The sequence below is a fragment of the Streptomyces sp. NPDC002206 genome, from assembly GCF_053593595.1.
Window position 1 is genome coordinate 57231 of record NZ_JBSFCW010000024.1, and the last position, 46014, is coordinate 103244.

Genomic DNA, 46014 nt, shown 5'->3' on the forward strand with positions numbered 1-46014 from the left:
GACCTTTGTGTGAGGCAGTTCGACCCGGATCTCGTCGTCGTCGCGCACGGCCTCGACAGCCTCGCCGAGGCGTTCCTTCGCCTCGGCCAGCTTCCCGGCGTGCAGGACGCGGTGCTTGCCGGCCGATACCTGGGCGGCCCGCTTACGGTTGCCCATGACCGCCTTCGGCTCGCGCTTGGTGTCCCACATCTTCTGCCCGTAGCGCTTTCGCCGGGCCAATTTGACCTGGGCATCGGCCAGTTCGCGCTTCTGGCGTTGTACGTCGGCCTCGGCGACCCGCACCATGCGCTCGGCCGCCTCCTGCTCGACGGCGAGTGCCTCCTCGTACGCCGTGAGGTTCCCGCCGTACCACGTGATCTGACCGTCCCGCAGATCCGCGATCTGGTCGACACGCTCCAGGAGGTCACGGTCGTGACTGACGACGACCAGCACACCCGTCCAGGCACCGATCGCTTCGTACAGCCGCCGGCGGGCGTACAGATCCAGATTGTTCGTCGGCTCGTCCAGCAGCAGCACCCCGGGACGGGCCAGCAGGAGTGCGGCGAGGCGCAGCAGCACGCACTCGCCGCCCGACAGCTCGCCGATGGTGCGGTCGAGTCCGATGTGACCGAGGCCGAGCTGATCGAGGGTGGCACGGGCGCGCTCCTCCACGTCCCAGTCGTCACCCACGGCCGCGAACCACTCCTCGCGGACGTCACCCGCCTCGATGGCGTGCAGCGCGGTCCGGGTGTCCGCGATGCCGAGGGCGGCATCGACCCGCAGTGCCGTGTCGAGGACCAGATTCTGCGGCAGGTAGCCGATCTCGCCCAGTGTCCGGATACGGCCGTCGGTGGGGGCAAGTTCACCGGCGATCAGCCGCAACAGTGTTGATTTTCCACAGCCGTTGAGACCGATCAAACCGGTCCTTCCGGGTCCCACGGCCAGCTGGAAGTCGTCGAAGACCTCACTGCCGTCAGGCCAGGCGAAGGAGAGCGACGAACAGACGATGTGAGTCATGGGGGCAGACATACGGATCTCCCGGTTGCGAGGAAGGACAGGAGGCAACGGGTGAGACACCGGTCAAGGGCGTTCCACGGGCATGGCACACGGCCAAGGAGGAACCCCGGTTGCGGAGGACGGCTCGAAGAGCTGAGGTCACACTCGGGCGCGCAGACATGACAGACATGGACGGGCATGAACTGTCCGGACACGGCGCGCAACGCGGTGTCTCACGGCCTCAGACGAGCAACGTCCTTCTCCGATCCGACGACAACAAGGACGTCACGAACGGTACGACCGGGCTTCGCGGCGCAGCAAACGATTTACGTCGATCCCGGCCGCGCCGACGGGTGCGGCGGAACCCGGACCGCTGGAGCCGCCGGGGGAGTCCGGGTCAGCAGGCTCCGCCGAGCAGGTCTGCCAGACTGCGGTCGAGATCCAGGTACCGGTGCTCATCGCCCGGCGGGACCAGCGCCTGCGCCCGCCGGAGGAAGCGACGCAGCTCCCCCGTGCGGACATGCACCATCGCGATGCCCTCGGCGGCATGGAATTCCAGAACCGTACGGTCGTAACCGAACGGCCTGATCCGTACGTCCCCGACCCCGGCCGGCGCGTCCATGCCCGCCGCCAGCAGTTCGCGGGAGAACTCCCAGGCCACCTCGGCGCCTTCCAGCGTCGCCGGGGCAGGGAACGCCATGCGTACGGCGAACGGGTCTCTGCGGTCGTACTGCAGCGTGGCGGGAAGGGTCTCCATGCGTGGCGCGGACGCGACCATGCGGGCCTGCACGGACTGCTCGATAACGATGGACACGACCTGCTCCCCCTCGGGCCGGATGAACGGTAGCCGGCACCGACAGAGACGACAGAAGTCTCCGAACCGTGCCCGGGGGACGGCGTGAGCTGCGTCACCGTACGACGCCGCCGCGATCGGACGTCCGCTTCGAGAGGGCGCACCCTGGACGGCGCACTGACGGTCGGTTAGCTTCCTGCGCCATGAGGCTCAAGGGGAAGACGAGACGACTGATGTCATGGGGACTGTGCGGGGCGGCGCTGACCGCCGCACTGGCCACGCCGGCCGCGCAGGCAGTACCGGGGGAGCGGCACGGGCCTGGCCACGGGCCCGGCTGGACGCTCACGGAGACGGGAACAGACGCCCGCTTCCGCGGCCTCGCCGCCGTCAGTAGCCGCACCGCCTGGGCCGCGGGCTCGAAGGGCACGGTCCTGCGCACCACCGACGGAGGCCGCCACTGGCGCGACGTGGCGCCGCCCGGCGCGGCGGAGGCGGCCCTGGAGTTCCGCGACATCGAGGCCTTCGACGCGCGGCGCGCGGTGGTACTGGCCATCGGGGAGGGCGACGCCTCCAGGGTGTTCCGTACGGACGACGGCGGGACCACCTGGACCGAGTCCTTCCGCAACACCGACGCCCGTGCCTTCTACGACTGCCTCACCTTCTTCGACAGCAGGCACGGCCTCGCCATGAGTGATCCGGTGGACGGAAAATTCCGCATCCTGTCCACCGCGGACGGCGGCCGCAGCTGGAAGGTGCTGCCCACAGCGGGTATGCCCGACGCCCAGCCAGGCGAGGCGGGGTTCGCCGCGAGCGGCGAGTGCCTGGTCAGCTCGGGGTCGAAGGACGTCTGGCTGGCGACGGGCGGCGCCGCCTCCGCCCGGGTGCTGCACTCCGCCGACCGCGGGCTGACCTGGACGGCGACCGAATCGACGATCCCGGCCGGAGATCCGGCCCGAGGCGTCTTCGGCCTGGCCTTCCGTGACCGTACGCACGGCATCGCGGTCGGCGGTGACTACCGGGCCGACCAGGCCTCGCCGAACGCCGCGGCCGTCACGGGCAACGGAGGCCGCAGCTGGCAGCAGTCCACCACCGCGCCGCCCGCCTACCGCTCCGGTGTCGCCTGGGTTCCGCACACCCGCTCGACGGCACTGGCCGTCGGCCCGACCGGGACGGACCTGACGACGGACGGCGGGCGCACCTGGCGCACGGTCGACACGGGTTCGTACGACACCGTGGACTGCACACCGGACGGCGGCTGCTGGGCGGCGGGCGAGAAGGGGCGGATCGCCCGGTCGGCCTAGGGTCTTTCGTTTGGATCAGGCTGGATCAGGGAGCGGGGTCTGGTGCGTGCAGCTGCAAGGCGGAGGAAGGAGCCCACGCGGAGCGAATGGGGGCTCCCCTGCTCGAGCGAAGCCGAGAGCTTGGGGAAGACTGACGACAACGCGGCAGATGTGCGTGCCAGACCCCGTGAGCCCAGCATGATCCAAACGAGAGGCCCTAGGGCCCGCCGTCAGGGCAACTGCTGGCGGTACGGGGCGAGTTCGTCCGACGTCTTCGTCGCGATGAACTCTGTGATCCGGTACGCGCACACGCCCTCGGCCGCGAAGGGATCGGCCGCCGCGATCTTCTCGATCTGCGCGCGGTCGTCCCCCACGGCGAGGATCACACCGCCGTCGCGCGGGTTCTTGCGGCCGGACGCGATGAAGACCCCGGCCGCGTACTGCGTGTCCAGCCAGGCGACATGCGCCTCCATCAGCGCGTCGACACGCTCGACGGGGGCGGTGTAGGTCAACTCGAGTACGAACATGAATGGCACCTTATCGAGGCCGCATCGGAGCCCGCCCGGACGGGACTTCTAAGCTGGTCGGCACCATGACGACCTTCCGCACTCCCGCCGACGCAGCCGAAGCCCGCGCCATCCAGGACGCCCTCCGTGCCCGCGTGGTGCTCGACGAGCCGGGCCCGCAACCCGGCACGGGACGGGCTACCGGTGTCGACGTCGCCTACGACGACGAGCGCGATGTCGTGGTCGCGGCGGCGGTCGTGCTCGACGCGGCGACTCTGGAGGTCGTCGCGGAGACCACCGCTGTCGGACGGGTCACCTTTCCGTACGTCCCGGGACTGCTCGCCTTCCGGGAGATCCCGACCGTGCTGGCCGCGCTGGAGGCCCTGCCGGTCGACCCCGGTCTCGTCGTCTGCGACGGCTACGGCAGGGCGCACCCGCGCCGCCTCGGGCTCGCCAGCCACCTGGGCGTTCTCACCGGACTCCCCGTCATCGGTGTCGCCAAGAATCCGTTCACCTTCACGTACGAACAGCCGGGCCCCCGGCGCGGAGACTCCTCGCCGCTCCTCGACGGGGACGAGGAGGTGGGCCGGGCGCTGCGCACCCAGGATGGCACCAAACCGGTGTACGTCTCGGTCGGACACCGGACCGACCTGGACAACGCCTGCGCGCACACGCTCCTGCTGGCCAGGGATTTCCGCCAGCCGGAGACCACCCGCAGGGCCGACGCGCTGTGCAGGCAGGTGCTCAGGGAGGCGACCGCCTGAGTACGGGCAGCCCCCCGCACCTGAGTATGTGTACGGATACCGCCTGCCGATCATGACCGGCACCCTTGTACGCATGAACGATCATCGAACGTCCGCACGTACCGGAACTGTCCATGTCGCCCAGCGGCGCCTCGCCGTGGGAATGACCCTCGGCGTCCTCGCGGGCGTCGTGTGGACCGTCTCGATGATCTGCACGCTCGCGTCCTGGATGCTCTGACCGACAGCTCCGCCGGCCTGCCGGGTCCTCCCGCGACGGGCCGAGTGGCCGATCCGCTCAGCGGACCGCCGCGACCCGGAAGCGCAGCCCGGCCCCGCGCAGCCGCTCCAGCAGCGCGTCACCCATCGCGACGGCCGTGGTGACCTGCCCCGATGTCGGCGGAAGCTCGTCCAGGGCGAGGCAGAGCGCCGCCTGTGCGAGCATCTTCGCCGTCTCGTCGTAGCCGGGGTCACCGCCGGACACCTCCGTGAAGACCCGGCGGCCGCCGCCCTCCCCGACGAAACGCACCGTGAACCAGCTCCGCCTGCGGCGCTCCGCGTCCGGGCCCGCCCCCGGCTCGTACCGGTCCATCAGCCAGTTCCGTGCGGCCGGCAGCTGAGCCACGCCGAGGAGGGCGCCGATCGCGGCCGTGCCGCCGAGCGCCACCGGCAGGCGCTTCACCGAGGCGAAGTGGCGGTAGCGGAAGTCGGGGCCGTACCGCGCCAGCCGCCGCGCCGAGCGTTCGACGACCTGTGGGTCCAGTGTCGGCAGGGGCAGCGCCCAGGTGCCGGTCTCCGCACTGAAGTGCGGGGTGCCGAGCGATGCGCGGGCGCGGCGGCCGACCAGGCGTGGTTCGTGCAGCCGGCGCTCCTGGGCGGTGCGCAGCATCTGCGGGCCGCGGCCCATCGCGGTGAGCGCGGATGCGAACGTACCGCCGGAGAAGACGGCATTGCTGCGGACGAAACCGTCGATCGTCAGCGGCACGTCCTGCGGCAGCTGCTGGACGGTGAAGTACACCCCGAGGTCGTGCGGCACGGAGTCGAAGCCGCAGGCGTGCACGAGGCGGGCCCCGGTCTCGCGGGCCCGCGCGTCATGCTCCAGATACATCCGGTCGACGAACTCCGCTTCGCCGGTCAGGTCCGTGTAATCCGTCCCGGCCTCCGCGCAGGCGGCGACCAGCTTCTCGCCGTACCAGACGTACGGACCCACGGTCGAGGCCACCACATGCGCCGATTCGGCGAGTTCGCGCAGCGCGTCGGGGTCGTCGGCGTCGGCGAGCAGCAGCGGAAGGTCGGCACAGCGCGGATCGATCGCGGTCAGGCGGTCGCGCAGCTGAGCCAGCTTGGCCGGGCTGCGGCCGGCCAGCGCCCAGCGGCAGCTGTCGGGTGCGTGGGCGGCGAGATATTCGGCGGTGAGGGCACCCACGAAGCCGGTGGCACCGAAAAGGACTATGTCATAGGGGCGTTGTGCCCCGTTCTGCCTGTTCACGAGTGCCTCCGCAGGGGCCGGCGCCGATGTAGCAGGCAGAGGTTAGCGGAGGGGGTCGTGGCGGTGTACAGCCGGGCGGCGATCGTGAGGGAGGATCCAGGGGAAAGAGCTAAGCGCTTGCTCGGCTCAAGGGGTTGTGCGGAGCGCAGCACGTTCTTAGCATCATCGCTGTTACATCAGTTGTGTCACACCGCTGGGGGCTTGATGGCAACGACAGAGCACGGCCCACTGGCGGGCGTACGCGTGGTGGAGCTGGCGGGCATCGGCCCCGGCCCGTTCGCCGCGATGCTCCTGGCCGACCTCGGCGCCGATGTCGTCAGGGTCGACCGGCCCGCCGGCCGGGGGCTCGGCATCGATCCCGCGTACGACCTCACCAACCGCAACAAGCGTTCCGTGCTCGTCGACCTCAAGGCCGAGGACGGCCCGGACCGCGTTCTGGACCTGGTCGAACGTGCCGACATCCTGATCGAGGGCTATCGGCCGGGCGTCGCCGAACGCCTCGGCGTCGGCCCCGACGCCTGTCTCGCCCGCAATCCCGGGCTCGTCTACGGGCGGATGACCGGCTGGGGCCAGGACGGGCCACTCGCCGAGCGGGCCGGACACGACATCGCGTACATCGCCCTCACCGGCACACTCTCCATGATCGGCAAGCCCGGCGAGCCGCCCACCGCCCCCGCCAATCTGGTCGGCGACTACGCGGGCGGCTCGCTCTATCTCGTCGTCGGCGTCCTGGCCGCCCTCCAGCACGCACGCACCCCCGGCGGCACGGGCCAGGTCGTGGACGCGGCGATCGTCGACGGCGCCGCCCATCTCGCCACGATGATCCACGGGATGCTGGCGGCCGGCGGCTGGCAGGACCGGCGCGGCTCCAACCTCCTGGACGGCGGCTGTCCGTTCTACGGTTCGTACGAGACCGCCGACGGCGAGTACATGGCGGTCGGCCCGCTGGAGCAGCAGTTCTACGACGAGTTCATCAAGCTCCTCGGCATCGAGGACCGGGCCCCGGACCGCAAGGACGTCACCCGTTGGGAGGAGCTGCGCACGGTCGTCGCCGACCGGTTCAGGACCCGGACGCGTGCGGAGTGGACCGAGGTCTTCGAAACCACGGACGCCTGTGTGGCCCCCGTCCTCTCGCTCCGCGAGGCCCCGCACCACCCGCACCTCGCCGCCCGCTCCACCTTCGTCGAACACGGCGGCCTCACCCAGCCCGCCCCCGCACCCCGCTTCTCCGCCACACCCGTCTCCGTACGCAGCGGACCCGCGCAGCCCGGCGCGGACACCGAGGACGTCGCCCGCGACTGGGACGTACCGAGCATGCACCGGCCCCGGAAGGACACCACCGACTGATGGAACTCTCCCTGCCGCTGAGCTACGCGGGCGACCCGCGCGAGGCCTGCGACCAGGTCGCAGCCCTGGAGTCCGCCGGACTCGACGCCGTCTGGGTCGCGGAGGCCTACGGCTTCGACTCGCCCACCCTCATGGGCTATCTGGCCGCCCGCACCGAGCGCATGAAGATCGGTGCGGCGATCCTCAACGTCTACTCCCGCACCCCCGCTCTGATCGCCCAGACCGGCGCCGGACTCGACGCGATCTCCGGCGGCCGGGCGCTGCTCGGGCTCGGCGCGTCCGGGCCGCAGGTCGTCGAGGGCTGGCACGGCAAGGCGTACGACAAGCCCCTCGGCCGGACCCGCGAGACCGTCGAACTGTGCCGCCGGATCTGGCGCCGCGAGGTCATCGACCATCACGGCATCACCGACATGCCGCTGCCCAGGGAGAAGGGCGGCCGGCTCGGCAAGCCCCTGAAGATGCTCACCCGTCCGGTGCGCGAGGAGATCCCGCTCTACATCGCCTCGCTCGGCCCCGCCAACGTCCGGCTGACCGCCGAGATCGCCGACGGCTGGCTGCCCACCCTTTACCTCCCCGAGAAGGCCCAGCAGGTGTGGGGCACGGCCCTCGCCGAGGGCGCTGCCGAGCGCGACCCCGCGCGCGGCCCGCTGCAGACCGTCGCCGGCGGACTCCTTGCCATCGGCGACGACGCGGCCGCGCTCAGGGACCTCGCCCGCCCGCAGATCGCGCTGTACGTCGGCGGAATGGGTGCCAAGGGCAAGAACTTCTACAACGACCTCGCCGGCGCGTACGGATACGAGAAGGAAGCCGCGCTCATCCAGGAGCTCTACCTGTCCGGGAAGAAGAAGGAGGCCGAGGCCGCCGTCCCGGACGAATTCTGCGAACTCATGTCGCTGTGCGGGCCCGAGGGGTACGTACGCGACCGCGTCGAGGCGTTCCGCGAGTCCGGCGTCACCATGCTCAACGTCATCCCGGTCGGTCCCGATCCGGCCCGGCTGATCTCCACCGTCAAGAACTGGCTCTAGGGGGCCCGCAGTGCAGCGGCAGATCTTCACCGAGGAGCACGACGCGTTCCGTGAGACCGTCCGGACCTTCCTGACCAAGGAAGTCCTCCCGCACTACGAGCAGTGGGAGAAGGACGGCATCGTCTCGCGCGAGGCCTGGCTCGCGGCCGGCCGGCAGGGGCTGCTCGGCTTCGCCGTACCCGAGGAGTACGGGGGCGGCGGCACCACCGACTTCCGCTACAGCGCCGTCCTCGCCGAGGAGTTCACCCGGGCCGGCGCCCCCGGACTCGCGCTCGGCCTGCACAACGACATCATCGGCCCCTATCTCACCGGGCTCGCCACCGAGGAACAGAAGCGGCGCTGGCTGCCGGGCTTCTGCAGCGGCGAGATCATCACCGCCATCGCGATGACCGAACCCGGCGCGGGCTCCGACCTCCAGGGCATCCGCACCACCGCCGAGGACAAGGGCGACCACTGGCTGCTCAACGGCTCCAAGACGTTCATCTCCAACGGCATCCTCGCCGACCTGGTGGTCGTCGTGGCGAAGACCACCCCGGAGGGCGGCGCGAAGGGACTCTCGCTGATCGTCGTCGAACGTGGCACGGAGGGCTTCGAGCGGGGCCGTAACCTCGACAAGATCGGCCAGAAGTCCCAGGACACGGCCGAGCTGTTCTTCAACGACGTCCGCGTCCCCAAGGAGAACCTGCTCGGTGAGCGCGACGGCGCGTTCATCCACCTGATGACCAACCTGGCACAGGAGCGGATGGGCATAGCGGTCGCCGGTATCGCCGCCGCCGAGTACCTCCTGGAGATCACCACCCAGTACGTCAAGGAGCGCGAAGCCTTCGGCCGGCCGCTCTCCAAGCTCCAGCACATCCGCTTCGAGATCGCCGAGATGGCCACCGAGTGCGCCGTCACCCGGACCTTCGTCGACCGGTGCATCGTCGACCACTCGAACGGCGAACTCGACGCCGTACACGCCTCGATGGCCAAGTGGTGGGCCACCGAACTGCAGAAGCGCGTCGCCGACCGCTGCCTCCAGCTCCACGGCGGCTACGGCTACATGACGGAATACCGGGTCGCCAAGGCGTTCACCGACGGCCGCATCCAGACCATCTACGGCGGAACGACCGAGATCATGAAGGAGATCATCGGCCGCTCGCTGCTCGCCTGACCCCGACGATCGACCACCCCCGAAAGGCTGCTGTCTTGAGTACCGAAGCATTTGTCTACGACGCGATCCGCACCCCGCGCGGCCGCGGCAAGGCCAATGGCGCCCTGCACGGCACCAAGCCGATCGACCTCGTCGTCGGCCTCATCCACGAAATCCGCAACCGCTTCCCCGGCCTCGACCCGGCCGCCATCGACGACATCGTCCTCGGTGTGGTCAGCCCGCTCGGCGACCAGGGCTCCGACATCGCCCGGATCGCCGCCATCGCCGCCGGACTCCCGGACTCGGTGGCGGGCGTCCAGGAGAACCGGTTCTGTGCCTCCGGTCTGGAAGCCGTCAACCTGGCCGCAGCGAAGGTCCGTTCGGGCTGGGAGGACCTGATCCTCGCAGGCGGTGTCGAGTCGATGTCCCGGGTGCCGATGGGCTCCGACGGCGGTGCCTGGGCGATGGACCCGATGACCAACTACGAGACCGGCTTCGCCCCGCAGGGCGTCGGCGCCGACCTCATCGCCACCATCGAGGGCTTCTCGCGCCGCGACGTCGACGAGTTCGCCGCACTCTCCCAGGAGCGGGCCGCCGAGGCATGGAAGGACGGTCGCTTCGCGCGCTCCGTCGTCCCGGTCAAGGACCGCAACGGCCTCGTCGTCCTCGACCACGACGAGCACATGCGCCCCGGCACCACCGCCGACTCGCTGGCCGCCCTCAAGCCCTCGTTCGCCACCATCGGCGAGCTGGGCGGCTTCGACGCCGTGGCACTGCAGAAGTACCACTGGGTCGAGAAGATCGACCACGTCCACCACGCGGGCAACTCCTCCGGCATCGTGGACGGTGCCGCACTCGTCGCCATCGGCAACAAGGAGACCGGCGAGCGGTACGGCCTCACGCCGCGCGCCCGGATCGTCTCCGCCGCGGTCTCCGGCTCCGAGCCGACCATCATGCTGACCGGCCCCGCCCCCGCCACCCGCAAGGCCCTCGCCAAGGCCGGACTCACCATCGACGACATCGACCTTGTCGAGATCAACGAGGCGTTCGCCGGTGTCGTCCTCCGCTTCGCCCGGGACATGGGGCTCTCCCTCGACAAGATCAACGTCAACGGCGGCGCCATCGCGCTCGGACACCCGCTCGGCGCCACCGGCGCGATGATCCTCGGCACGCTCATCGACGAACTGGAGCGCCAGGACAAGCGGTACGGCCTCGCCACCCTCTGCGTCGGCGGCGGCATGGGCATCGCCACCGTCATCGAGCGTCTCTGACCGTCCCCGGCCACCCCTTGCCTACGGAGAACACAGCAATGACCGAGAGCACGACCATCCGCTGGGAACAGGACGAGACCGGCGTCGTCACCCTCGTACTCGACGACCCCAACCAGTCCGCCAACACGATGAACCAGGCCTTCAAGGACTCCATCGCGGCCATCGCCGACCGCGCGGAAGCCGAGAAGGACGCCATCCGCGGCATCATCTTCACCTCCGCCAAGAAGACCTTCTTCGCGGGCGGCGACCTCAAAGACATGATCAAGGTCGGTCCGGAGAACGCCCAGGACGCCTTCGACGTCGGCACCGCCATCAAGCACTCGCTGCGCCGCATCGAGACACTCGGCATCCCCGTCGTCGCCGCCATCAACGGAGCGGCCCTCGGCGGCGGTTACGAGATCGCGCTTGCCTCCCACCACCGCATTGCGCTCGACACGCCCGGCTCCCGCATCGGCCTGCCCGAGGTCACCCTCGGCCTGCTGCCCGCGGGCGGCGGTGTCACCCGCACCGTACGCCTCATGGGCGTCGCCGACGCGCTGCTGAAGGTCCTCCTCCAGGGCACCCAGTACACCCCGAAGCGCGCTCTGGAGAACGACCTCGTCCACGAGGTCGCGGCCACACCCGAGGAGATGCTCGACAAGGCCCGCGCCTTCATCGACGCCCACCCCGAGTCCCAGCAGCCCTGGGACGTCAAGGGCTACAAGATCCCCGGCGGCACCCCGTCCCACCCGAAGTTCGCCGCCAACCTGCCCGCCTTCCCGGCCAACCTGAAGAAGCAGCTCGCGGGCGCCCCCATGCCTGCGCCGCGCAACATTCTGGCCGCCGCCGTCGAGGGCTCCCAGGTCGACTTCGAGACCGCGCTGACCATTGAGGCCCGGTACTTCACCGAGCTCGTCACCGGCCAGATCTCGAAGAACATGATCCAGGCGTTCTTCTTCGACCTCCAGGCCGTCAACTCCGGCGCCAACCGCCCCAAGGGGATCGAGGAGCGCCAGGTCAGGAAGGTCGCCGTCCTCGGCGCCGGGATGATGGGCGCCGGCATCGCGTACTCCTGCGCCCGCGCCGGCATCGAGGTCGTCCTCAAGGACGTCTCCACCGAGGCGGCCGCCAAGGGCAAGGCATACAGCGAGAAGCTGCTCGCCAAGGCGCTCTCCCGGGGCCGTACGACCGAGGCGAAGCGCGACGAGCTGCTGGCCCGCATCACCCCGACCGGCGACCCGGCCGATCTGGCGGGCTGCGACGCCGTCATCGAGGCGGTCTTCGAGGACACCGCGCTCAAGCACAAGGTGTTCCAGGAGATCCAGGACATCATCGAGCCCGACGCACTGCTCTGCTCCAACACCTCGACCCTGCCGATCACGGTCCTCGCCAAGGGGGTCACGCGCCCCGCCGACTTCATCGGCCTGCACTTCTTCTCGCCCGTCGACAAGATGCCGCTCGTCGAGATCATCAAGGGCGAGCAGACCGGCGACGAGGCCCTGGCGCGCGCCTTCGACCTGGTCCGCCGGATCCAGAAGACGCCGATCGTCGTCAACGACTCGCGCGGTTTCTTCACCTCGCGTGTCATCGGCCAGTTCATCAACGAGGGTGTCGCCATGGTCGGCGAGGGCGTCGAGCCCGCGTCGGTCGAGCAGGCCGCGGCGCAGTCCGGCTACCCCGCGAAGGTCCTCTCGCTGATGGACGAGCTGACGCTGACCCTGCCGCGCAAGATCCGCAACGAGACGAAGCGCGCGGTCGAGGAGGCGGGCGGCACCTGGGCCGGGCACCCTGCGGACGCGGTCATCGACCGGATGGTCGACGAGTTCGGACGTACCGGACGCAGCGGCGGCGCGGGCTTCTACGAGTACGGCGAGGACGGCAAGCGGGCCGGGCTGTGGCCGGGGCTGCGCGAGCACTTCGCCAAGCCGGACGCCGATGTCCCGTTCGAGGACATGAAGGAGCGGATGCTCTTCTCCGAGGCACTGGACAGCGTGCGCTGCCTGGAGGAGAACGTCCTCATCTCGGTCGCCGACGCCAACATCGGATCCATCATGGGCATCGGCTTCCCGCCGTGGACCGGAGGCGTGCTCCAGTACATCAACGGGTACGAGGGCGGCCTGCCCGGCTTCGTGGCACGCGCCCGGGAACTCGCCGAGAAGTACGGCGACCGGTTCCTGCCGCCCGCGCTGCTGGTGGAGAAGGCCGGGAAGGGCGAGACCTTCCACGACTGACCGGCGGCCCAGCGGGCCACCTACCGGCCCGAGGCTGCGGTATCCGCACCCTCCGGCCGGAAAATACCGGGTGGACAGCGGGGCACCCTGCTAGCGTCAGCGCCATGAAGCGCGCTGCCATGACGACGACGCCGGAGAGTGTCCCGGCGCGCTGACAGATGTCTCAGTCCGAAGCCCCGGGGCGAGTGCCCCGGGGCTTCGGCACGGGGATTCCTCACTGCTCGAGCGAAGCCGAGAGCTCGGGGGAGGTCACTCGCCCGATGACCGCGAGGAGACCGCCATGCACGACCACCGCAAGCTCGGCCGCGAACTGGCCCTGTTCGACACCGACCCGCTGATCGGCGCGGGACTTCCGTACTGGCTGCCCGACGGCGCGACCGTGCGGCACACCCTGGAGGAGTACATCCGGACCGCCGAGCGGCGGGCCGGCTACCGACACGTGTACTCGCCGGTGCTGGGCAAGCGGGAGCTGTACGAGATCTCCGGGCACTGGTCGCACTACAGCGACGACATGTTCCCGCCGATGGAGCTGGGATCGGAGCAGGTCGTCCTGCGGCCGAGTCTCTGCCCCCACCACGCGGTGATCTACCGCTCCCGCTCCCACAGCTACCGTGAGCTGCCGCTGCGCATGGCCGAACTGGGCGGCATGTACCGCTCCGAACTCTCCGGCGTGCTCGGCGGACTGACCCGCGTCCGGGCCATCCAGCTGAACGACGCGCACATCTTCTGCACCCTGGACCAGGTCGCCGACGAGGCGCGGGCCGCCCTGGAGATGATCCGCAGCGCGTACGAGGCACTGGGCATCCGCCCGGCCCGCTACCGGCTCTCCCTCCCCGGCCCCGGCGGCAAGTACGTGGCCGCGCCCGAGAAGTGGCAGCGGTCCACCGCCCTGCTCACCGAGGTACTCGACCGATCCGGCCTGCCCTACGACTCGGCGGAGGGCGAGGCCGCGTTCTACGGCCCGAAGATCGACGTCCAGGTCACCGACGGTGCGGGCAGGGAGTCCACCCTGTCCACCGTCCAGGTCGACTTCCACCAGCCCGAGCAGTTCGACCTGCACTACATCGGCGCGGACGGCGCGAAGCACCGGCCGGTCATGGTCCACCGCAGCATCATCGGCAGCGTGGAGCGGGCCGTCGCCCATCTCATCGAACAGCACGGCGGCGCCTTCCCCGCCTGGCTCGCCCCGACCCAGCTGGTGATCCTTCCGATCTCCGAGGCGGAACTGCCCAACGCCGTGGCGCTGGCCGAGCGCTGCACCGACCGCGGGCTGCGGGCCGAGATCGCCGGGCCGGAACGCGGCACCCTGGGCGCCCGCATCCGGGAGGGCCGCCTGGTGCCGTACCAGGCCGTGATCGGAGCGAGGGAAGCCGCCGACGACCACGTCGCCGTGCGGCTGCGCGACGGACGCCGCCTCGACCCGCAGCCCGCCGATGCCTTCCTCGACCGGATCGGCGCGCTCATCGACGCCCACACCACCGAGCTGTGGGACGGCGCCGTCCCGTAACGGACCACCCGCCGGGAAGGTGCTGCGGCCGCCTGCGGCGGGGACTCACTCCGCCGTGAACGCGGCCCGCAGCTCTTCCTTGAGCGACCGCTGGAACGCAGTCACCAAGGCCTGCAGCACCATCGGCTGCATATGGGCCGACAGCGACTTCATCGCCGCCACATGCTCCGGGTCCGACTCCCGCTCCCGGTACGGGTTCCACACCTCGTCCCGGAACAGCCGCGTCAGCTCGTGCGCAGCGGAACGGGTGTGCTCAAGCAGCACCGTGCGCGCCGCGAGGATCGTCTCGTTGGCGATCGGTACGTCGAGCAGCTCGACCCCCAGCCGCAGCATCCCCGGATCGACCCGGAAGCTGCCGTCCGCCGCTTCCGCGCGCTCCAGCACACCCATCGCGGCCAGCCGGTCCACGTCGTCCTCGGTCAGCGCCCGCCCCGCGCGCCGCTCCAGCTCCGCCCGGGTCGCCTCCTCCGCCGAGTCCGGCGCCCAGGACGCCACCAGCGCCCGGTGGATCGCCAGATCGTGGGCGCTCAGATCGGGCGGCAGCTGCTCCAGATAGCGTTCGATCGCGGCGAGCGTCATGCCCTGATGCTGAAGCTCCTCGATCAGCGCCAGACGGGACAGGTGGTCGTGCCCGTAGTGCCCGACCCGGCGCGGCCCGATCACCGGAGGCGGCAGCAGCCCCCGGGTGCTGTAGAAACGCACGGTGCGCACGGTCACTCCGGCGCGCGCCGCCAGCTCGTCGACAGTGAGCGTCGGCTCCTCGGTCCCGGTCGCCATGTCTGCTCCTCGCTGCTGACCGCTGGGCACTGCCGTCCCCGGTTACGCCTGTACCGACGGCACTGTCCGCATCCGTGTGCACCAATCCAGTTCAACAGTATTGCTGTCTCACCACTGTTGTGAAACCCTCCGGCCCCACCGAAGCGCAGGAGGACCGCTGTACTCGCCGCCGGGCCACCCTCACCCACCTGGGAGCAGCCGTCGGGTGATCCACGAAGGGTACGCAGGGCTCATCGAGGCGCTGTGCGGGGCGGGCCGAACACATGCCCCGGATCGGATGCGGCCTCGCACGCGGTAAGTGGTCCCGGACAGAGCCGTTGATCGAGCGTCGGCTGCTGAGCCGGGGCATAGCCGTGACGGTGTACGACTACGAGTAGGGCGCCGGGCGCTGAGCCCGCGTCACAGGTGAACCGTCGCCCACCGTAGGCTCCCGGCCATGCGAACCGACGGCGCTCCGGAAGCCCGCGCCCTTCTGATCACCGGCACCGTCGGGGCCGGCAAGACGTCGGTGGCCGACGCCGCAGGAGAGCTGCTCACCGGCGCCGGCGTGCCCAACGCCGTCATCGACATGGACTGGCTCTGCCGGACCTGGCCCGCGCCCGCCGACGACCGCTTCAACTTCGCCCTGCTGGTGCGCAACCTGAGGTGCATGGTCGGCAACTACCTCGATGCGGGCGCGACCCGGCTCGTTCTCGCGGGCGTCGTCGAGGACGCGGAGGACCGGGAGCAGTGCGAGAAGGCGGTGGGTGTCGGCCTGTCCGTGTGCCGGCTCCGGGTCGAGCTGCCGGTGGTCCGGCAGCGGCTGTCCCGGCGCCACGCGGACGAGCCCGAGGCGCTGCGGTGGCACCTGGACAGATCGGAGGAGCTCGACGGGATCCTCGACCGGGCCCGGGTGGAGGACTTCACGGTCGACGCCACCCACCACCGAGTCGACGAGGCCGCGGCCGCGGTGCTGGAAGCAGCCGGCTGGCGGTGACGGGCGGCACCGCCCTCCCGCGCACACAATGGCCGCCATCCGAACCGGTACCGCCGCCCCTGCTGCTCGCCGGGCCGCCCGCGATCGCATACTGGAATACACATCAGCCGGGCACCGGCCCGCACGTCCGTCGACTGCTGGGAGCCCCCGCATGAGCAGCGAAGCACCCCGGGGCAGGGACCGGAAACGGGAGCCCGAACCGCCGCCGCCCGGCGGAGTGCTCTGGAGCCTTGCCGGGGACGTCCGCGCCATGCTCATGCTGCCTGCCGCCCTCACCCTCCAGGTCGCCCACCCGGCGGTCGGCGCGGGCGTCGACGATCACTCGGTGTTCCGCACGGACCCGTGGGGGCGCGGCGAGCGCTCCCTGCGCTCGCTCCAGCTCTGGGTGTACGGGGGTGAGGAAGCCGCCGAGGAGGGACGCAGGCTCCGGAAGCTGCACCGCACCATTCAGGGCACCGACACCCGCGGGCGCCGCTACCATGCGCTGTCACCCGCGAACTATGCGTGGGTGCACGCCACGGGCTTCCCCATCTACCGGCACGGCACGCGGTATCTCGTCCGCCCGCTCACCGAGGCGCAGGAGCGGGCCCTGTACCGGGAATGGCTCCAGGTCGGCCGGATCCTCGGCATCAACGACCGGGACATGCCGCAGTCGATCGAGGAGTTCTGGCCGTACTACCGCAAGGTGCTCGCCGACGAGATAGAGGCGACCGTCGTTGTCGAGGAGCTGGTCGCCACCGACCGGCCGGTACCGCCGCCGGACCGGGGTCCGCTGCCGGTCAGGCTGCTGCTCAAGGCCCTGTGGCCGGTCCTGTTCCCGCCGCTGGCCCGGTTCCGCAGGTTCATCACCATCGGGCTCATGCCACCGGACGCGCGCGAGGCGATCGGTCTGGAATGGACGGATGCGCAGGAGCGGAAGCTGAGGCGGTTCTGCGGTGTCGTCCGGGCCGTGGTGCCCGTGCTTCCTGAGCGGCTGCGCTATCTGCCGTACGCGCGCCGGGCCCGAGCCGCCCATCGGATGCGGGGCGCCCGCTGAGCTCACCCGGGCCCACGGTGTTCAGCTGCCCGATGCGCCTTCGGCGACTGCGGGCGGCTGCCGGCCGGTCGCGGCCGCACGGGCTCGCATGCGGGCGGGGGCGCCGGTGCCGATGGCGTCTTCCGCCCGGACGGGTCAGGCCGAGGCCCGCCGGACCAGCTCGGTCGGTGTGATCACCGAATCGGGCTGCTCCCCTTCGCCGTTCAGCCGCTGCATCAGCAGTCGCACCATCAACCGTCCCATGCCTTCGACGTCCTGACGGACGGTCGTCAAGGGAGGACTGGTCGCTTCGGCGACCTGCTCCATGTCGTCGAAGCCGACCAGCGCCACGTCCTCCGGTACCCGGAGGCCGTGCTCGCCCAGCACCCGAAGGGCGCCGGACGCCATCAGGTCGTTGGACGCGAACACGGCGTCGAGGCCGGGGTGGCGCTCCAGCAGCTCGGCCATCGCCCGGGCACCGCCCTCGACGGTGAAGTCGCCCTCCACGACCAGTGACGGATCGGTGTCGGGCAGCACATCGCGGTAGCCGTCGATCCGGTCGAGCGCCGACGTCTGGTCGCGGGGCCCCGCGATGTGCCCGATCCGCTGCCGGCCGAGAGAGACCAGATGGCGTACGGCCTCGCGGGCGCCGCCGCGGTTGTCGCAGTCGACGTAAGGGACGGCGTGTTCCGATGCGTCCCCCGGCGTGCCGGGGCGGCCGCCGTAGACCGTGGGCACCCGGAACCGGCGGATGACGGCGGGAAGTTCGTCGTCGGTGTGCAGTGAGAACGCCAGCACGCCGTCCACATGGCCACCGGCCAGATAGCGGGTGATCCGGTCGAAGTCCCCGCTGCCTTCCACCAGGAGGAGCACCAGCTGGGCGTCGTGCACGTTCAGTTCACGGCTGATGCCACGGATCTGTCGGGAGAAGAACGGGTCGGAGAAGATCCGGAACTCCGGCTCGTCGATGATCACGGCCACCGCGCCGTTGCGCCGGGTGACCAGGGTCCGCGCGGCATGGTTCGGTATGTACCCGAGCTCCTCGACCGCCTTGCGGACCTGGTCCACCAGCGGCTGCCGCACCCCCGCCCCGCCGTTCACGACCCGGGAGGCCGTCGCCCGCGAGACTCCGGCGCGGGCTGCCACGGCCTCCAGTGTCGGGCGGGCATCACGGGAGGAATCGGGGGTCGGACCGGGCAAGGGACGCTCCTCGTACGCGCGGGAACCGGCCGGAATCGGCCGAGGCTGGCGGAACAGCACGAACCCCACCAGCCTAAGGGCTGTCCCGTAATCCCTGGTGGGCGCGTGACGACAGCTACGGCGTCTCGCCGCGTGGTCGGAACGCCCGAATACATCCAGTATGCGGGCGTCCATCCGCCTTGCGATGCACCGCATCTGACGCCGCGCGCTGATCCACCAGGGATTACGGGACAGCCCTGAGGGCTTGGTGTCCGCGAGGTCCCGCCCGACCGGTGCCACCGGCCCGCGACCGGGCGCCGCCCCACCAGGGAAGGCGGCGCGCAGGCCGAACCCTTCGGGGCAGTCCCGGACGTGTCCATGACCGCTGCTGTCGCACGGTCGCCCTTCGGCCGTCATGACACCTCGACTGCTTCCACGTCACGTCGATGCGCAATCGCCCCCTGTTGCACAGGAGTTGACCGGGGTACCTTCCGCAGATGCCGATACGTGTGCGGAGCACCCGCTTGACGTACAGATCGCTGGTGGTGGCGGCCTCGGCCGCCCTGATGACCGTCCTGCTCTCACCGGCGGGCGCGCAGGGCGCGAGCCCGCGGGAGAGCAGACCCGTCTACTCGTACGGGAACGCCGTCCGGGAGTCCGTCTGGGTGGACACCGGACTGGACGGCGACGGAAACGGAAAGAGCGACCGGGTCGCCGTCGACATCGTGCGGCCGCGCGAACCCGCAGCGCAGGGCCGGAAGATACCCGTGATCATGGACGCCAGCCCGTACTACTCCTGCTGCGGGCGCGGCAACGAGAGTCAGCTGAAGACGTACGACAGCCAGGGAAATCCGGTCCAGTTCCCGCTGTACTACGACAACTACTTCGTCCCGCGCGGCTATGCCTTCGTCGCCGTCGATCTGGCCGGCACCAATCGCTCCGACGGATGTGTCGATGTCGGAGGCCGCTCCGACATCCAGTCCGCCAAGGCGGTCATCGACTGGCTGAACGGCCGGGCCCGCGGCTACACCACCCGCACCGGCACCGAACGCACCGGAGCCGGCTGGTCCAACGGCCGTACCGGAATGATCGGCAAGAGCTACGACGGCACCATCGCCAACGGGGTGGCGGCGACCGGAGTCGACGGTCTGCGGACCATCGTTCCGATCGGCTCCATCTCCTCCTGGTACGACTACTACTTCGCCCAGGGCGCCCCCCTCTACGACAGCGGCCCCGAATGGCTCTCCGACTATGTCGAGAGCCCCGCGGCGCGGGCGCGCTGCGCCGCCGTCCAGCAGAAGCTCGTCGACGAGGCACCCCGCACCGGCGACCGGACGAAGCTCTGGAACGAGCGCGACTACGTGAAGGACGCCCGCAAGGTGAAGGCCAGCGTCTTTGCCGTCCACGGGATGCAGGACCTCAACGTCCGCACCAAACACCTCGGCCAGTGGTGGGACGCCCTCGCCGACCGGGGCGTCGAGCGCAAGATCTGGCTCTCCCAGACCGGGCACGTCGACCCGTTCGACTACCGGCGCGCCGAGTGGGTCGACACCCTGCACCGCTGGTTCGACCACTACCTCCTCGGCTACGACAACGGCATCGACCGCGAACCGATGGCCGACATCGAACGCCACCCCGGCCAGTGGTCGACCGACAAGGTCTGGCCGCCGAGCACCACCGCGGCCACCACCGTGCGCACCGGCAGCGGCACCACGCCCGGCGTCGGCACCCTGACCCGCAGGCCTGCCCGCCCCGGGGCCACCGAGACGTTCACCGACGACCCGAAGCAGAGCGAGACGGACTGGGCCGCCGACCTGGAGAGGACCACGGGCGCCAAGGCCGGGTTTCTCACCGCACCACTCGCCCACGACCTGCGGCTCGCCGGTTCTTCGCAGGTGACTGTCACCGCGACCCCGACGACCGCCACCGCCCATCTCTCCGCGGTCCTCGTCGACGTCGGCCCCGACACCATCCGGGACTACGGCGCATCCGGCGAAGGCATCACCACGCTCACCGACCGCACCTGCTGGGGCGCGAGCACCGCCGGGGACAGCTCCTGCTTCAAGGCGACCGAGGCCAGGACCACCGCCGTCGACCGGACGGTCTTCAGCCGCGGCTGGGCCGACCTCGGGACATACGCCTCCGCGGACAAGGGGCGCCCCCTCACTCCGGGCAAGCGCTACACGATCACCGTCGACCTCGCCGCGAGCGACCACGTCGTGCCGGCCGGACACCGCCTTGCTCTGATCGTCGCGGGCACCGACAAGGACCTCATCGACCCGCCTGACTCCACCCCCACGCTCACCCTCGACCTGGCCCGTACGTCCGCGAAGCTGCCGTTCGTCGGCGGCGCCGCAGCGTTCGTGCGCGCCACCGCGGGCCCCGCGCCCGCGACAGCCACCCCCCGCGTATCCCGTCCCGAGGGCGTGGCACCGCCGCGTCCCGCACACCACATCCCGGGAGGCAGCCGCTCATGACACCCCGTATCCCGATCGTCCGTCAGTTCCGCGCCCGTCCTCGCCCTCCTCGCCTCGGCATCCGTCGGCCGGTACCCCGGTACCTGTCCCTGACGGCCGCGGCCGCGGTTCTGGCCGTGCCCCTGGTCACGGTGCCGGCCGAGGCCGCGGACACCCCGCCCCGTACCGGCTTCGAGATCAGCAACGGGGCCCACTGGACCGGTCAGCCCGAGGAACAGTCGTTCCTCGCCGCCGTCGACCGGGGCAGCGACCGCGTCTCCATCGACCGGATCGGCACGACGAAACAGGGCCGCCCGCTCCAACTCGTCCGTATCGGCAACCACCGCCCCACGTCCGACACGATGCTGCTGATCTGCAGCCAGCACGGCAACGAACCGTCCGGCCGCGAGGCCTGTCTGACCACTGTCCGGGATCTCGCGTACGCCAAGGACCCCGCGACCCGCGCCTTCCTCTCCCGGACCGATGTCCTCGTCGTCCCCACCGCGAACCCCGACGGGCGGGCGGCGAACACGCGCGGCAACTCCGACGGTGTCGACATCAACCGCGACCACATCGCCCTGCAGACCGCCGAGGCCCGTGCCATGGCCGCGGTGATCCGCGACCGGAAGCCCGATGTGATCTACGACTTGCACGAGTACGGTGCCACCCCGCCGTACTACGACAAGGACCTGTTCGTCCTCTGGCCCCGCAACCTCAACACCGACGACCGGGTGCACGGCGAATCGCAGACCCTGGCCGAAGAGTATGTGCGGCCCACAGCCAAGGAGGCCGGCTACAGCAGCGGTCTCTACGGCATCTGGACCGACCCGGTCACCGGCGACCCGATCAAGCAGACCGCGGGCGACGGACAGGAGCGCATTCTGCGCAACACCGCGGGCATCAAGCATGCGGTGGGCCTGCTCATCGAGTCCCGGGTCGACGCGCTCACCGACGCCGAGAAGGCCGACCCGGCACTCAACAGCCGACGTCGCGTCGACTCGCAGCTGGCCGCACTCGACGGGCTGTTCAGCTTCACCGACGAGCGACGCGGGCGCATCGAGGCCGCCACGGCCGCGTCCCGCACGGCAGGGTTCAAGGACCGCGGTCCCGTCTACCTCGGCGGCGCCGACAACGAGGCGGCCGAGCCCGCCAAGATTCTGCAGAACCCGCCTTGCGGCTACCGGCTGACCGCTGCCCAGTTCACCGACGTCAAGGACGAACTGGCCCTGCACGGCGTGACGTTCCGGCGCGACGGTGACGGAGCGTACGTACCGCTGCGCCAGTCGGCCCGGAACCTGGTCCCGCTCCTGCTGGACGAGCGCGCCACATATCACCTCACAAACGGGCAAGCCGATACCGCTTGTTGATCCAGCGAACGGCACGATGCGTGTAGTACTGCTCTACGGTGAGCGAAGTTTCAGCTTCCGTGAAAGGCGCCACTCGTGTCGCCGGACGAACAGGGAACGGGCGGCCGGGGGGATCTTCCGGTAACGGCGGATCTGCCCGGCGACCCGACCCAGGGATCGGCCCCGGCGGCAGCCGGATCACCACCGAACACCACGACAAGTCCGACCGTTCGAACCCGCCCGGCGATTGAGGACACAACGGGGCCCGAGCCCCCGCACGCGGCGGCTCAGCCCACCAACTGGGCCGCTGTCTCCGCACAGCCCCAGGCAACCGTCACTCCCGCGCCACCGTGCCCGTAGTTGTGGACCAACCGCCCGCCGCCCGGCAGCGGTTCGGCCTCGATCCGGACACCCGCGTCGCGGGCCGGCCGCAGCCCCACCAAGTGCCCGATGATCCGCGCCCGCGCGATCTCCGGCCGGATCCGGGCACACCGGGCCACGATCTCCCCGGCCGTACCGGGATCGGGCACCGTGCTCCGGTTGTCCACCTCGGCCGTGCCGCCGAGGACCAGCCGCCCGGGCTGCGGGAAGTAGTACGTGGTCGCTTCCGACGCCGGGTCCGCCTCGGTGAACCACTCCTCGATCCCCGGGTTCTCCACCAGTACCAACTGGCCGCGCACCGGTCGCACCCCGGCATCCGGGACCAGTTCCCGGGCCCCGAGCCCGGTGCAGTCGACCACCGTCGTGGCCTCCGCCGCCGCTTCGTCGAACGCGGTGACCGCGCGCTGCTCGACCGCAACCCCCGCCGCCGCGAGCCGCCGTTCCAACCAGCCCAGGTACACAGGCATGTCGATCAGCGGCAGCCGGGCCCGCAGCCCGTCCGCCACCTCCACCAGGTCCTTCAACTGCCCCGCCCACGGCCCGAGCGCGGCGAGCCGCTCGCCCCGGTGCAGGCCGGCGACCAGCCGTACACCGGTTTCCTCCGAGCGCCCGGCCAGCTCCTCGTACCTCCGCAGCGACGTCAGTGACCAGTCACCGACCAGCTCCGCCGGCTCGATCCGGTACGGCCACCACAACGCGCCTGCCACGGCCGATGCGGTCGCCGCCGACGGCTCCCGGGACCAGACCCGCACCCGGTGACCGCGCTCGGCCAGCACCAGCGCCGTGGTCAGTCCGCTGACCCCACCGCCCACCACGATCACGTCCGACACTTCTGCCCCGCCCGTCCCGACTGCCCAGCGCTGCTCATGGGCGGACGCTAACGGAATGCCCGATGCCGCGCTCACAACAGGTCCGAGCCAGGAATACTCGGGTCATGTCTGCCGAGTACGCGACCTTCGGCCTTGCGCCGGCGATGCGAGCCGGTGGAGTCCTCGCCCATGGCGACTACCAGGTGCACCGGGACTTCATGGACTTCATCGTCGACGGCCGCCCGCTGCTGTTCCAGCTCACCGACCTCGATGCCGTGTCCCCGCTCGCCTCCGACGTACCGCCCGCGATCTTCACCACGCACGTGCGGCGCCTGCTCCTCGAAGTGGAACCCCCGCTCGCCGACGGGCGCTACGTGATCTACGGCTGCCCCGAGTGCGAGAGCCTCGAATGCGGGGCGGTCACCGCTGTCATCGAGCGCGACGGCGCCGACATCGTCTGGCGCGACTTCGCCTGGCAGACGTACGAGACCGTCGACCTGGAGCAGAACGGCTACCACGGCATAGGGCCGTTCCGCTTCGACGGCTTCCAGTACCGGCAGGAACTGGAACGACTGCTTCCGACCGCGTCGGCGGACGGCTCCGAGCCGGGCCCGGACGTGCCCGCCGGGCGCCGCGTCCTGCTGATCGGCGCCCGCGTCGCCGTACTCGCCAAGCTCGCCGCCGCGCTCCGCGCCATCGGGATCGGTGCCGACATCACCGCCGACGTCGCCCAGGTGTCGCCCGACGAGCTCCGCGGCTACCGTGCCGTGGCCTTCGGCCGCGCGATCACCGAAGACGAACGCGCCGCCGTGCGGCAGGCATTCACCCGGGCCGGTGCGGACGTCGCCCACGTCGACGGCCTCGCCCCGGTCATCCCCGTGCTGGTCGCCCAGATCGAACATGCCCTGGACCGCAGCGCACCCGCCCAGCGCCGTCTGGTCCGGCTGGCGGCGGCGGACGGCACGGCCGGAGTCCACGTCACCTCGTCCTGCCGGGTCAGCCTCGTCGCGTACCGCCTCGACCGGCTGTATCGCACCCACACCCAGGAGGTCTTCGACGGCGTACTGGAACCGGGCGAGCACCGAATTCCACTGGACGCACGGGCGGTGAAGGGGCAATCCTTCATCGTGGCGCGCACCATGGGGAGCGTGCTGGTCGCACCGATGGTGCACCACTGAGCTGGAAGTCGATGGCCCCGGTGAGCCGCCAATCGCCGCACACGATGCCTCGTACGCACCACCACTCGTCCAGGAGGTCCGCCTCCGAGCCGCGATGAGCGGCGACCGGAGCGGGCCCGCGATCCGCACCCGTACCCGCACGGAACTCCGCCGCACCCGGCGCCCGCGCGCACACTCCTGCTGGGACCACCTCTACGCCGCCCCGCTCTGGCCGCTGCACGGCGCGAATCTCGGCACCCTGGCCCGCACCTGTGACGCGGTCGGCGCCTGCCTCACTGTGCCCCGCCAGCCGTGGGTGCCCGAGGCCCTGGCCCGCGGCAACACCCTCCGCAAACCTCTCTGCACCCACTGGACCGGCGATCCCCTCGGCTGGTTGCAGAAGCAGCGCGAGCGCGGTCTGCGGATCGTCGGTGTCGAACTGGCCGACGAGGCGATCCGCCTCGCCGACCTGCCCGCGGCCCGCGAACCGACCGTGATGGTCCTCGGCCACGAACAGCAGGGCATCCCTCCCGAGGCCCTGGATCTCCTCGACACCTGCGTCGAGATCCCGATGATCGGCACCGGCGCCAGCCTGAACGTCGCCGTGGCGGGATCCCTCGCCCTCTACCGACTGGCCGGCCTGCTCTGACACCCGTCGAGGGCGAGGCCGGGCGCCGATTAGGATCGGGACCCTGATGACTGCCACTCTCGTCGCCAAGGACCTCGCCGCCGGACACGGCGACCGCACACTCTTCGCCGGGCTCGACCTCGTCGTCGCGCCCGGCGACGTGATCGGTCTCGTCGGAGTCAACGGAGCCGGAAAATCGTCGCTGCTCCGGCTGCTCGCCGGGCTCGACCGGCCGGAGGAGGGCGAGCTGCGGCTCTCCCCGCCCACCGCCACCGTCGGCCACCTCCCGCAGGAGCCGGAGCGGCGCCCGGACGAGACCGTGCGGGAGTTCCTCGCCCGCCGGACCGGCGTCGCCGACGCACAGGCGGCGATGGACGCCGCGACGCAGGCCCTGGTCGACGAGGCGCCGGGCGCCGACGACGCGTACTCCGACACCCTCGAACGCTGGCTGGCCCTCGGCGGCGCCGACCTGGACGAGCGTGCCGAGGAGATCGCCGCCGATCTCGGTCTGACCGTCGGCCTCGACCTGCCGATGACCGCACTCTCCGGCGGTCAGGCCGCCCGCGCCGGACTCGCCTCGCTGCTCCTGTCGCGGTACGACATCTTCCTGCTCGACGAGCCCACCAACGACCTCGACCTGGACGGCCTGGAGCGCCTGGAGCGGTACGTCTCCGGGCTGCGCGCGGGCACGGTCGTGATCAGCCACGACCGCGAGTTCCTGATGCGCACGGTCACCAAGGTCCTCGAACTCGACCTTGCCCAGCAGCAGATCAACCTGTACGGCGGCGGTTACGCGGCCTACCTGGAGGAGCGCGACCGCGCCCGCCGGCACGCCCGCGAGGAATTCGAGGAGTACGCCGACAAGCGCTCCACCCTCGAGGGGAGGGCGCAGATGCAGCGAGGCTGGATGGACAAGGGCGTGAAGAACGCCCGCCGCAAGGCCACCGACTCCGACAAGATCGGCCGCAAGTTCCGCAGCGAGGCGAGCGAGAAGCAGGCCGCGAAGGCCCGGCAGACCCAGCGCATGATCGAACGGCTCGATGTCGTCGACGAACCGCGCAAGGAGTGGGAGCTGCGGATGGAGATCGCGACGGCCCCGCGTTCCGGTTCGGTCGTCGCGACCCTGCGCGACGCACAGGTCGTACGCGGCGATTTCGCGTTCGGTCCGGCGTCGCTGCAGATCGACTGGGCGGACCGGGTGGCGATCACCGGCGCCAACGGAGCCGGTAAGTCCACCCTCCTCGCGGCGCTGCTCGGCCGCCTCCCGCTGGAATCGGGCCATGCGACGCTCGGCTCGGGCGTGGTGGTCGGCGAGGTGGACCAGGCACGGAAGCTGTTCCACGGCTCGGAGTCGCTGCTGGAGGCGTTCTGCGCGGCCGTCCCGGAAACCGAACCCGCCGAAGTCCGCACGCTGCTCGCCAAGTTCGGGCTGCGCGCGGACCATGTGATGCGCCCCGCGACGACGCTCTCCCCGGGCGAACGCACCCGCGCGGCACTGGCCCTCCTCCAGGGCAGGGGCGTGAACCTCCTGGTCCTGGACGAGCCCACGAACCACCTCGACCTGCCCGCGATCGAGCAGCTGGAATCGGCGCTCGACTCGTACACCGGGACGTTGCTGCTGGTCACGCATGACCGGCGGATGCTGGAGGCGGTGCGGACGACGAGGCGCGTCGAGGTGGCGGCGGGCAGGGTGACCGAGGCCTGACGGCCTTCCGGGGCTCCGCCCCGGCCCCGCTACTCAATCGCCGGAGACGTCCGGAAGATGTCCTCGGACGCCGGACTGGCTGGACTTTCCCGCCGGACGGGCACCTTCAGCCCGTCCGGCGGGAACCCGGTTTCGGGAAGGGGCGGGGAGGGGGCAGCCCCGCTCGGCGGAGCGCCCCCACCCGCGCCGCCGTCAGCGCTTCTTCCCGCTCTGCTTCGGATCCGCCAGTCCCGCCCGCCGCAGCGCATCCGCCATCGCACTGTTCACCGGCGCCGACGCCGGCGCCGGACGGGCAGAGGCACCGCCACCACGCCGCTCGCGGTCCTGACCGCCCTGGCCCTGACCCTGCCGCTGCCGCGGCGGCCGGCCACCCTGACCGCCCCGCTCGGCCCGTTCCCGCTTCGCCCCGCCGCCCTGAGGCGCCGCCCCCGCCGACGCCTCGTCGTCCAACCGCAGCGTCAGCGAGATCCGCTTCCGCGGGATGTCGACGTCCATCACCTTCACCTTCACGATGTCGCCCGGCTTCACCACATCCCGGGGGTCCTTCACAAAGGTCTTCGACATCGCCGACACGTGCACCAGACCGTCCTGGTGGACGCCGACGTCCACGAACGCCCCGAACGCGGCAACATTCGTGACGACCCCTTCCAGCACCATCCCGGACACCAGATCGCCGATCTTCTCGACGCCCTCCTTGAAGGTCGCCGTCTTGAACGCCGGCCGCGGGTCGCGCCCCGGCTTCTCCAGCTCCTTCAGGATGTCCGTGACCGTCGGCAGACCGAATTTCTCGTCCACGAAGTCGTCGGCCCGCAGCGACCGCAACACTCCCGTGTTGCCGATCAGCGAAGCGACGTCACTGCCCGTCCTCTTCACCATCGCCCGCACCACCGGGTACGCCTCCGGGTGCACGCTCGACGCGTCCAGCGGGTCGTCGCCCCGGATCCGGAGGAAGCCCGCGCACTGCTCGTACGCCTTCGGGCCGAGCCGCGCCACATCCTTCAGCGCCCTCCGGGACCGGAAGGGGCCGTTCGCGTCCCGGTGCGCGACGATGTTCTCCGCGAGGCCGGAGCCGATGCCCGAGACCCGGGAGAGCAGCGGCGCCGACGCGGTGTTGACGTCGACACCGACGCCGTTCACGCAGTCCTCGACAACCGCGTCCAGCGAACGCGACAGCTTCACCTCGGACAGATCGTGCTGGTACTGGCCGACACCGATCGACTTCGGGTCGATCTTCACCAGTTCGGCCAGCGGATCCTGCAGGCGCCGAGCGATGGACACCGCGCCGCGCAACGACACGTCCATGTCGGGGAGCTCCTGCGAGGCGAAGGCCGAGGCCGAGTAGACCGAGGCGCCGGCCTCGGACACCATCACCTTGGTGAGCTTCAGCTCCGGGTGCTTGTCGCACAGCTCACCGGCGAGCTTGTCCGTCTCGCGGGACGCGGTGCCGTTGCCGATCGCGATCAGGTCGACGGAGTGCTCCCTCGCCAGCCGCTCCAGCTTGGCCAGCGACTCGTCCCACTTGTTCGCCGGGACGTGCGGGTAGATGACGTCCGTCGCCACGACCTTGCCCGTCGCATCGACGACCGCGACCTTCACCCCGGTACGGAAGCCGGGGTCGAGCCCCAGCGTGGCCCGCGTCCCGGCCGGCGCGGCGAGCAGCAGATCGCGCAGGTTCGACGCGAAGACCCGTACCGCCTCGTCCTCCGCTGCCGTACGCAGCCGCAGTCGCAGATCGATCCCCAGGTGAACGAGGATCCGGGTCCGCCACGCCCAGCGCACGGTGTCGCCCAGCCACTTGTCGCCGGGGCGGCCGCGGTCGGCCACGCCGAAGCGGCGGGCGACCATGTTCTCGTACGTCGACGGGCCCGGCTCGGCCGACGACTCCTCCGGCTCCAGGACCAGGTCGAGAACGTCCTCCTTCTCGCCCCGGAGCATCGCGAGCACCCGGTGCGAGGGCAGCGCGGTGAACGGTTCGGCGAAGTCGAAGTAGTCGGCGAACTTCGCGCCGGCCTCCTCCTTGCCGTCCCGCACCTTCGCCGCCAGCCGCCCACGCGACCACATGCGCTCGCGCAGCTCGCCGATCAGATCCGCGTCCTCCGAGAAGCGCTCGGCCAGGATCGCGCGGGCGCCCTCCAGGGCCGCCGCCGCGTCCGCGACGCCCTTGTCGGCGTCCACGAAGGCAGCCGCCGCGGCGAGCGGCTCGACCGACGGGTCGGACAGCAGCCCGTCGGCGAGCGGTTCGAGCCCCGCCTCCCGGGCGATCTGCGCCTTCGTTCGCCGCTTCGGCTTGAACGGCAGATAAATGTCCTCAAGACGGGCCTTGGTGTCGGCCGCCCGGATCTGCGCCTCCAGGGCCTCGTCCAGCTTGCCCTGCTCGCGAACGGAGTCGAGGATCGCGCTACGCCGGTCCTCCAGCTCCCGCAGATACCGCAACCGCTCCTCGAGCGTGCGCAGCTGCGCATCGTCGAGCATCTCGGTCGCTTCCTTGCGGTAGCGCGCGATGAACGGCACGGTCGACCCGCCGTCGAGCAGCTCGACGGCCGCCTTCACCTGCCGCTCGCGTACGCCGAGCTCCTCGGCGATCCTGCCTTCGATGGACGTCGTCACGGTTTCTACCGACTCGCCTTCTCGTACTGGCTGTGCTTACCGGGGGCCAGGGCACGCCGTGGCTCCTTCGCCAGCATTGTGCCGCGTGGTCGGGCGCCGTGTCGCCCGACCACCCCGTTTGTCGACCGGTCGGCGGCTCAGCGCTTGCCGATCAGATCGGCCGGGAACGCACCCTCCGAAGCCGCCGTGAACAGGAACCCGCGCGCCAGCTCGGTCAGCCGCGCCACGCCCTCCGCGCCGAGGTGCTCGTACGGTGCCGCGTCCATCCGGTCGGTGGCGTCCTCCAGCTCCGCGCGCAGCGCCACGCCGGTCTCCGTCAACTCGCCCTCGCTGTCGAGCAGTCCACGCCCGCGCAGCCGCTCGGTCGCGTCCTCCCAGTCGGTGCGGCGCCAGCCGCGGGTGGCGAGAACCCAGCGAGGCGACATGCCCTTGCCGGTTGCGGTGTGGCTGGCCAGGGCCTCGACCGGGTCGAGACCGGCGGCGAGGAGCGCGGCGAGATGGCCGTCGCCGCGGTGTTCGCGCAGCAGTGTCGCGGCGTGCCAGTAGGCCAGGTGCGGCTGCTCGGGCACGGGCAGATCGGCGTGGGCGGCGTACAGCGGCCGGGCGTGTCGGGTGCACGCCTCGGCGGCGCGCAGCGCCAGCTCCGCCGCCTCGGCCAGTTCGGGGGAGTCGATGATCTCCGGGCCGAGCAGCCGGCGCAGCGTCGTGTCGACGGCGCGCAGCCGGGCCTCCAGGACCGCCTCCGGCGAGGCGACGGACCACACCGCGGGCAGGTGCCGGGCGACGAGCTCGTGGCTGAAGTTGTAGAAGGTCGCGGTGACGGTGCCCGGTCCGACAGCTCCCAGCGCCGCCCCGCGTGCGGCGAAGTAGGCGGCGTTCGAGTCGTCGATGCCGAGCTCTCCGAGCTCCTTGCCGAGGTCGGGGGAGAAGTAGACCGTCGAGTGCAGCGGGTTGATGGCGTTGTGGCAGCGGCGTCCGGCGAGCGGCGGCAGAGTACTCATGCCAGCACGTTACCGACTGGTCGGTACGCGACGGAACCCCGGGAGCGAAGCCCGGTCCGTACGGATCCGGGATGGCAGGAAAGGTGGGTTATTCGTCATTGCGGCCATCTTCGCGGCCCACAAGGATGGAAGACATGAAGCAGCGATCCGTACTCGTCGTCCTCTTCGACGGCGTCCAGAGCCTCGATGTGACCGGGCCCATGGAGGTCTTCGCGGGAGCTGCCCGCTTCCCGGACGTCACGTACGACCTCCGTACCGCCTCACTGGACGGCGTACCGGTCCGCACGAGCGTCGGACTCACTCTCGTACCGGACAGCAGCCTCGCCGACGCGGAACCGCCCCACACCCTCCTCGTCCCCGGCGGCCAGGGCACCCGTACCCCGGACCCGGCACTCGTCGACTGGCTGCGGGTACACGCCCCGCGCGCCGAGCGGCTGGTCTCGGTCTGCACCGGAGCCCTGCTGCTCGCGGAGGCGGGACTGCTGGACGGGCACCGGGTGACCACGCACTGGGTGGTCGCCGAGCACCTCGCCCGCACCTATCCGGCCGTCGAGGTCGACCCGGACCCGATCTTCGTACGCGACGGGAAGCTGGCCACGTCCGCCGGTGTCACCGCGGGCATCGATCTCTCCCTCGCTCTCGTCGAGGAGGACTTCGGCAGGCAGATCGCGCTCACCGTTGCCCGACACCTTGTCGTCTTTCTGCGGCGGCCGGGCAACCAGGCCCAGTTCAGTGCGCAGCTCACCTCGCAGATCGCCCGCCGCGAACCACTGCGCGAGGTCCAGCACTGGATCACCGAGCACCCCGGTGACGACCTCTCCGTCGAGGCGCTCGCCGCCCGCGCCCGCCTCTCGCCCCGCCACTTCGCCCGCGCCTTCCAGGCCGAGACGGGGCAGACACCGGGCCGGTACGTCGACCGGGTCCGGCTCGAACACGCCCGGCGGCTCCTGGAGGACACCACCGACGGGGTCGCCCACGTCGCGCACGCCTGCGGGTACGGCACCCCGGAGGGGATGCGCCGCGCCTTCATCAAGACCCTCGGCACCGCGCCCGCCGAGTACCGGCGGCGGTTCCGCCCCCAGCCCATGACCAGCACCGGCTGAAAGGCTTGCCATGCAGATCGCCATCGTCCTCTTCGACCGTTTCACGGCGCTCGACGCCGTCGGCCCCTACGAAATCCTCTCCCGCACCCCCGGCGCCGAGACCGTCTTCGTCGCCGAGCGGACCGGCCCCGTGCGCAACGACAGCGGCAGCCTCGCGCTCGTCGCCGAACGGACCCTTGCCGACGTACCCGCCCCGGATCTGGTGATCGTCCCCGGCGGCCCCGGCCAGAGCGCCCAGATGGAGAACGAGACGCTCCTCGGCTGGCTGCGCGCCGCCGATGCCGGCAGCACCTGGACGACCTCCGTCTGCACCGGCTCGCTGCTGCTCGCCGCGGCCGGTCTGCTGGAGGGGCGGCGGGCCACCTCGCACTGGCTCGCCCTGGACGTCCTGAAGACGTTCGGCGCCGAACCGACCGGCGAGCGCGTCGTCATCGACGGCAAGTACGTCACGGCCGCCGGCGTATCGTCCGGCATCGACATGGGGCTCACCCTGCTCGGCCGGATCGCCGGCGACGAGCACGCTCAGGCCGTACAGCTGCTGACGGAGTACGACCCCCAGCCGCCGTACGACGCGGGGGCACCGGAGAAGGCGCCGGCCGCGCTCGTCGAGGAATTCCGCGCCAAGAGCCGCTTCATCCTCCGCTAGGGCTGTCCCGGCCGACGCTCAGGTCGTCCAGGTGAAGCGGGGCGCCCGCCGCTCCAGAAAGGCGGCGACACCCTCCGCAGTGTCACCGCTGCGGCGCGCCTGCTCCGCCCAGTACGCGTCCCGGTCCTCACGTCCTGCGGCGAACTCCTTCGCCGCCGCCTGCGTCAGCTGCGAGCGCGAGGCCAGGATCCGTACGTACGACTCCACCCGCTTGTCCAGCTCCCCGGCAGGCAGCACCTCGTCCACCAGACCGGTCCGCAGCGCGCGCTCCGTCCCGATCAGCTCGCCGGAGAACAGCAGATGCTTTGCCGCGGCCGGTCCGATCAGCGCGACCAGCCGCCGGGTCGACGACGCGGCATAGACGATCCCCAGCTTGGCCGGGGTGACGCCGAAGGACGTGCCCTCCTCGGCGAACCGCAGATCGCAGGCGGTCGCCAGCTGGCTGCCGCCGCCCACGCAGAAGCCGCGCACGGCGGCGAGCGTCGGCCGGGGAAAGGCCGCCAGAGCCTCCTCGGCCGCCACGGCGAGCGCCTGCGGATCGTAGTCCGGATCGCTCGCCCGGTCCCGGAGCGAGGAGATGTCCGCACCCGCACAGAAGGTGTCCCCGGCGCCGGTCAGGACCAGGGCGCGCACGGCGGGGTCGGCGGCCAGCCGCTCCAGCAGTGCGGGCAGCGCCTGCCACATCGCGGCCGTCATCGCGTTGCGCTTGGCCGGGTTGCTGATCACGACGGTGGCGACGCCGTCCGCGACGGTGTGCTTCAGCTGCGGTTCCTCACGGTCCATGCGCCGGATGCTATCCGCACTGTTCGAACCTATGATCAAGGAGGGGTCGCGAAGCAGGCACGCACCGTGAGGAGCTGTCGGATGACCGATCCCGCAGTCCAGGGCAGGAAGCTGAGCCGCAGTTTCGGCCTGCTCGCCCTGCTCGGTGCCCTTCTCGTCGTGGCGGGCCTGGTCGGCCTCGTATACACCGGCGTCGCGACCCTGACCTCGATGATCCTCTTCGGCTGGCTGCTGCTGATCGGCGGCCTGGTCGGTCTGCTCCACGCGATCCAGTCCCGCGGCACCAACTACTTCTGGCTGGGTGTCGTGGTCGCCGCGCTGAACATCGCCGCCGGAGTCGTCGTCATCCGCCATCCGCACGGCACGGCCGAGGCGCTCACCATGTTCGCTGCGCTGCTCTTTCTGACCGGTGGGGTGTTCCGGCTGGTGGGGAGTGTCGTGGTGCGCGGGCCACAGTTCGGCTGGACGCTGCTGCAGGGGGCCTTCGGTCTGCTGCTCGGGCTGCTCGTGCTCTTCGACTGGCCGCACAGCAGCCTCTATGTGCTCGGCCTGTTCTTCTCGCTCGCGCTACTCTTCGACGGTCTCGGCCTGATGGCGATCGGGGTGGGCGGCCGCCGGATCGCCTCGTTGGTCTCGGATCGGACGGTGACCGAGGAGCTGCCGGACAAGCCGTAGAAGAAGATCAGAAACAGTCCGAGAAGTGGCGCCGTCCTACTTGATCGATCAAATTCTGTCGATAGGGGTCGACTTATGTTCAGTAGTACGGTCCGGACCAACCACTCCCCGCACTCTGTACTCGACGTGCAGTGACCAACGAGTCGAGAGCGGGTGCCGGAACTATGGAGAGCCGCGGGAGTGTCCCGGCCCGGCCCGTGTCGTACGAAGGGGTCTGGCGCTTCACCGCGCCTGCCCTCGACGTCTCCGTACCGCAGGCCAGGCACGCCGTACGCGATCTGTTGAACCGCCAGGGCGTGCCGATGGACGAGGACATCGCCCAGGGCCTGCTGCTCATCGTCTCCGAGCTGGTCACCAACGCGGTGAAGCACGCCGCGCTGCTCTCCCCGGAGCTCGCCGTGGAGGTGGCCGTCGGCGCCGAATGGGTCAGAGTGTCCGTGGAGGACAACCATCCGTACCGGCCGACGGCCCTGGAGGCGGACTACGCGCAGACCGGTGGGCGCGGGCTGCTGCTGGTCCGGGAGATCACGTTCGAAGCGGGCGGCACCTGCGACGTCGAGCACACCGCCGCCGGCGGAAAGATCATCTGGGCGGCGCTGCCGCTGAGCGCCAAGTTCTGACCGCCCGTACCCACCCCGATCCGCGGGTCCGTGCCGTCCCCGGTCCGTCGGTCCGTGCCGCCGACTCCGAGCCGCCGGCCCGCTGCTACCAGCCCGCGGACGGGCCGGTCAGCTCCCGGATCGCCGGGCGCGCCGCATCGAGCACCGTCATGAACCAGGCCGAGAACGGCGCCTCGTCATGCCGCTTCGCCAGCTCGTCGGCGGCCACGAACGCCGTCTCGCCGATTTCCTCCGGGTCCGGCCGCAGCTGTGCCTGTGCCAGCCCGACGAAAAGGTGGTTGAACTCCTGCTCCACCAATCCGGATGCCGGGTCGGGGTGGTTGTAGCGGACGGTGCCGGCCTCGGCAAGCAATGACGGCGAGATCCCGAGCTCCTCGTACGTACGCCGGGCGGCAGCGGCGAAGGGCGCCTCGCCCGGATACGGGTGACCGCAGCAGGTGTTCGACCAGACACCGGGGGAGTGGTATTTGCCGAGCGCACGACGCTGCAGCAGCAGCCGGCCCTGCTCGTCGAAGAGGAACACGGAGAACGCGCGGTGCAGTTGACCGGGCGCCTGGTGGGCGGCGAGCTTCTCCGCCGTGCCGATGGTGGTGCCGTTCTCGTCGACCAGTTCGAGCATGATCGCTTCTGCTGTGCCGTTCGACGAGCTGTTCGCCGCGGTGGCTGGTGTGGTCGGCATACCCATCCTTCGCTATGGTCCCGGCATCGTGCGCCGGTCCCCTCGAGTCTGCTCAAGTCTGCCGTACAAAAGCGGCTTGTCCGTACTTCGGGTCCTGGCATGTCCGGCCCCACCGCACTGTACGGATGCGGTGGGACCGGGCCACGCTTCAGGCCCCGAATGCCGCCGGATACTGGATCATGCCCTGCGGCACCGGCGTGGAATCGTCGAGCACCAGAGCCATCATCGCCTCGTCCGGTACGTCGAAGCCCGGACGGATCCCGTACCGGGAAGCCGGTACGAAGCCGAACCTCGGGTAGTACTCGGGATGACCGAGTACCAGCACCAGCCGTTCGCCCCGCAGCCGGGCCGCATCCAGCACAGCCCGCACCACCGCCTGACCGGCCCCTTCGCGCTGCCGGTCGGGGACGGTCGCCACGGGTGCCAGTGCCAGCGCCGGCACGTCACCGACCCGGCACCGGGTCAGCAGCGCGTACGCGGCGATGTCTCCGTCCGGCCCGTCCTGCGCGACGTATGACAGGCCGGGCAGCCAGGCCTCCGGATCGGCCCGCAGCGCGTCGACGAGACGGGCCTCGTCCGGTGTCGGGAACGCGGCCGCGTTGACCACGTGCACGGACTCGATGTCCGCCGCGGTCTCCGGCCGGGTGGTCCAGCGGGGGTCGGCGGGACGCAGGGCGTACGCGGCGTAGCCGTACTCCCTGCCGTGGTCGCGGCGCATGGCCAGTTCCGCACGGGTGGACGCGAGCGCCCATGCCATGCCGGGCGCCGAAGGATCCGCGGCTTCCACATGCCGGGCGAGCGGGACGTAGTACTCGTCCCAGTCGCTGTCGGGCTGCACCCGCACCCCGAGGACGTGATAGCCGGCCGCGACGGCCGCCGCGCTCTGCGCGGGCACCGGGAGCATCGGGCCGTCCTGGTCCCAGAAGGCGCGCGCCTCGTCCGACGGCTCGTCCGTCGTCCAGACGCAGTGGCTGACGACCAGGGAGCCGCCCGGGGTGAGCAGCCGCTTCCAGTCCCGCAGCGCGGTGTCGAAGCCGATGATGTACGCGGACCCCTCGGCCCAGACGAGATCGAACGACCCGTCCGGGAGGTCCGGTGTGCCAGGGCCGGAGAGCTCGCCCATATCGGCCCGGACGGTACGGATCCGGTCGCCGAGCCCGCGCGCCTCGGCAGCCACGCGCAGCTCGTCGAGGAACGGCTGGTGGGTGTCGACGGCTGTCACTTCGGCACCCGCCTCGGCGGCGAGCAGCAGCGCGGCCCTGCCGGGGCCGCAGCCCAGATCGAGGACGCGCGGACGGTGCGGCAGCGGGCCGGTGAGGGCGAGCATCTGCCGGGTGGTGGCGTCGGAGCCGGGGCTCTGCCGGGGCAGGTTGTGGTGCAGGGAGAAGAACGCCTCGTAACGAACGGCGTGATCGTCACGAACGGAGTGATCGTTGTCGGTCAACGTGGGAAACCCTTGAGTGAGAGGGCTCCGGCCAACGTCGCGACTCGGCGTGAGTCGGGGTGCTAGCCGGGAACCCGGGAGCTGAAGAAGGACCGGATGCTGCGCCGGGCAGGCGCCGTCGCGACGGTCATCAACCTCAGCTCCTCTCTCAGACACGGGCGAGGCTCGAATGCCTCTGCGGGGACCCTACACCCGTCCCCCGAGGGGCCGTTCAGTGGCAGAGCTTCGCCTCGTGCTCCGCATGACCGATGGGTTCGAGCTGGAAGGTGCAGTGCTCGACATCGAAGTGGACGCCGAGGCAGCCCTGCAGTTCGTGCAGCAGCTTCTCGTGCCCCACCGAGTCGAGCAGTTCCTGGTGCACCACCACATGGGCGGAGAGCACCGGCATGCCCGAGGTGATGGTCCAGGCGTGCAGGTCGTGGACGTCCAGCACTCCGGGCAGGGCGGTGATGTGGGCCCGTACCTCTCCCATGTCGACACCCTTCGGGGCCGACTCCAGCAGCACATTGAGTGTCTCCCGGAGCAGCTTCACCGTGCGGGGGACGATCATCAGACCGATCAGCAGCGAGGCGATCGGGTCGGCGGCCTGCCAGCCGGTGGCCAGGATGATGCTCGCCGAGACGAGCACGGTGACCGAGCCGAGCGCGTCCGCCAGCACCTCCAGATAGGCGCCGCGCACATTGAGGCTCTCCTTCTGTCCGCGCATCAGCAGCGACAGGGAGATCATGTTGGCCACGAGGCCGACCAGCGCGAAGACGATCGTCAGGCCGCCCCGGGTCTCGGTCGGTGTGATGAAGCGCTCGACCGCCTCGAACAGCAGATAGCCGCCGACCCCGAGCAGCAGCAGACAGTTGGCCAGAGCGGCGAGGATCTCTGCCCGGGCGTAGCCGAAGGTGAGGTTGAGTCCGGCCGGCTTGTTGGCGAAGTGGATCGCCAGCAGCGCCATGCCGAGCCCCAGTGCGTCGGTCGCCATATGGGCGGCGTCGGCGATCAGCGCCAGCGAGTCCGAGAGCAGACCGCCGACGATCTCCAGGACCATCACGGTGAGCGTGATGCAGAGCGCGACCCGCAGCCGCCCCTTGTACGCGGCGGCCGCGGTACCGGTCGGCGGCGGCCCGCCGTGTGTGTGTCCGTGATCGTGCCCAGCCCCCATGGGGACGCCTCCGGTCGTTTCGCGGACCCGGGCCCGTATCGGCCCGAGAAGGCCAGTGAACTACGGGTGGGGGGTATCCGGCAACACGGCACTGAACACCGTTGTCAACTGCTCTGACCTGCGGAAACGGTCGCAGGTCAGAGCGGTTGGGTGATCAGGTGCGGGTCAGGTGCCGAGCGCCTGGGGGTGGCGCAGGCACCAGCCCTCCCAGGCCGACTCGACCATCTCCCGCACCCCGCGCCGGGCCGTCCAGCCCAGCTCCTCGGACATCCGCGTGGCGGAGGCGACGGCCCTGGCCGCGTCGCCGGGCCGGCGCGGCTCGGTCTCCGGCTTGATGTGGTGGCCGGTGATCTCGCCCACCAGATCGGCGAGCTCGCGCACCGAGACGCCCTCGCCGCGGCCGATGTTCACGGTCAGGTCCGCGGGACCGCCCTGTTCGCTCAGCCTGCGGGCCACCGCGAGATGCGCGTCGGCGAGGTCGGCGACATGGATGTAGTCGCGGATGCAGGTGCCGTCCGGCGTCGGATAGTCGTCGCCGAAGATCCGCGGGGCCTCGCCGCGGGTCAGCCGGTCGAAGAACATCGGAATGACATTGAAGACGCCGGTGTCCGACAGTTCGGGTTCGGCCGCTCCCGCCACATTGAAGTAGCGCAGACAGCCGGTGGACAGGGAGTGCGCCTTCCCGGCCGCCCGGACCAGCCACTCCCCGGCGAGCTTCGTCTCACCGTACGGATTGATCGGGGTGCAGGGGGTCTCCTCGGTGATGAGCTCCGCGTTCGGTACGCCGTACACCGCGGCCGAGGAGGAGAGGACGAAGCGCTGCACCCCGGCCGCGACGACGGCCTCGAGCAGAACCGTGAGCCCCGAGACGTTCTCCCGGTAGTAGAGCAGCGGCTTCTCGACGGACTCTCCGACCTGCTTCTTCGCTGCGAGATGCACCACACCGGTCACGGCGTGCTCGGCGAGCACCCGGTCGAGCAGTGTGCGGTCGGCTGCCGAGCCGCGGACCAGCGGAACTTCGGCCGGGAGCCGCTCGGGAATGCCGGTGGAGAGGTCGTCCAGGACGACCACCCGCTCCCCGGCGCCCGTCATGGCACGCACCACATGTGCCCCGATATATCCCGCTCCGCCTGTGATCAGCCATGTCATGTCTGTCAGCCTAGGTCCATGCCACCGCGGTCCATCGGCCGAGGCCAGGGCCGTGGCCACCGCGGTTTGTCGGGCGGGGCAGGGATCGACGATGATGATCGCGGGCGGCGCCGCATGATGGCGACCCACCCCGAACGGAACATAAACGGGCGGTGAACTCCCGCTTCCGTTCATCAGATAGCCTCTGCCGACGTGCCGCCGGCCCGCATCCGGGCCGCACTGTCGCGCGCCGACCCTGTCAGCACCAAGGAGTGAGTTCGTCTGTCGACCGCCATCCTCACCGGTGCGCCGGTACCCGGGTCGTCGCTCGAGGACGATCTGAGATCGCTGGGCTTCGACGTACAGGCCGCCGCTGATGTCACCGAGGCCGCGGAGCTGCTCGCCGCGGCTCCCGCCGACGCCCGTGTCGCCCTGGTCGACCCCCGCTTCGTCGGGCATGTCCACGCCCTCCGGCTCGGACTGACCGACCCCCGCTTCACCGCCGTCACCGTGCCCGGTGCACTCACCGCGCAGCCGGAGGCGCGTGCCGCGCTCGTCCAGGCCCTGCGCAGCACCGCTGCGGCGGTCGGCGCGGGTGTCCCTGTGGGACGGGCCGGCGGCGCGGACACCGTGCCCGTCACCGACCGCACCGTGCCCGGCCGCATCGCCGTCGCACTGGAGGCCGAGGGCACCGCCGTTCAGCGCCCCGAACTCGGCTCGCTCGTCGCCGCCGTCCCTGCCGACCAGGCCGCCCGCGCCACCGCGCAGTCCGCCGTGGCCGCGGTCGACGACGAGGCGGTACGGCTGCGCAGCGCCGTGAAGGCCCGCGACGGCTTCTTCACCACGTTCTTCATCAGCCCGTACTCGCGCTACATCGCGCGCTGGTGCGCGCGCCGCGGCCTCACCCCGAACCAGGTCACCACCGCCTCCCTGCTCACCGCGCTGATCGCGGCGGGCTGCGCGGCCACCGGCAGCCGCGGTGGCTACATCGCCGCAGGGCTGCTGCTGCTCTTCTCGTTCGTCCTGGACTGCACCGACGGGCAGCTCGCCCGTTACTCGCTGCAGTACTCGACGATGGGCGCCTGGCTGGACGCCACGTTCGACCGGGCCAAGGAGTACGCGTACTACGCGGGACTCGCCCTCGGCGCCGCCCGCAACGGCGACGACGTGTGGGCGCTCGCGCTCGGCGCGATGGTGCTGCAGACCTGCCGCCATGTCGTCGACTTCTCGTTCAACGAGGCCAACCACGACGCGGTCGCCAATTCGAGCCCGACGGCAGCGCTCTCCGACAAGCTCGACAGCGTCGGCTGGACGGTCTGGCTGCGCCGGATGATAGTGCTGCCGATCGGTGAGCGGTGGGCGATGATCGCCGTGCTGACCGCGGTGACCACTCCGCGGATCGTCTTCTACGCCTTGCTGATCGGGTGCGCCGTCGCAGCCTGCTACACCACCGCCGGCCGCCTGCTGCGTTCGCTGACCCGCAAGGCACAGCGCACCGACCGGGCCGCCGGGGCGCTCGCCGACCTCGCGGACTCCGGGCCGCTGGCCCGGTTCGTGGCGGCGCGGGGACCCCGTATCGGGAGCGGCTGGGCCGCACCGGCGGCGGCCCTCGTCGGCGCGCTCGCCCTGGTCGCCGCCGCCCTGACGCAGCCGTTCGGCAGCCGCCAGATGATCGTCGCCGCGGTCTTCTACGCGGTCTGCTCGGGCGTCGCCGTGGCCCGCCCGCTCAAGGGCGCACTCGACTGGCTCGTACCCCCGATATTCAGGGCGGCGGAGTACTGCACGATCCTTGCTCTGGCCGCCCGCAGCGATGTCGATCAAGCCCTTCCCGCAGCTTTCGGGCTGATTTCGGCCATTGCCTACCATCACTACGACACGGTGTACCGCATTCGCGGGGGCACCGGCGCGCCGCCCCAGTGGCTGGTGCGGACGATCGGTGGGCACGAGGGCCGGACCTTGGTGGTGGCCGTACTCGCCGCCGTATTCACTCAGCATTCAGGCTTCACCGTGGCACTCACCGCTCTCGCAGTGGTCGTGGCACTGGTGGTGCTTGTCGAGTCCATCCGTTTCTGGGTCTCCTCCGGAGCACCTGCCGTTCACGACGAAGGAGAACCCGCATGATCGGCCTCGTACTCGCAGCCGGTGCCGGACGGCGTCTGCGCCCCTACACCGACACGCTTCCGAAGGCCCTCGTGCCGGTCGACGGCGAGAAGACCGTGCTCGACCTCACGCTGGCCAACTTCGCGGAGATCGGCCTCACCGAGGTTGCGATCGTCGTCGGCTACCGCAAGGAGGCCGTCTACGAGCGCAAGGCTGCGCTCGAGGCGAAGTACGGCCTGACGCTCACCCTCGTCGACAACGACAAGGCCGAGGAGTGGAACAACGCCTACTCCCTGTGGTGCGCCCGTGACGTGCTCGCGCGAGGCGTGATCCTCGCCAACGGCGACACCGTGCACCCGGTCTCCGTCGAGAAGACGCTCCTCGCCGCCCGCGGCAACGGCCAGAAGATCATCCTCGCCCTCGACACGGTGAAGAACCTCGCCGACGAGGAGATGAAGGTCATCACCGACGGCGACAAGGGCGTGCGGCGCATCACCAAGCTGATGGACCCGGCCACGGCGACCGGCGAGTACATCGGCGTCACCCTGATCGAGCCCGAGGCCGCCGCGGAGCTGGCCGACGCCCTGAAGGCCACGTTCGAGCGCGACCCCGACCTGTACTACGAGGACGGCTACCAGGAGCTCGTCAACCGTGGCTTCACCGTCGACGTGGCCGCCATCGGCGAAGTGACGTGGGTCGAGATCGACAACCATGACGACCTCGCGAAGGGCCGTGAGATCGCATGCCAGTACTGAGCCGGCTCATTCCGTCGCCGGTCGTCGTCGACATCCGGCGCGGGGCCCTGGACGATCTGGCGGCCCTCCTCGCCGACCAGCGGATCTCCGCCTCCGGCAAGCTCGCCGTCGCGATCAGCGGCGGTTCCGGCCTGGCCCTGCGTGAGCGGCTCGCCCCGGCGCTGCCCGGCGCCCACTGGTACCAGGTCGCCGACGGCACGATCGACTCGGCCGTCAAGCTCGCCGACGACATCAAGGGCGACCGGTACGACGCGGTGGTCGGTCTTGGCGGCGGCAAGATCATCGACGTGGCGAAGTACGCCGCGGCGCGCGTCGGCATGCCGATGGTCGCGGTCGCGACGAACCTCTCGCACGACGGTCTCTGCTCGCCGGTCGCGACCCTGGACAACGACAACGGACGGGGCTCCTACGGCGTCCCCACCCCGATCGCCGTCGTCATCGACCTCGACATCATCCGTGAGGCGCCCACCCGCTATGTGCGCTCCGGCATCGGCGACGCCGTCTCCAACATCTCGTGCGTGGCCGACTGGGAACTCGCCCACCAGGTCAACGGCGAGGAGATCGACGGACTCGCCGCGGCCATGGCCCGGCAGGCCGGCGAGGCCGTGCTGCGCCACCCCGGCGGGGTCGGCGACGACTCCTTCCTGAAGGTGCTGGCCGAGGGACTGGTGCTGACCGGCATCTCCATGTCGGTCGCGGGGGACTCCCGGCCGGCCTCCGGTGCCTGCCACGAGATCAACCACGCCTTCGATCTGCTGTATCCCAAGCGCGCCGCCAGCCACGGCGAACAGGTCGGCCTCGGCGCCTGCTTCGCCATGCACCTGCGGGGCGCGCGGGACGAGTCGCTGCTCATGGCGGCCGTCCTGCGCCGCCACGGGCTGCCGGTCCTGCCCGACGAGATCGGCTTCACCGCCGACGAGTTCGTCCAGGCCGTCGACTACGCCCCGCAGACGCGCCCGGGACGCTTCACGATCCTGGAACACCTCAACCTGTCCACCGACCAGATCAGGGACGCGTACGCCGACTATGCCAAGACCATCCGTAGCTGAACTCCGTCCGGTCGTTCACCCTCCGGGCGTCAAGGACCGGCGCAGCGGCGAACACTGGGCGGGCCGGCTCTACATGCGTGAACTCTCACTGCGTGTGGACCGGTATCTGGTGAACACCGAGGTGACACCCAACCAGCTGACCTACCTGATGACCGTCGCCGGCGTGCTAGCCGCTCCGGCCCTGCTCGTGCCGGGTATCCCCGGCGCGCTGCTCGGGGTTCTCATGGTCCAGCTCTACCTGCTGCTCGACTGCGTCGACGGCGAGCTGGCGCGCTGGAAGCAGCAGTTCTCCCTGGGCGGCGTCTACCTGGACCGTGTCGGCGCCTATCTCTGCGACGCGGCCGTGCTGGTCGGCTTCGGCCTGCGCGCCGCCGACCTGTGGGGCAGCGGAAGGATCGACTGGCTCTGGGCCTTCCTGGGTACTCTCGCGGCCCTGGGCGCCATCCTGATCAAGGCGGAGACCGACCTTGTCGGGGTCGCACGTCACCAGGGCGGGCTGCCGCCGGTCAAGGAGGCCGCGTCCGAGCCGCGCTCGTCCGGCATGGCGCTCGCCCGCCGGGCCGCCGGTGCGCTCAAGTTCCACCGGCTGATCCTGTGCGTCGAGGCGTCACTGGTGATTCTGGTCGCGGCCGTCCTGGACTCGGTCAGGGACGATCTCTTCTTCAGTCGCCTCGCGGTCGCGGTCCTGGCCGGCATCGCCCTGCTGCAGACCCTCCTCCACCTCGTGTCGGTCCTGGCATCGAGCAGGCTGAAGTGAGCACCCCCATGAAGCTCGGCGCGGTCATCATCACGATGGGAAACCGTCCTGACGAGCTGCGCGCCCTCCTCGATTCGGTCGCCAAGCAGGACGGCGACCGGATCGAGACGGTGGTCGTCGGCAACGGCGCCTCCGTCCCGGACGTTCCCGCGGGCGTCCGGACGGTCGAGCTCCCCGATAACCTGGGCATCCCCGGCGGCCGCAACGTCGGCATCGAGGCCTTCGGCCCGTCCGGCGCCGACGTCGACGCCCTGCTCTTCCTCGACGACGACGGACTGCTGCCGCTGACCGACACCGCCGAGCTGTGCCGGCAGGCGTTCGAGCAGGACCCGAGGCTGGGGATCATCAGCTTCCGGATCGCCGACCCGGACACCGGTGTCACCCAGCGTCGGCACGTCCCGCGGCTGCGCGCCGCCGACCCGATGCGCTCGTCGCGGGTGACGACCTTCCTCGGCGGCGCCAATGCCGTCCGGACCCGGGTCCTCGCCGAGGTCGGCGGGCTGCCGGGCGACTTCTTCTACGCGCACGAGGAGACCGATCTCGCCTGGCGGGCGCTGGACGCCGGCTGGATGATCGACTATCGCGCCGACATGGTGCTCAACCATCCGACCACTGCTCCGTCGCGGCACGCGGTTTACCATCGCATGGTGGCCCGTAACCGGGTCTGGCTGGCACGCCGCAATCTGCCCGCGCCACTGGTGCCGGTCTACCTCGGCGTCTGGCTGCTGCTGACCCTGCTCCGCAAGCCCTCGGGCCCCGCACTGAAGGCGTGGTTCGGCGGCTTCCGGGAAGGCTGGGTGAAGTCTTGCGGACCGCGCCGTCCGATCAAGTGGCGTACGGTATGGCGGCTGACCAGACTCGGCCGACCTCCCGTGATCTGAGAAGCTCTCCCCTGAGAGCATGAGGCGTATTTTTTCTTTACGGGACCTGTCCGCCTGAACCGCGTCGGCGACTGGCTGCGCATCTTGAATACGAGAGTTTCATCTGGTGAGTGACACAACCCATGATGGTGCGGTCGCGCTGAGCACCCCGCCATCCGCCGACGACGGCCTGAGCGCCGCCGAGAGGGCCGGAAAGTACGGCCTGACGGTGAGCGGAGCCCGGCCCGGGCTGTTCGAGTACGTGCAGCAGCTCTGGGGGCGCCGCCACTTCATCATGGCGTTCTCCCGGGCGAAGCTGACCGCCCAGTACAGCCAGGCCAAGCTCGGCCAGCTGTGGCAGGTGGCCACGCCGCTGCTCAACGCCCTCGTCTACTTCTTGATCTTCGGGCTGATTCTGGGCACCAGGAAGGGAATGCCCCAGGAGGTCTTCATCCCCTTCCTGGTGACGGGCGTCTTTGTCTTCACCTTTACGCAGAGCTCGGTGATGGCGGGCGTACGGGCGATCTCCGGAAACCTCGGACTGGTGCGCGCACTGCATTTCCCGCGCGCCTCGCTGCCCATCTCGTTCTCGCTGCAACAGCTCCAGCAGCTGTTGTACTCGATGATCGTGATGGCGGTCGTGGTGGTCGGCTTCGGCAGCTATCCGTCGCTGTCCTGGCTGCTGATCGTCCCCGCGCTGGTCATGCAGTTCGTCTTCAACACCGGTCTCGCCCTGATCATGGCCAGGCTCGGCAGCAAGACCCCGGACCTGGCTCAGCTGATGCCCTTCGTCATGCGCACCTGGATGTACGCGTCCGGTGTCATGTTCTCCATCCCGGTGATGCTCCAGGACAAGCCGGAGTTGATCGGCAGGGTGCTGCAGTACAACCCGGCGGCCATCTACATGGACCTGATCCGCTTCGCGCTGATCGATGGGTACGGCTCCGAGAACCTGCCGCCGCACGTGTGGATCGTCGGGCTCGCCTGGGCGGCCTTCATCGGCGTCGCGGGCTTTTTGTACTTCTGGAAGGCAGAGGAACGGTACGGCCGTGGCTGAGGACAACACTTCGGGGCGCGTCCCCACCGTCATCGCCGACGATGTGCACATCGTGTACCGGGTCAACGCCGGCGGCGGAGGCAAGGGCAGTGCCACCGCGGCGCTGAGCCGGATACTGCGCCGCGGCAAGGGCGAGGCGCGCGGAGTCCGGAAGGTGCACGCCGTACGCGGCGTCTCCTTCACCGCCTACCGGGGCGAGGCCATCGGTCTCATCGGCTCCAACGGCTCCGGCAAGTCGACCCTGCTGCGGGCCATCGCCGGTCTGCTGCCGACCGAGCACGGCAAGGTGTACACGGACGGTCAGCCGTCGCTGCTCGGTGTGAACGCGGCGCTGATGAGCGACCTGACCGGCGAGCGGAACGTGGTGCTGGGCGGGCTCGCGATGGGCATGACGCGCGAGGAGATCCGCGAGCGCTACCAGGGGATCGTCGACTTCTCGGGCATCAACGAGAAGGGCGACTTCATCACCCTGCCGATGCGGACGTACTCCTCCGGTATGGCCGCCCGGCTGCGCTTCTCCATCGCCGCCGCCAAGAAGCACGACGTCCTCATGATCGACGAGGCGCTGGCCACCGGCGACCGCAAGTTCCAGATCCGCTCCGAGAAGCGCATCCGCGAGCTGCGCAAGGAAGCGGGCACGGTCTTCCTGGTCAGCCACAGCAACAAGTCCATCAGGGACACCTGTGACCGGGTGCTGTGGCTGGAAAAGGGCGAGCTGCTGATGGACGGCCCCACCGACGAGGTCCTCAAGGCGTACGAGCGGGAGACCGGGAAGTAACACCCCCACCGCTCTCCGACACCGCAGCGGCCTCTGCCGGAGCACTCCGGCAGAGCCGGCGCGCGCGGTCACACATGCCCGGTGCTCGGCAGCGGTGAGACTGCGTATCCGTAGC

41 protein-coding genes and 1 pseudogene (1 of these 42 cut by a window edge) are annotated in these 46014 nt (G+C 70.5%); 28 read left to right on the forward strand and 14 right to left on the reverse strand.

What is annotated here, in order from left to right; translation table 11 throughout:
- Positions 1–1008 carry the 5' portion of an ABC-F family ATP-binding cassette domain-containing protein gene (locus ACWCP8_RS30650; protein ID WP_352269239.1) on the reverse strand. Its footprint begins 624 nt before the window's first position, so only the first 1008 of its 1632 coding nucleotides appear in the window; it begins with the start codon at positions 1006–1008; the stop codon falls past the left edge of the window.
- A 364-nt stretch (positions 1009–1372) separates the two neighbouring features.
- Complete coding sequence (locus ACWCP8_RS30655) at positions 1373–1789, reverse strand: spore wall synthesis regulator SsgD (RefSeq protein ID WP_355767896.1); 417 nt, start codon at positions 1787–1789, stop codon at positions 1373–1375.
- 182 nt (positions 1790–1971) lie between these two features.
- Here ACWCP8_RS30655 and ACWCP8_RS30660 point away from each other — a divergent pair, with 182 nt between their 5' ends.
- Positions 1972–3069 carry a WD40/YVTN/BNR-like repeat-containing protein gene (locus ACWCP8_RS30660; RefSeq protein ID WP_451119407.1) on the forward strand — a complete coding sequence of 366 codons (1098 nt, stop codon included), beginning with the start codon at positions 1972–1974 and terminating at the stop codon, positions 3067–3069.
- Between the two features lie 209 nt (positions 3070–3278).
- On the opposite strand, the gene ACWCP8_RS30665 is transcribed toward ACWCP8_RS30660, so the two are convergent.
- The gene (locus ACWCP8_RS30665; protein WP_326606778.1) at positions 3279–3575 is read right to left on the reverse strand and encodes a YciI family protein; all 297 of its coding nucleotides are present in this window, start codon (positions 3573–3575) and stop codon (positions 3279–3281) included.
- Positions 3576–3640: 65 nt separating this feature from the next.
- On the opposite strand from ACWCP8_RS30665, the gene ACWCP8_RS30670 reads away from it, so the two are divergent.
- Complete coding sequence (locus ACWCP8_RS30670; RefSeq protein ID WP_352269235.1) at positions 3641–4318, forward strand: endonuclease V; 678 nt, start codon at positions 3641–3643, stop codon at positions 4316–4318.
- Positions 4319–4391: 73 nt separating this feature from the next.
- On the forward strand, positions 4392–4535 hold the full coding sequence (gene mmpA / locus ACWCP8_RS30675; RefSeq protein WP_326606780.1) for a morphogenic membrane protein MmpA: 144 nt from the start codon (positions 4392–4394) through the stop codon (positions 4533–4535).
- 57 nt (positions 4536–4592) lie between these two features.
- Here the strand turns inward: mmpA and ACWCP8_RS30680 are convergent, their stop codons facing one another.
- The gene (locus tag ACWCP8_RS30680; protein ID WP_451119410.1) at positions 4593–5783 is read right to left on the reverse strand and encodes a saccharopine dehydrogenase family protein; all 1191 of its coding nucleotides are present in this window, start codon (positions 5781–5783) and stop codon (positions 4593–4595) included.
- A gap of 204 nt (positions 5784–5987) precedes the next feature.
- Between ACWCP8_RS30680 and ACWCP8_RS30685 the strand changes: the two genes are divergently transcribed.
- From ACWCP8_RS30685 to thrS, 6 genes are all read left to right on the forward strand, one after another.
- Positions 5988–7130, forward strand: a complete 1143-nt coding sequence (locus ACWCP8_RS30685) for a CaiB/BaiF CoA transferase family protein (RefSeq protein ID WP_451119412.1) — start codon at positions 5988–5990, stop codon at positions 7128–7130.
- Complete coding sequence (locus ACWCP8_RS30690; protein WP_451119414.1) at positions 7130–8155, forward strand: LLM class F420-dependent oxidoreductase; 1026 nt, start codon at positions 7130–7132, stop codon at positions 8153–8155. The genes ACWCP8_RS30685 and ACWCP8_RS30690 overlap by 1 nt, the downstream gene beginning before the upstream one ends.
- 10 nt (positions 8156–8165) lie before the next feature.
- Positions 8166–9308 carry an acyl-CoA dehydrogenase family protein gene (locus tag ACWCP8_RS30695; RefSeq protein ID WP_382843213.1) on the forward strand — a complete coding sequence of 381 codons (1143 nt, stop codon included), beginning with the start codon at positions 8166–8168 and terminating at the stop codon, positions 9306–9308.
- Between the two features lie 35 nt (positions 9309–9343).
- Positions 9344–10558, forward strand: coding sequence for an acetyl-CoA C-acetyltransferase (locus ACWCP8_RS30700; protein WP_266999679.1), 1215 nt, complete (start codon positions 9344–9346; stop codon positions 10556–10558).
- Positions 10559–10596: 38 nt separating this feature from the next.
- The gene (locus ACWCP8_RS30705) at positions 10597–12768 is read left to right on the forward strand and encodes a 3-hydroxyacyl-CoA dehydrogenase NAD-binding domain-containing protein (protein ID WP_451119417.1); all 2172 of its coding nucleotides are present in this window, start codon (positions 10597–10599) and stop codon (positions 12766–12768) included.
- Between the two features lie 217 nt (positions 12769–12985).
- Positions 12986–14275 carry a threonine--tRNA ligase gene (gene thrS, locus ACWCP8_RS30710; protein ID WP_451119450.1) on the forward strand — a complete coding sequence of 430 codons (1290 nt, stop codon included), beginning with the start codon at positions 12986–12988 and terminating at the stop codon, positions 14273–14275.
- A gap of 45 nt (positions 14276–14320) precedes the next feature.
- Here the strand turns inward: thrS and ACWCP8_RS30715 are convergent, their stop codons facing one another.
- Positions 14321–15052, reverse strand: a complete 732-nt coding sequence (locus tag ACWCP8_RS30715) for a MerR family transcriptional regulator (RefSeq protein ID WP_356001826.1) — start codon at positions 15050–15052, stop codon at positions 14321–14323.
- A 260-nt stretch (positions 15053–15312) separates the two neighbouring features.
- On the opposite strand from ACWCP8_RS30715, the pseudogene ACWCP8_RS30720 reads away from it, so the two are divergent.
- The 3 genes and pseudogenes from ACWCP8_RS30720 to ACWCP8_RS30730 form a co-directional block, all read left to right on the forward strand.
- Positions 15313–15429, forward strand: a pseudogene (locus ACWCP8_RS30720) (Appr-1-p processing protein); the annotation flags it as partial.
- A gap of 59 nt (positions 15430–15488) precedes the next feature.
- On the forward strand, positions 15489–16028 hold the full coding sequence (locus ACWCP8_RS30725; RefSeq protein WP_451119418.1) for an AAA family ATPase: 540 nt from the start codon (positions 15489–15491) through the stop codon (positions 16026–16028).
- 151 nt (positions 16029–16179) lie between these two features.
- A complete protein-coding gene (locus ACWCP8_RS30730; protein ID WP_451119420.1) occupies positions 16180–17064 on the forward strand; it encodes an oxygenase MpaB family protein in 885 nt (294 codons plus the stop codon).
- Positions 17065–17199: 135 nt separating this feature from the next.
- Here ACWCP8_RS30730 and ACWCP8_RS30735 read toward each other — a convergent pair whose 3' ends face one another.
- Entirely contained in the window at positions 17200–18243 is a 1044-nt protein-coding gene (locus ACWCP8_RS30735) for a LacI family DNA-binding transcriptional regulator (protein ID WP_451119422.1), read from the reverse strand.
- A gap of 476 nt (positions 18244–18719) precedes the next feature.
- Here ACWCP8_RS30735 and ACWCP8_RS30740 point away from each other — a divergent pair, with 476 nt between their 5' ends.
- Positions 18720–20699, forward strand: coding sequence for a Xaa-Pro dipeptidyl-peptidase (locus ACWCP8_RS30740; protein WP_451119424.1), 1980 nt, complete (start codon positions 18720–18722; stop codon positions 20697–20699).
- Positions 20696–22045, forward strand: coding sequence for a M14 family metallopeptidase (locus ACWCP8_RS30745; protein WP_451119426.1), 1350 nt, complete (start codon positions 20696–20698; stop codon positions 22043–22045). Before ACWCP8_RS30740 ends, ACWCP8_RS30745 begins: the two co-directional genes overlap by 4 nt.
- 266 nt (positions 22046–22311) lie before the next feature.
- Here the strand turns inward: ACWCP8_RS30745 and ACWCP8_RS30750 are convergent, their stop codons facing one another.
- The gene (locus ACWCP8_RS30750; protein WP_451119428.1) at positions 22312–23235 is read right to left on the reverse strand and encodes an FAD-dependent oxidoreductase; all 924 of its coding nucleotides are present in this window, start codon (positions 23233–23235) and stop codon (positions 22312–22314) included.
- A 104-nt stretch (positions 23236–23339) separates the two neighbouring features.
- Here ACWCP8_RS30750 and ACWCP8_RS30755 point away from each other — a divergent pair, with 104 nt between their 5' ends.
- The 3 genes from ACWCP8_RS30755 to ACWCP8_RS30765 all read left to right on the forward strand — a co-directional run bounded on the left by ACWCP8_RS30755 (position 23340) and on the right by ACWCP8_RS30765 (position 26704).
- Positions 23340–24392: an oxidoreductase gene (locus tag ACWCP8_RS30755; RefSeq protein WP_451119430.1), complete on the forward strand. Its 1053-nt coding sequence runs from the start codon at positions 23340–23342 to the stop codon at positions 24390–24392.
- Between the two features lie 94 nt (positions 24393–24486).
- Positions 24487–25020 (forward strand): TrmH family RNA methyltransferase, encoded by a 534-nt coding sequence (locus ACWCP8_RS30760; protein ID WP_451119432.1) that lies wholly within the window; start codon positions 24487–24489, stop codon positions 25018–25020.
- A 46-nt stretch (positions 25021–25066) separates the two neighbouring features.
- Positions 25067–26704, forward strand: a complete 1638-nt coding sequence (locus ACWCP8_RS30765; protein WP_352269215.1) for an ABC-F family ATP-binding cassette domain-containing protein — start codon at positions 25067–25069, stop codon at positions 26702–26704.
- Positions 26705–26896: 192 nt separating this feature from the next.
- Here ACWCP8_RS30765 and ACWCP8_RS30770 read toward each other — a convergent pair whose 3' ends face one another.
- Both ACWCP8_RS30770 and ACWCP8_RS30775 read right to left on the reverse strand, forming a co-directional pair.
- Complete coding sequence (locus ACWCP8_RS30770) at positions 26897–29311, reverse strand: Tex family protein (protein WP_451119434.1); 2415 nt, start codon at positions 29309–29311, stop codon at positions 26897–26899.
- Positions 29312–29448: 137 nt separating this feature from the next.
- Positions 29449–30312: an SCO6745 family protein gene (locus ACWCP8_RS30775; RefSeq protein WP_352269212.1), complete on the reverse strand. Its 864-nt coding sequence runs from the start codon at positions 30310–30312 to the stop codon at positions 29449–29451.
- A 134-nt stretch (positions 30313–30446) separates the two neighbouring features.
- On the opposite strand from ACWCP8_RS30775, the gene ACWCP8_RS30780 reads away from it, so the two are divergent.
- On the forward strand, positions 30447–31415 hold the full coding sequence (locus ACWCP8_RS30780; protein ID WP_356004566.1) for a GlxA family transcriptional regulator: 969 nt from the start codon (positions 30447–30449) through the stop codon (positions 31413–31415).
- Between the two features lie 10 nt (positions 31416–31425).
- Positions 31426–32061, forward strand: coding sequence for a DJ-1/PfpI family protein (locus ACWCP8_RS30785; protein WP_451119437.1), 636 nt, complete (start codon positions 31426–31428; stop codon positions 32059–32061).
- 18 nt (positions 32062–32079) lie between these two features.
- Here ACWCP8_RS30785 and ACWCP8_RS30790 read toward each other — a convergent pair whose 3' ends face one another.
- Complete coding sequence (locus ACWCP8_RS30790; protein ID WP_352269209.1) at positions 32080–32844, reverse strand: enoyl-CoA hydratase/isomerase family protein; 765 nt, start codon at positions 32842–32844, stop codon at positions 32080–32082.
- Positions 32845–32925: 81 nt separating this feature from the next.
- Between ACWCP8_RS30790 and ACWCP8_RS30795 the strand changes: the two genes are divergently transcribed.
- Together ACWCP8_RS30795 and ACWCP8_RS30800 are read left to right on the forward strand one after the other, a co-directional pair.
- On the forward strand, positions 32926–33519 hold the full coding sequence (locus ACWCP8_RS30795; protein WP_352269207.1) for an HdeD family acid-resistance protein: 594 nt from the start codon (positions 32926–32928) through the stop codon (positions 33517–33519).
- A gap of 164 nt (positions 33520–33683) precedes the next feature.
- Positions 33684–34139, forward strand: coding sequence for an ATP-binding protein (locus ACWCP8_RS30800; RefSeq protein WP_352269206.1), 456 nt, complete (start codon positions 33684–33686; stop codon positions 34137–34139).
- Positions 34140–34224: 85 nt separating this feature from the next.
- On the opposite strand, the gene idi is transcribed toward ACWCP8_RS30800, so the two are convergent.
- The 4 genes from idi to galE form a co-directional block, all read right to left on the reverse strand.
- Positions 34225–34818: an isopentenyl-diphosphate Delta-isomerase gene (gene idi / locus ACWCP8_RS30805; RefSeq protein WP_352269205.1), complete on the reverse strand. Its 594-nt coding sequence runs from the start codon at positions 34816–34818 to the stop codon at positions 34225–34227.
- A gap of 148 nt (positions 34819–34966) precedes the next feature.
- Positions 34967–36262 (reverse strand): bifunctional class I SAM-dependent methyltransferase/N-acetyltransferase, encoded by a 1296-nt coding sequence (locus ACWCP8_RS30810; protein WP_451119440.1) that lies wholly within the window; start codon positions 36260–36262, stop codon positions 34967–34969.
- A gap of 211 nt (positions 36263–36473) precedes the next feature.
- Entirely contained in the window at positions 36474–37415 is a 942-nt protein-coding gene (locus ACWCP8_RS30815) for a cation diffusion facilitator family transporter (protein ID WP_266999633.1), read from the reverse strand.
- Between the two features lie 165 nt (positions 37416–37580).
- Positions 37581–38564 (reverse strand): UDP-glucose 4-epimerase GalE, encoded by a 984-nt coding sequence (gene galE, locus ACWCP8_RS30820; protein WP_451119442.1) that lies wholly within the window; start codon positions 38562–38564, stop codon positions 37581–37583.
- A gap of 261 nt (positions 38565–38825) precedes the next feature.
- Here galE and ACWCP8_RS30825 point away from each other — a divergent pair, with 261 nt between their 5' ends.
- From ACWCP8_RS30825 to ACWCP8_RS30855, 7 genes are all read left to right on the forward strand, one after another.
- The gene (locus ACWCP8_RS30825; RefSeq protein ID WP_451119452.1) at positions 38826–40664 is read left to right on the forward strand and encodes a DUF5941 domain-containing protein; all 1839 of its coding nucleotides are present in this window, start codon (positions 38826–38828) and stop codon (positions 40662–40664) included.
- Positions 40661–41398: a phosphocholine cytidylyltransferase family protein gene (locus ACWCP8_RS30830; protein WP_352269201.1), complete on the forward strand. Its 738-nt coding sequence runs from the start codon at positions 40661–40663 to the stop codon at positions 41396–41398. The genes ACWCP8_RS30825 and ACWCP8_RS30830 overlap by 4 nt, the downstream gene beginning before the upstream one ends.
- The gene (locus ACWCP8_RS30835; RefSeq protein WP_352269200.1) at positions 41386–42447 is read left to right on the forward strand and encodes an iron-containing alcohol dehydrogenase family protein; all 1062 of its coding nucleotides are present in this window, start codon (positions 41386–41388) and stop codon (positions 42445–42447) included. Before ACWCP8_RS30830 ends, ACWCP8_RS30835 begins: the two co-directional genes overlap by 13 nt.
- Positions 42425–43204, forward strand: a complete 780-nt coding sequence (locus ACWCP8_RS30840) for a CDP-alcohol phosphatidyltransferase family protein (protein WP_352269199.1) — start codon at positions 42425–42427, stop codon at positions 43202–43204. The genes ACWCP8_RS30835 and ACWCP8_RS30840 overlap by 23 nt, the downstream gene beginning before the upstream one ends.
- Entirely contained in the window at positions 43201–44085 is an 885-nt protein-coding gene (locus ACWCP8_RS30845) for a glycosyltransferase family 2 protein (RefSeq protein ID WP_451119444.1), read from the forward strand. The genes ACWCP8_RS30840 and ACWCP8_RS30845 overlap by 4 nt, the downstream gene beginning before the upstream one ends.
- Positions 44086–44191: 106 nt before the next feature.
- Complete coding sequence (locus tag ACWCP8_RS30850; protein ID WP_352269196.1) at positions 44192–45121, forward strand: ABC transporter permease; 930 nt, start codon at positions 44192–44194, stop codon at positions 45119–45121.
- The gene (locus ACWCP8_RS30855; protein ID WP_313940238.1) at positions 45114–45899 is read left to right on the forward strand and encodes an ABC transporter ATP-binding protein; all 786 of its coding nucleotides are present in this window, start codon (positions 45114–45116) and stop codon (positions 45897–45899) included. Before ACWCP8_RS30850 ends, ACWCP8_RS30855 begins: the two co-directional genes overlap by 8 nt.
- The last annotated feature ends 115 nt before the right edge of the window (positions 45900–46014 follow it).

Coding starts and splice junctions, on each gene's coding strand:
- ACWCP8_RS30815 (WP_266999633.1), bottom strand. CDS start 37,415: ATGGGGGCTGGGCACGATCACGGACACACACACGGCGGGCCGCCGCCG.
- ACWCP8_RS30740 (WP_451119424.1), top strand. CDS start 18,720: ATGCCGATACGTGTGCGGAGCACCCGCTTGACGTACAGATCGCTGGTG.
- ACWCP8_RS30665 (WP_326606778.1), bottom strand. CDS start 3,575: ATGTTCGTACTCGAGTTGACCTACACCGCCCCCGTCGAGCGTGTCGAC.
- ACWCP8_RS30760 (WP_451119432.1), top strand. CDS start 24,487: ATGAGCGGCGACCGGAGCGGGCCCGCGATCCGCACCCGTACCCGCACG.
- ACWCP8_RS30830 (WP_352269201.1), top strand. CDS start 40,661: ATGATCGGCCTCGTACTCGCAGCCGGTGCCGGACGGCGTCTGCGCCCC.
- ACWCP8_RS30715 (WP_356001826.1), bottom strand. CDS start 15,052: ATGGCGACCGGGACCGAGGAGCCGACGCTCACTGTCGACGAGCTGGCG.
- ACWCP8_RS30840 (WP_352269199.1), top strand. CDS start 42,425: ATGCCAAGACCATCCGTAGCTGAACTCCGTCCGGTCGTTCACCCTCCG.
- ACWCP8_RS30785 (WP_451119437.1), top strand. CDS start 31,426: ATGCAGATCGCCATCGTCCTCTTCGACCGTTTCACGGCGCTCGACGCC.
- ACWCP8_RS30660 (WP_451119407.1), top strand. CDS start 1,972: ATGAGGCTCAAGGGGAAGACGAGACGACTGATGTCATGGGGACTGTGC.
- ACWCP8_RS30755 (WP_451119430.1), top strand. CDS start 23,340: ATGTCTGCCGAGTACGCGACCTTCGGCCTTGCGCCGGCGATGCGAGCC.
- ACWCP8_RS30765 (WP_352269215.1), top strand. CDS start 25,067: ATGACTGCCACTCTCGTCGCCAAGGACCTCGCCGCCGGACACGGCGAC.
- ACWCP8_RS30685 (WP_451119412.1), top strand. CDS start 5,988: ATGGCAACGACAGAGCACGGCCCACTGGCGGGCGTACGCGTGGTGGAG.
- ACWCP8_RS30745 (WP_451119426.1), top strand. CDS start 20,696: ATGACACCCCGTATCCCGATCGTCCGTCAGTTCCGCGCCCGTCCTCGC.
- ACWCP8_RS30790 (WP_352269209.1), bottom strand. CDS start 32,844: ATGGACCGTGAGGAACCGCAGCTGAAGCACACCGTCGCGGACGGCGTC.
- ACWCP8_RS30670 (WP_352269235.1), top strand. CDS start 3,641: ATGACGACCTTCCGCACTCCCGCCGACGCAGCCGAAGCCCGCGCCATC.
- ACWCP8_RS30705 (WP_451119417.1), top strand. CDS start 10,597: ATGACCGAGAGCACGACCATCCGCTGGGAACAGGACGAGACCGGCGTC.
- galE (WP_451119442.1), bottom strand. CDS start 38,564: ATGACATGGCTGATCACAGGCGGAGCGGGATATATCGGGGCACATGTG.
- ACWCP8_RS30730 (WP_451119420.1), top strand. CDS start 16,180: ATGAGCAGCGAAGCACCCCGGGGCAGGGACCGGAAACGGGAGCCCGAA.
- ACWCP8_RS30690 (WP_451119414.1), top strand. CDS start 7,130: ATGGAACTCTCCCTGCCGCTGAGCTACGCGGGCGACCCGCGCGAGGCC.
- ACWCP8_RS30800 (WP_352269206.1), top strand. CDS start 33,684: ATGGAGAGCCGCGGGAGTGTCCCGGCCCGGCCCGTGTCGTACGAAGGG.
- ACWCP8_RS30780 (WP_356004566.1), top strand. CDS start 30,447: ATGAAGCAGCGATCCGTACTCGTCGTCCTCTTCGACGGCGTCCAGAGC.
- ACWCP8_RS30725 (WP_451119418.1), top strand. CDS start 15,489: ATGCGAACCGACGGCGCTCCGGAAGCCCGCGCCCTTCTGATCACCGGC.
- idi (WP_352269205.1), bottom strand. CDS start 34,818: ATGCCGACCACACCAGCCACCGCGGCGAACAGCTCGTCGAACGGCACA.
- mmpA (WP_326606780.1), top strand. CDS start 4,392: ATGAACGATCATCGAACGTCCGCACGTACCGGAACTGTCCATGTCGCC.
- ACWCP8_RS30835 (WP_352269200.1), top strand. CDS start 41,386: ATGCCAGTACTGAGCCGGCTCATTCCGTCGCCGGTCGTCGTCGACATC.
- ACWCP8_RS30775 (WP_352269212.1), bottom strand. CDS start 30,312: ATGAGTACTCTGCCGCCGCTCGCCGGACGCCGCTGCCACAACGCCATC.
- ACWCP8_RS30795 (WP_352269207.1), top strand. CDS start 32,926: ATGACCGATCCCGCAGTCCAGGGCAGGAAGCTGAGCCGCAGTTTCGGC.